The sequence below is a fragment of the Brevundimonas sp. FG128 genome, from assembly GCF_057809775.1.
In genome coordinates, this window is the sequence record NZ_JBMDKP010000003.1 from 109174 (window position 1) to 166539 (window position 57366).

The window sequence follows — 57366 nt, forward strand, 5'->3', positions numbered from 1 at the left end:
CTGAAGGACAGCCTGACCGACATGGCCGCCGTGCTGGGTCCGCGCCCCGCCGCCGTCGCCCGCGAGCTGACCAAACTCTATGAAGAGTGCGTGCGCGGGACGCTGGATGCGCTGGCGGTCGATCCCCGCCTGGATGGCCCCAAGGGCGAGATCGTCGTGGTCGTCGGCCCCGGCGAAGAGGTTCAGGCGACCGAGGCCGATGCGGACGCCGCCCTGATCGACGCCCTGCAGACCCTGTCGACCGGCGACGCCGCCTCGGAGGTCGCCAAGGCCCTAGGGCTGAACCGCAAGACCCTCTATCGCCGCGCGCTGGAGCTGAAGGGCAAGTGAAGCCGCGCCTGCCTCGCCCAGCGCCCATCCGTCGCCCCAAGGCGGCGTGGCGTCAGGCGAAGGGCGGGGCGGCGTTCAAGGCCGGGCATGCCGCCGAATGGATCGCCGCCCTGTGGCTGATGCTCCGCGGCTATCGGGTGCTGGGGTTTCGGCTCAAGAGCTGGGCCGGCGAGATCGATTTGCTGGTCTGTCGCGGGCCGGTGCTGGCCGTGGTCGAGGTCAAGCGCCGTGCGACGATGGAGGCGGCGATGCTGGCGCTGAAACCCGACCAGCACGACCGGCTGATCGCGGCGGGCGAGGCCATCCGACGCAATCGGCCCGGCCTGCAACGTCTTGATTTGAGAATTGATATGGTGGCGCTGGCTCCATGGCGCGTTCCACGTCATCTTCGCGGCGTCGAAAGGCGCTGACGAAGGGATCGCATGACGCGCGAGGAGGCCGAGGCCATCCTGACCGCGGCCGGTCAGGCCGAAGACGACGCCTTCCCCCTGCTGGAGGCTGCGATCGCCTGCGCCATCCACGACCACCCTCTTCGTGATCCCGAACCCGTGCGCGCCCTGGCCCGCAACGCCTGTGAGCGGTTGAAGGAACGGATCGGCGGCGAAAGCCCCGACGACGCCCTGTCCGAGACCCTGTGTGCGGACCTGAGGCTGAACGGCGACCTGATCCACTTCGATCATCCCGGCAATACGGACATCATCGCGGTCGCAGAGCGGCGGCGCGGCCTGTCCGCCGCCCTGGCCGTCTTCTATCTGCATGCGGCGCGGGAGGCGGGGATCACGGCGGCGGGCGTGGACTTCCCCGGCCATTTCATGATCCGCGTCGAGACGCCGGAAGGGCCGGTGGCGCTGGACCCGTTCAGCCAGGGCCGGCTGATCCTGCCCAGCGAACTGACCCGCCGTGCGCTTCGCGCCGGGCTGATGCCGCATGTCGCGGATCGGCTTGATATCCTGATGGCGCCGGTGACGGATCGACAGTCCCTGATCCGGTTGCAGAACATGCTGTTCAGCCGCGCCATTCGCGGCCGGGACTATGAGGCCGCCGAACGCTCCGCCCTGCGCCGCGCCCTGCTGGACCCAGACGACCACCGGCCCTGGCTTGACGTCGCCTCGGCGCGCGAGAAGCAGGGGGCGCTGGCCGGCTCGCTGCAGGCCCTGTCCCGCGCCCACGGTCTGGACGGGGTCGAGGAGGCGAGGCGGTTCACGACGTTCGAACGCGTGCGGATGCAGTTGAACTAGACGACCGCCTCGCCGCGCAGCAGGCGGGGCAGGTCGCCCGTCGCGCCGCCGGCCTCCTGCATGAAGGCGCGGCGCAACGGCCCGATCCGGTTGACCGCCGCCATGCCTAGGTCGCGCGCCAGGCGCACCGGCGCGATATCATTGGAGAACAGGCGCACGAAGGCGTCGAAACCCGCCGCCAGGGCCGCATTGTCGAACCGGCGCCAGCGGGCGTAGCGTTCCAGCACCGTCTCGGCGCCCAGGTCTTCGCCCAGCCTGGCGGCCTCCGCCAGCACCTCGGCCAGGGCGGCGGCGTCCTTCAGGCCCATGTTCAGCCCCTGGCCCGCGACGGGGTGGACGCCATGCGCCGCGTCTCCGATCAGGGCGATGCGCGGGGCGACCAGTGTCTCGGCCAGGCTGAGCGCCAGCGGATAGACGAAGCGCGGCCCCTCGACCGTCGCCCCATCCAGAAACTCTCCGAACCGGCGCATCAGATGGGCGTGGAAGGCCTCGTCGGAGGCGTCGCGCAGGGCCTCGCCCCGCCGCGTCGTCTCGGTCCAGACCAGGCTGGCGCGCTGATCCGTCAGGGGCAGGATGGCGAAGGGGCCGCTGGGCAGGAAGTATTCGTGGGCGATATTGCCGTGGTCGCGGCCCAGCCGAACCGTGGCCACCACGCCGCTCTGGCCATAGCCCCAACCGACGGTCTCTATCCCGGCCGCGCGGCGCACGGTCGAGCCTCGCCCTTCGGCGCCGACGACCAGCGGGGCGACCAGGGCCGATCCATCGGCCAGGGTCACGGTGGCCTTGCCCGCATCGGTCTCGACCCTGGCGACGGCGGCCGGCGCCCGGACCTCGATGCCTGCCCGCGTCACGGCCTCGGCAAGCGCGACGCGGATGCGGCGGTTCTCGACCATGTAACCGAGCGGTTCGCCCCCGGTGCGCCCGCCGATCTCGTCGGCGTCGAAGCGCAGGAAGGCCGGCGAGGCCTTGCGGCTGGCGGCGCCCGGTCGCCTGCCGTCCGTCACCAGAATATGATCCATGCGGCAGGCGTGGGGACGCAAGGTCTCTCCCAGACCCAGGGCGTCCAGCATGCGGAAGGTCGAGAAGGCCACGGCCGTCGAACGCCCGTCGAACGTCGGCGTCATCTGGGCGCTAAACGGCTGGGGATCGACCATGACGACCTTCAACCCGCCCTGCGCCGCCGCCAGGGCGAACGCCGCCCCGGTCAGCCCCGCGCCGGCGATGACGATGTCGTAGCGTTCGGTGTCGGCCATGACAGGCTTGTCGCCCCGTCGAGGCCAAAGGTCCAGTGGGCGGATTGTCCGCCCCAAGGCCAAGCTGGTAAACAGCCCCTTAACCCTGAGGGTGCGAGAAGGGGGTGAGTATCCTTTCGTCGTCAGGGTTCGCCCTCCCATGTCCACCGCCCTCGCCATCAGCCGTCAGGCCTGGATCAGCGCCCGCATCCTGTGGGACGCGCCCTTTGTGGTGCGGTTCAGGGGGGTGCTTCAGGCGCTTTTGGCGACCCTGCTGCTGGTCGCCCTGGTGTCGTGGAATCCGGCGGACGCCAGCCTGAACGCGGCCTCCAGCCTGCCGACCACCAACTGGCTGGGGGCGAACGGCGCCCTGTTCGCCGATCTGTTCATGCAGTCGCTAGGTCTGGCCGCCTGGCCCGCCGCCCTGCTTCTGGTCGCCTTCGGCCTGGCCCGCGCGGTCGGCGATGCGATCCAGCAAAGGCTCAAGCCCTCGCCGCTGAAAGCCTTCGCCGCGACCGGCGGGGTGCTGTTGCTTTCCAGCGCCTTGGCCGCTCTGGCCGCGCCCGCCGCCTGGCCGTTGGCGGCAGGTCTCGGCGGTCTGTGGGGCGATGCGGTCACAGGTCTGGCGGCGCGCGGGATCGGCGCCCTGCATATTCCCGGCGGACGGATCATCGCCGGCGTCATCTTCCTGATTGTCGGCCTCTGGCTGGTCGGTTTCGCCATCGGCCTGCGCGCCATGGACTTCATCGACGCCCTGCATTGGGGCAAGTCTCTGCGCCCGGCCGTCGCACCCCGCGCTGCGGCCCAGCCTGTCCGCGAAAAGGCGCCGGCCAAGGCCCGCACGCCCCGCGCTGCGCCCCCGCCCGAGGAGGCTTCGCAAGCCGCGCCCGCAGATGCGCCGCAGACCGCCTATGACGACCTGCCGCCGTGGGAGGACGACGCCGTCCAGCCCGCGCCGCGCCCGTCGGCCGCCCGCCCTGTCGAGCCGCGCGTCGCTGCGGTCAAGGCGCCCAAGGCCCGCAAGGATGACGTGGACCAGCAGGCCTTCGACTTCGCGCGGCCCGAGGGCGATTTCGACCTGCCGCCGCTGGGCATACTGACCAAGCCCCCCCAGCGCGTGGGTGCGGTCGACGAGGATTCGCTTAAGCAGAACGCCAAGATGCTGGAGGGCGTGCTTCAGGAGTTCGGCGTGCGCGGCGTGATCGACCAGATCCGCCCCGGCCCGGTCGTCACCCTGTACGAACTGGTCCCCGCCCCCGGCGTGAAACACGGCCGCGTGGTGGCCTTGGCCGACGACATCGCCCGGTCGATGTCGGCTCGCGCCTGCCGCATCTCGGTGGTCCAAGGCCGCAACGCCATCGGCATCGAGCTGCCCAACGCCAAGCGCGAGACCGTCTATCTGCGCGACCTGCTGTCCAGCGCCGAATACGACAAGAAGGGCCACCTGCTGCCCCTGGCCCTGGGCGAGACCATCGGCGGCGAACCCTATGTCGCCGACCTGGCGCGCATGCCCCATCTGCTGATCGCGGGCACCACCGGTTCGGGCAAGTCGGTGGGGGTCAACGCCATGATCCTGTCGATCCTGTATCGCCACAGTCCGGCCGAATGCCGCTTCATCATGATCGACCCCAAGATGCTGGAGCTGTCGGTCTATGACGGCATCCCGCACCTGCTGGCGCCGGTCGTGACCGATCCGAAGAAGGCCGTCGTCGCCCTGAAATGGACGGTGCGCGAGATGGAGGACCGCTATCGCCGCATGTCCAAGCTGGGGGTGCGCAACATCGCATCCTACAATGAGCGCGCCCGCGAAGCTCAAGCGAAAGGCGAGCATTTCGAACGCACGGTCCAGACCGGCTTCGACGACCAAGGCCGCCCGGTCTATGAGTCCGAGAAAATCCGGCCCGAGCCCCTGCCCTTCCTGGTCGTGGTCATGGACGAAATGGCCGACCTGATGCTGGTCGCCGGCAAGGACGTCGAAGGCGCCGTCCAGCGTCTGGCCCAGATGGCGCGGGCCGCCGGCATCCACCTGATCATGGCCACGCAACGCCCGTCGGTCGACGTGATCACCGGCACCATCAAGGCCAACTTCCCGACCCGCATCAGCTTCCAAGTCACGTCCAAGATCGACAGCCGCACCATCCTGGGCGAACAGGGCGGCGAACAACTGCTGGGCCAGGGCGACATGCTCTATATGGCCGGCGGCGGACGGATCACCCGACTGCACGGTCCGTTCGTGGACGACAAGGAAGTCGAGGACGTCTGCAAACACCTGAAGGCCCAGGCCGAGCCCGACTATTTGGACCTGATCACCGACGAGCCGGACGGCGACAGCGACGGCGCCGTGGACGAAGGCGGCGGCGGCTCGGGCGACGACCTCTATGACCGCGCGGTCGCCGTCGTCACCCGCGACCGCAAGGCCTCGACCTCTTACGTCCAGCGTCGCCTCCAGATCGGCTACAACCGCGCCGCCTCCCTGATCGAGCGGATGGAGCAGGAAGGCGTGGTCAGCCCCGCCAACCACGCCGGCAAGCGCGACGTCCTGGCCGGCCCGCCGCCGATGGTGTGATCCAAGCCAAGGAACGGCTGCGCCCGCGAGCCGTTGTCTGGCCCGCTATCTCTCCCAAGCTTCAGCATTTCGATGAACAGGGCTTCATCGCAGCGCCGGAATATGGTCAGGCTCGCGTCATTCCGACGCCAAGCCGACTGGGCAAGACGGCAGGATCGACAACCATCCCGAACGGGAGACGGACTTCATGACTGTAAAGACCCTCGCCATCGCACCCGCCGACCTCCAGCGCCGCCAGATGCTTCTGGGCGCCGGCCTGTTCGCCGGGACCGCCGCATTGGGCCTGATCGCCTCGCCTGCCGACGCCCAGTCGAACCTGTCGGCCGAGGACCGCGCGGTGGTCCAGCAGGCGCAAGGCTATCTTCAGGCCCTGACCTCGGCCCAGGGGACGTTCGTCGAGACCGGTCCCAACAATGTGCGCCGCGAAGGTCGCTTCTACCTTCAACGTCCGGGCAAGATGCGGTTCGAATACACCAATCCGGCCGGCCTGCTGGTCGTGTCCGACGGCTACAACGTCAAACGCTACGACCCGCGCCTGAAGAATTTCCAGCAGGTGCCGCTGGGCCGCACGCCCCTGTCCACCTTCCTGGCGCGCAACGTCCGGCTGGACCAGGGCGTCCGCATCGAGCGGGTGACGCGGATGGCGTCGGGCGCCTTCGCCATCACGGCGCGGGATTCCGGCCGTCCGAACGACGGCCAAGTCGTTCTGGCCTTTGCCGGCGATCCGATGCGGCTGCATGAATGGACCATCACCGATCCGCAAGGCGCGCGCACGCGCACCCAGCTGACGTCCCTGCAACCGGCATCGAACCTGCCGGGACGCCTGTTCCAGCTCAGCGACCCGACCCGTCGTCCCGGCCGGAACTGATCGGCGCACCCGTTTTCGCATCGACGGTGATTTTTCCTCAACCGCTCTGGCCCTAGACTGGGGGCATGAGCGCGACCGCATCGCCGTCCGGCGTCCCATCGCTGAAATGGATCGTGGCGGTCGGCCTGTGCGCCCTCGCCCTGGTCATGATCGGCGCGGTGATCGTCGAGCCGGCGATGCATCGGCTGATGCTGCGTTGGGACCGGGCTGAGGCGCCGACGCGCCCGGCGCCTGAACGGATCGAGGTCGGAGAGGCGGTTCTGTCCGGACGCTACGTCGCCGGACCTGGCCTGGCGCTGACGGCCGAGGGCGGCGTCCTGACCACCGACGGAGGCGGTCGCCTGACGTCGGCGCCGCATCGGCTGGTCATGGCGGACGAGCCGACCAGCGTCTCGCGGGCGTTCGCCGACCTCATGGCCGTGCCGCCGAGCGTCCAGATCGAGATTCGTCGTGTGATGTCCGACCAGGATTCGCGCCTTTGCGCCGGGCATGAGGTGGGTTGGCTCGCCTTCGCCATGCGACGCGACGGCTTCAGGTTGATGCCCGTTCGCCAGGGGCCGCCGCCGGGCGCCTTGGCGCCCGATGATCGCCTGTGCGGCGTGCTGGATTTCGGACGGTGAGGATCGGCCTGCCGCTCGCCGTCCTTGTGGGCGTCCTCGCCGCCCTTCTGACCTGGACGCGGCTCGGCCACACGGACCGGCTGGCGAGAGGCGACGCTGTGGTCATTCAGGTGCGCGACAACGGCTTTCACACCGATCTCGCGGCGCCGCGCAGGACGCTGGTCGCAAGAGGCGGTCCGCTGGGTCGGGCCGTCGCCGCCCTGCCGCCTGGCGACTGGATCCTGATCGGCTGGGGCGACGCCCGGTTCTATGTGGACCAGAGGCCGATCGCCGACCGGCTGCCCGACGGGGCCCGCGCCTTCTTCCGGCCGGGCAATCCAGCGGTGGTGATGCTGGATCCGGAGACGGCGGATTCCCTTTCCAGCTATGGCGAAGACGCCGCGACCCTGACCTTGACTTCCGCCCAGTTCGACCGGCTGGCGGCGCGCATCGAGGCGTCGCTGGACCTGTCGGACGCCGCGCCGCGCATCGTGGCCGCGCGCCCTGGCGACGACGCCCGTTTCCTGGCCAGTCGCGAGACCTTCTCTCTCCTGCATCTTTGCAACCACTGGACGGCCGGCGTGCTGAACGCCGGCGGGGTCTCGGTCCGACCGGTCCAGTCGGTCAGCTCGTCGGAGGTGATGCGATCCGTGCGGGCGGCGGAACGGCGTCGGAAACGGGCCGCCGAACTGGACACGGCGGCTCCGCGCGCCTAGACCGCCCGACTTTCGCTTATCCGGCCGGGTCCGAGCCCCGGCGGGCGAACAAGAAGGAGAGGCCGATGGCCCACAAGCAATTTACCCGCAGTTCCTCCAGCGCCAGCCCTGCAGGAAAAGCGCCCAGCCAGCGCCAGTTGCGCGCCGGCGAGCTGATCCGTCACGCCCTGGTCGACATCCTGCGCGAGGAGGACATCCGCGACGAGGCCCTGGCCGACGTGTCCATCACCGTGACCGAGGTTCGCCTGTCGCCGGACCTGAAACACGCCACCTGTTTCGTCGAACCCCTGGGCGCCGGCGTCGAGGCCGCGGCGACCAACGGCCATGAGAGCGAGATCATCAAGGCCCTGAACGTCCACGCCAAGTTCATCCGCGGTCAGCTGGGCCGGCGCCTGGACATGAAGTTCACGCCCGACCTGAAGTTCCGCCACGACGAGAGCTTCGGCGCCGCCAACCACATGGACAAGCTGTTCGCCGATCCACGCATCCAGGCCGACCTGGCGGCTCGCGACGACGAAGGTAACGACGCTTGATTGACCGGCCTCAAGCAGCGCGAAGCGCGGTTGCCCCAGCCTTGCGGCCTCAAGTAGCGCGAAGCGCGATAGGCCCAGCATAATGGCCCGCAAGAAGAAGGGCGACATCGTCGACGGCTGGGTCTGCCTGGACAAGCCGTTCGAGATGGGATCGACGGAAGCCGTCAGCCGCATCCGCCGCCTGTTCAACGCCCAGAAGGCCGGTCACGCCGGGACGCTGGACCCGCTGGCCAGCGGCATCCTGCCCATCGCCCTGGGCGAGGCGACCAAGACCGTGCCGATGATGATGGAGGCGCAGAAGGTCTATCGTTTCACCATCAACTGGGGCGTCTCGACCGACAGCGTGGACCGCGAGGGCGAGATCATCGGCCGTTCCGACGTGCGGCCCACGGTCGAGGCGGTGAAGGCGGCGCTGCCGGCCTTCGTCGGCGAGATCGACCAGACCCCGCCGCGTTTCTCGGCGATCAAGGTGGACGGCGCCCGCGCCTATGACCTGGCCCGCGACGGGGTCGAGTTCGAGCTCCAGTCCCGCCGCGTGACCATCTATTCGGCCGAGGTCAGCGATGCGCCGGACGCCGATCATGTCGAACTGACCATCCGCACCGGCAAGGGCGTCTATGTCCGCTCGCTGGCGCGCGACCTGGCCGTCGTGCTGAGCGCCGAGGGTCATGTGTCGGCCCTGCGGCGCGAACTGGTCGGGCCGTTCAGCACGCAAAACGCCGTGACTCTGGATTCTCTGGAGGAAATGGTGCATAGGGGCGCCGCCTCGGAAGGCTTGCTTGCCGTTGCGACCGCCCTGGACGACATCCCGGAGCTGGCCGTGACGGAACAGGACGCCTTCTCGCTTCGGCAGGGACGCCCGATCGTTCTGCTCCCCCGTCAGGTGGAAACCCTCAAGGATCGTCTCACAGGCGGTTCGCGGACGGTTTCAGCCTTTCAGGGCCAGACCCTCGTCGCGCTGTGTCAGTTGCGGGCCGGCCGGTTAGAACCCGACCGCGTTTTCAATCTTTCCTGATCGCCTGATCAGGGGACTCCAACCCGGCCTCAAGTAGCGCGAAAGCGCGGTAGGCCATCAAGGGAGACTTTCGATGTCGGTTACTGCTGAACGCAAGCACGAGATCATCGCCGATAACGCCCGCACCGCTGGCGACACCGGCTCGGCCGAGGTTCAGGTCGCGATCCTGTCGGAACGCATCGCCAACCTTACCGAACACTTCAAGACCCACAAGAAGGACAACCACTCGCGTCGTGGCCTTCTGAAGATGGTGTCGCAACGTCGCCGCCTGCTCGACCACCTCACCAAGGTCGACGCCGATCGCTACCAAGCGCTCATCGCCAAGCTGGGCCTGCGCCGCTAAGGCGTCGGATCAGTGTAGAATACGCTTTCGAGGCGCGGACGGTCACGTCCGCGCCTCGTTGTGCGACTAGAGACGACCTGTGCGCCGCAGGACTTACGGCGCAGTTGCGAGGGCCATGCCGGTCCTCTCCCGGTCGATCGCGATGGCGCGGCGACCTCTGGATCGAAGGACTGAACGCCGACGCATCCGCCCCATGATGGGACCCCGCGCGGAATACGCCGCCCGGGATACGAAAGACGAAATATGTTCGATATCAAACGCAAGACGATCGACTGGGCCGGACGCCCGCTGACCCTGGAAACGGGCCGCATCGCCCGCCAGGCCGACGGCGCCGTGCTGGCGACCTACGGCGAGACCGTGGTTCTGGCCACCGTCGTCTATGGCCGCTCGCCCAAGCCGGGCCTGGATTTCTTCCCCCTGACGGTCAACTACCAGGAAAAGACCTTCGCCGCCGGCAAGATCCCGGGCGGCTACTTCAAGCGTGAAGGCCGTCCGACCGAGAAGGAAACCCTGGTTTCCCGCCTGATCGACCGTCCGATCCGCCCGCTGTTCGTCAAGGGCTTCAAGAACGAGACCCAGGTCGTCGTCACCGTGCTGCAGCACGACATGGAGAACGACCCGGACATCGTCGGCCTGGTCGCCGCATCGGCCGCCCTGACCATTTCGGGCGTGCCCTTCATGGGGCCCATCGGCGCCGCACGCGTCGGCCTGATCGACGGCGAGCTGGTGCTGAACCCGCACATCGACCTGATCGCGACCTCGGACCTCGACCTGGTGGTCGCCGGCACCCAGGACGCCCTGATGATGGTCGAATCCGAAGCCAAGGAGCTGTCGGAAGAGAAGATGCTGGAAGCCCTGATGTTCGCGCACGCGGGCATGCAGCCGGTGATCGACGCCATCATCGAACTGGCCGAACACGCCGCCAAGGAGCCCTTCGACTTCCAGGCCGAAGATCACTCGGGCGTCGTCGCCTCGATCAAGTCGCTGGTCGGCGAGGACATCAAGGCCGCCTACACCCACCCCGGCAAGTACGACCGCCGCTCGGGCGTCGATGCCGCCAAGAAGGCCGCCGCCGCCAAGCTGGTGAAGACCGACGAGAACCCCGACGGCGTCGATGGCTCCAAGTTCTCGGCCGCCTTCAAAGAATGCGAAGCCGAGGTTCTGCGTCGCGACATCATCGAGAACGCCCACCGCGTCGACGGCCGCGCCCTCGACAAGGTCCGCGCCATCGTGTCGGAAGTCGGCGTCCTGCCGCGCACCCACGGTTCGGCCCTGTTCACGCGTGGGGAAACCCAGGCCCTGGTCGTCGCCACGCTCGGCACCGGCGAGGACGAACAGTATATCGACAGCCTGTCGGGCACCTACAAAGAGAGCTTCCTGCTGCACTACAACTTCCCCCCCTATTCGGTGGGTGAAGCGGGCCGCATGGGTTCGCCCGGCCGTCGCGAGATCGGTCACGGCAAGCTGGCCTGGCGCGCGGTTCGTCCGATGCTGCCGTCGAAGGAAGACTTCCCCTACACCATCCGTCTGGTCTCCGAGATCACCGAGTCGAACGGCTCGTCCTCGATGGCCACGGTCTGCGGCGCTTCGCTGGCCCTGATGGACGCGGGCGTGCCGCTGATCCGTCCGGTCTCGGGCATCGCCATGGGCCTGATCCTGGAGCCGTCGGGCGAGTTCGCCATCCTGTCGGACATCCTGGGTGACGAAGATCACCTGGGCGACATGGACTTCAAGGTCGCCGGCACGTCGGAAGGCATCACCAGCCTTCAGATGGACATCAAGGTCGCCGGCATCACCAAGGAGATCATGAAGCAGGCTCTGACCCAGGCCTCGGCCGGTCGCCTCCACATCCTGGACGAGATGTCCAAGGCCATGGATGCGCCGCGCACCGAACTGGGCGAGCACGCGCCGAAGATCGAAACGGTCAAGATCCCGGTCGACAAGATCCGTGAAGTGATCGGTTCGGGCGGCAAGGTCATCCGCGAGATCGTCGAGAAGACCGGCGCCAAGATCGACATCGGCGATGACGGCACCATCAAGGTCGCCGCCAACGACCAGGAGAAGATCGACGCTGCCAAGGCCTGGATCCAGTCCATCGCCTCGGAGCCGGAAGTCGGAACCATCTACTCCGGCAAGGTCGTGAAGGTCGTCGATTTCGGCGCCTTCGTGAACTTTTTCGGCGCCAAGGACGGCCTGGTCCACGTGTCCCAGATCGCTCTGGAACGCGTCGCCAACCCGGCCGACGTCCTGTCGGAAGGCCAAGAAGTGAAGGTCAAGTTCCTGGGCTTCGACGATCGCGGCAAGACCAAGCTGTCGATGAAGATCGTCGACCAGACCACGGGTGAAGACCTGACCGACAAGATCAACGCCGAACGCGCCGAGCGTGGCGAAGAGCCTCTGTCGGACGACACCGGCGGCCGTCCCAAGCGCGAAGGCGGCGGTGATCGCGGTGGCGATCGCGGACGTCGTCGTCGCGACTAGGCGACCGCGTATCCAAGACCGATGAGGCCCGGCGGAGCGATCCGCCGGGCTTTTTCTTTGGCCGCACCATGCAGAGATCGGGGCCTGTCTGGAATTTCACTTGCCGCGCCCGCGCCTGCGGTCTCCATTGCCGCATCCAATTTCGAGGGGCCGTTCCATGTTCGATCGTCGTCGTCTTCTTCAGTCCGCCGCACTGGGCGCCGGCCTCGTCGCCGTGGGCGGTCCCGCTTTCGCCCGACAGGCCGCGCCTCAGGGCGACGCCGCCGCCCAGCTGAAGACCTTCATGGACGCCACGTTCGAGCAGACGCTGGACAGGAGCCCCGAGGTCGTCACCATGTTCGGCCTGGACAAGGGCGACCGCGCCGCCGCCAAGTCGAAACTGACCGCGCCCACACGCGCAGAGGAAGACGACCAGCGAGCCTTCACGCGTCGCCAGCGCGCCGAACTGGCCCGGATCGACCGCACCAAACTGGATGCGCGCAACGCCAACTATTACGACAGCCTGGCGCAAAATCTGGACGGGGTGATCGCCACCTTCGACATCCCCTATGGCCAGGGCGGCTGGCCCAATCCGTACCGGGTCAGCCAGCAGGGCGGCGCCTATCAGTCCACGCCGGACTTCCTGGCCAACCAGCACACCATAGAGACGGCCGCCGACGCCGACGCCTATGTCGCGCGCGTCAACGCCTTCGCCGACGTGCTGCTGGCCGAGACGGACCGGGTGAAGGAGGAATATGCGCTCGGCGTCATCCCGCCTGACTTCATCCTGGCCAAGGCGATCCGCCAGCAGGACGGCTTCCTGGCGACCCCGGCGGCGACCTCGCCCCTGGTGCAGTCGGTCGTCGATCGCGCGCGCGCCAAGGGGCTGACCGGCGACTGGGGCGCCCAGGTCGAACGTCTGGTGACCGAGCGGGTCTATCCGGCGCTCGCCGCCCAGAACGCGGTGCTGAAGGCCGCCCAGCCGAACGCCGTGCATGAGGCCTCGGTGCGCCGCCTGCCGCAGGGCGAGCAGTATTACGCCAACAGCCTGCACTACATCACCACGACCCGGCTGACGGCGGACGAGATCCACCGCACCGGCGTCGAGCAGATGGCCGATCTGACGGCGCGGGCCGACGTGCTGCTGAAGGCGCAAGGGCTGACGCAGGGCTCGGTCGCCGAGCGGATCAAGGCCCTGGGGGACGATCCCAAATACGTCTACGCCAACACCGACGCCGGCAAGGCCGAGCTGATCGAAAAGCTGAACGCCCAGATGGCCGACATGCAGGCGCGGCTCCCCAACGCCTTCGGTCGGCTGCCCAAGGCCAAGGTCGAGATCAAGCGCGTGCCGCCCGAGATCGAGGCCGGCGCGCCGATGGGCTACTACAACTCGCCCAGCCTGGATGGGACGCGGCCCGGCATCTACTGGATCAATCTGAAGGACACGGCGGAATGGCCGTCCTGGACCCTGCCCACCCTGACCTATCACGAGGCCACGCCGGGCCATCACCTCCAGATCAGCCTGCAGCAGGAGAGCGAGTCCGCGCCCCTGCTGATGAACCTGTTGGGCTTCTCCAGCTATGTCGAGGGCTGGGGCCTGTACGCCGAACAGCTGGCCGACGAGATGGGCGCCTATGAGAACGATCCGGTGGGCCAGATCGGCTACCTCCAGTCGCTGATGTTCCGCGCCGCCCGCCTGGTGGTCGACACCGGCATCCACTCCAAGGGCTGGAGCCGCGAACAGGGCATCCGCTACATGATGGAGGCCTATGGCGATCAGGAAGGCGCGGCGACGTCCGAGGTCGAACGCTATTGCGGCTGGCCGGGCCAGGCCTGCGCCTACAAGGTCGGACACAACGAATGGGTCCGCCTGCGCGAAAAGGCCAAGACGACCTTGGGGCCCAAGTTCGATATCAAGGGCTTCCACGACACTGCCCTGGCCGCCGGCGGGGTGCCGCTGTCGGTGCTGGAGCGGATCGTGGACGGCTGGGTCGCGACCCAGGCCTAGTCGGCGACGGTCAGGCCGTCGGCCTGGCGCAGGCGGTTGTGGATGTCGGTCGCGGCGACGGCGGCTTCGGCGGTCGCCACGGCGATCTGGTTGAGACCGCGCACGACGTCGCCGGCGGCGTAGAGGCCGGGGATGCTGGTCGCCTGATGCAGATCGACCTCAAGCCGACCGTCGTCGGCGAGGCGCGCGTCCAGGCCTCGGGCCAGTTCGGCGTTTGGCGACGTGCCCAGCGCCGAATAGACCAGGTCGAAGGCGCGGGTCTGGCCGCCCCAGGTCAGGGCGGTCACGCGGTCCTGTTCCAGCTCCACCGCCTCCAGCGGCGCCAGGATCAGTTCGACGCCCAGCCTGTCCAGCTCGTCGCGGCGCGAGAGAGCCTCGGCGGGGCCGATGTGGATCAGCGTCACCCGGTCGGAATAGGTGCGCATGAAGGCGGCTTCGCGCGCGCCCTTGTCGCTGTGACCGATGACGGCGACCGCCTTGTCCGTGGCTTCATAGCCGTCGCAGATGGGGCAGACGCGGACCAGCGACCGTTGCACGGCGCGTTCGACGCCCGGCAGGTCGGGGTGATGATCGACGACGCCGGTCGCCAGCAGCACGGCGCGGGCGCGAATGGTGCGGCCGTCCACCTGGGCGACGAAGCCGTCGCCGGCGCGGCCCAGGGTGTCGACCCGGCCGGACATGACGACCGCCCCATATTCCTCGGCCTGTTCGCGCATCCGCTTCAGGATGTCCGCGCCGCCGATTCCTGCAGGAAAGCCCGGCATATTGTGGCTGACAGGGATCCAGCAGGCGCGCGGTTCGCCCGCGTCGACCACCAGGGTCCGCCTGCGGAAACGACCGAGATAGGTCGCCGCCGTCAGACCGGCCGGACCCGCCCCGACGATCAGGACCTCCGGGTCGTTCACCGCGTGCGCCAGGCGACGGGCCACAGGTCGGATCGCACGCCCGCGCATTGGCCCATCGTGCTTTCCTCCGTCAGGACGAAGCGGTCGCCGGTCCAGGCCCAGGTCTGGGCCGACCCGCAGTCGCCGATGCCGCGTCCCTTGGCGAAGGCCGACAGGGTGCGGGTCTTGGGATCATAGGCGCCATTGACGGTGGAGTTGTCGGCCATGACCGGATCGGCGACGTGTCCGGCCGTTCCGGCGAGGATGGCGGGACGGGGATCGCGGCCTCCCGGTCCCGTCAGATACCAGTTGTGGGTGACATTGTAGGCGCCCGAACCGCACGGCACGCCCCACAGCTCGGTGCGGGCGTCTAGCCGGGCGGACATGACCATGTCGCTGATCGCCGGCATGGCGGATTCCTTCAGGCAGGTTCCGACCTCGGTGCGGGTGCGAAGGGCGGCGGGAACGGTCTGGTTCACGTCGCCGAAGCCCGCCTGATCCACGGCCGGGGCCGGCGTGACCGTCGGCAGGGGCGGGGCGACCGGGACGGCGGACGCGGGACGGTCGCCACGGCGGATCAGGGCCGTGGTGGTGTTCAGACGGCCCTGCTTCTCATCGATCCACAACAGGGCGGCGGCGGCGCCGTGCAGGGAGACGTCCTGGGTCGAGGCGCCGCGAATGGTCATGACCTTGCCCTGAGCCATGGCGTCGATCGCGGCGCGGGCGTCAGTGCGGATTTCTCCGATCGGCGCTTCCGCCTCGCCCTCCGGGGTGAGCGTGGAGGCAAAGGCGCGACCGTCGATTGTCAGCGCGATCTGGCCGGGGCCCTTGGCGTCGCTGTCGGGCCAATAGCCGAACAGGATCTGGGGCTGGGCGTCCGGGCCGGGCGCCAGGGTGATGCGCACCCAGCCGGCGGCGAACGCGGGCGCGAAGCCGAAGGCCCAGCAGGTTCCGTCGTTGCCGCAGGTCGCGCTCCAGTCGCGGAACTGCTTGGTCTCGCTGCGGATCTGAAGCACGGGCGCGGCGGCAGAGGCGGCGGTCGCAGGCATGGCGGCCTTGGGGGCAACAGGCGCCTTGGCGGCGTCCTTGTCGCCGCAACCGGCGACGGCGAAGGCGGACAGGGCCAGGGCGGAAAGCACGACGCCGCGAGACAGGGTCTTCATGCCTTCTTCAACTCCGACGGCTTGTGCGCCGCGCGCGCGCCGGTCTTGGCGCTCTCGACGATATACTCGGGATTGTCAGGCGAGGCTGCGACCTTGTGGCCCTTGATGTGGGTTTCGGAGGTGACCTTCCTGACGACCTTGCCGGTCGTCGTGCCCTGGCTGTGGTCCCACTTTACGCGGTCGCCGGCCTTGAACGTCTTGTCGGGCATGGCTGCGCTCCCTGCTGTGTCGCTTCCTGTTCAGCGATCAGCCTGCGCATCAGTTCCGCATCGATCACGGGCGGGACTTCGCAGAAGGTGACGATCCACCGATCGACCAGATCACGTTCCTCCTTCGTCATTCCATCGTCCGTCGCCGCCCCTGGGCCAAGGAGAAGCCCAGACCCGCCAAAGGGTTCAGCGTGGCGTCGAGGTTTTTTCCGGGCGGGGTTAACTGACGGCGGGGTTTGCGTGGGCGCGCGGCCCCGCTATATCCCCGCCACGACATTCCTTCCCTACAGTCACAGGCGGACCGCACGCATGGCCAAGATCAAGGTCGAAAACCCCATCGTCGACATCGACGGCGACGAAATGACCCGCATCATCTGGCAGATGATCAAGGACAAGCTGGTCTTCCCGTTCCTGGATCTCGAACTGGACTACTACGACCTGGGCATGGAGCACCGCGACGCCACCGACGACCAGGTGACGATCGACGCCGCCCACGCGATCCAGAAGCACGGCGTCGGCGTCAAGTGCGCCACCATCACGCCTGACGAAGCGCGCGTCGCCGAGTTCGGCCTGAAGAAGATGTGGAAGTCGCCGAACGGCACCATCCGCAACATCCTGGGCGGCGTGGTCTTCCGCGAGCCGATCATCTGCTCGAACGTGCCGCGCCTGGTTCCCGGCTGGACCCAGCCGATCGTCGTCGGCCGCCACGCCTTCGGCGACCAGTACAAGGCCACCGACTTCCTGATGCCCGGACCGGGCACCCTGACGATCAAGTTCGTCGGCGAAGACGGCGCCGTGATCGAGCACGAGGTCTACAAGGCGCCCGGCGCCGGCGTGGCCATGGCCATGTACAACCAGGACGACTCGATCCGCGAGTTCGCCCACGCCAGCTTCGCCTATGGCCTGCAGCGCAACTATCCGGTCTATCTGTCGACCAAGAATACGATCCTGAAAGCCTATGACGGCCGCTTCAAGGACCTGTTCCAGGAAGTGTTCGACGCCCATTACGCCGCCGAGTTCAAGGCGCGCGGCCTGACCTACGAGCACCGCCTGATCGACGACATGGTCGCGGCGGCCATGAAGTGGTCCGGCGGCTTCGTCTGGGCGTGCAAGAACTATGACGGCGACGTGCAGTCGGACGTGGTGGCGCAGGGCTTCGGCTCGCTGGGCCTGATGACCTCGGTGCTGATGACGCCGGACGGCAAGGTGCTGGAGACCGAGGCCGCCCACGGCACCGTGACCCGTCACTATCGCCAGCACCAGAAGGGCGAGGCCACCTCGACCAACTCGATCGCCTCGATCTTCGCCTGGACCCGCGGCTTCAAGCACCGCGCCAAGCTGGACGACAATGCGGCCCTGGCCACCTTCGCCGACACGCTGGAGAAGGTCGTCGTGGACACCGTCGAGAGCGGCCACATGACCAAGGACCTGGCGCTGCTGGTCGGCGACCAACAGGGCTGGCTGACCACCGAGGGCTTCCTCGACAAGGTCGCCGAGAACCTGAAGACCGCCCTGCCGGACGTCGGCTAAGCCGAACGACCTGCGGTCTTGCCGCAAGGGACTTCGCGTCCTCAAGCAGCGCGAAGCGCGGTAGGACCAAAAGAATGAGCCCCGCCGGAGCGATCCGGCGGGGCTTTTCGTTGTGCCTGGGTCAAAGCCGTGCATGATCGGTGCGAGCGGGGAGTTCGGGTGAAGCGTATCTTCGGAAACTTGGTGCTGGCGGCGCTGGCGCTGGCGGTCGTCGCCTTCTTCGCCGCGCCTGTGGTGGGCTTCTTCGCCATTCGTTCGGCGGCGGAGGCCAGCGATGTGGCGGGTCTGACGCGACTGATCGACTTCACCGCCGTGCGCCAGTCGCTGCGGCCGCAGCTGGCCGGGCGACCGGAAGCGATGGCGCCGGCGCCGTCCTTCCTGGAGGACCCGATCGGGGCGGTGCGTCGGCAGCTGCAGCAGAACCCGATGATGCGTCAGCCGGACGTGGACGCCTATCTGACGCCCGCCGCCCTGTCGGCCCTGACGCGGGGCGAGGGGCGCTACGCCAGCCATCGGCCAGCGACGGACCCAAAGGCCAGGCCGGCGCGCAAGCCCTGGCCAAGGCTGATCTTCTGGGGCGTGAACCGCACCCGGCTGGCGGTGCAGGACCAGGGCGGGTCGCGCACGGTCTTCACCTTCGAGCGGCGAGGGCCGTTCGAGTGGAGGCTGGTCCATATCGGCCTGCCGGACGGAACGGCGCCGGCGAACCCCGTCACGCCGCCCGCGAAAGGGTGAGACCGCCATGCCGATCAGATATCGACCGTTGAGGAAACCCGCATGAGCCGCAAGATCGTCATCGGCCTGGTCGTCGCCGTCGTCGCGGGCTTCCTGATCGCCTGTTTCATCTCGCCCTTCGTGGCGGCGCAGCGGCTGATCCGGGCGGCGCGGACGGGGGATCCGGCGGGGCTGGAGAAGACGGTGGACTTCCCCGCCTTCCGAAACAGTCTGAAGGCCGAGCTGAACGCCCGCGCGGGACAGGAGATCCGCGAGCGGGCCGACGGGAACGACGGCATGGCCGCGCTGGGGATGCTGCTGGCGCCGTCGCTGGTCACGGCGGCGGTGGACAATCTGGTCACGCCCCAGGCCATCGCGGCCATGGTGCGGTCGGGCGAGAAGCCCGAGCCGGAACAGCCCGTCCCGCCGAGCGATACGCCCGCGGCGCCCAAGCATACGCTGCACCAGTCCTGGGCCTATCGCGGGATGAACAGCTTCGCGGTCACCCTGACCCGCGACGACCGGCCGGACGACGCCCTGGTGTTGATCATGGAGCGGCGCGGGCCGTTCGCGTGGAAGCTGGCCGGGGTGGACCTGACGCCCGACCCGATGGCGTGAGGCGCCGGAAAGTGCACTCGGGGCCGAACAAAAAAAAGGAGTGCACTTTCGTGCACTTTGATCTGTGGGACGTCCTCCTTGGTCCAGTCGCCATTATAGGCGCGATTGGAGGCGTGTTAGGGTAGAGGGCGGTTCGGAGCGCCAAGGCGTTGATTATTCACGCCATAGTTTCAGAAAACAGGATGGCTGGCCCCTCTCCCGGCGGGAGAGGGAGGGGTCGGTGGTGCGAACTGGCCCACCGGCCGACCCTCATCCGGCCCTGCGGGCCACCTTCTCCCAAAGGGAGAATGGAAGAGGAGCGCGAGATCTAGCCCGCCAGCGCCGCGCGGACGGCCGAAAGGCCGTCCTCGGCCTTGGAGCCGTCGGGGGCGCCGCCCTGGGCGAAGTCGGGTTTGCCGCCGGCGCCTTGGCCGCCCATGGCGATGACGGCGGCGCGGGCCAGGTCGGCGGCGTTGACGCGGTCCGTCAGGTCGGACGTGACGGCGACGGTGACGGCGGCCTTGCCCTCGGTGACGCCGATCAGGGCGACGACGCCGGTTCCGACCTGTTTGCGGAAGTCCTCGGCCACGCCGCGCAAGCCCTTGCCGTCCACGCCGTCCAGGACGCGGGCCATCAGCTTGATCCCGCCGATCTCTTCCGGCGCCGAAGCCGCGCCGGAGCCGCCGCCGAGCGCCAGTTGCTTCTTCAGCTCGGCGACCTGTTTCTCCAGCGTCTTGACCGAGCCTTGCAGGGCCTCGACCCGGCCGGGGACGTCCTGGGTCTGGATCTTGAAGTCGCGGGCCAGGTTGCGGGTCACCTTGGCCTGACCTTCCAGATAGAGGCGGGCCGCCTCGCCGGTCAGGGCCTCGATGCGGCGGACGCCGGCGGCGACGCCGGTTTCCTGGATCACCTTGAACAGGCCGATGTCGCCGGTGCGGGCCACATGGGTGCCGCCGCACAGTTCGACCGAATAGGGGGCGTTGTCGCTGACCAGCGAGCGACCCAGGGTCAGGACGCGGACCTCGTCGCCGTATTTCTCGCCGAACAGGGCGATGGCGCCGGCCTCGATGGCCTCCTGCGGGGCCATCAGCTTGGTTTCCGCCGGGACGTTCTGGCGGATCACGGCGTTGACCTCGGCCTCGATGGCGGCCAGCTCGTCCTCGGTCACGGGGGCGCCGTGGCTGAAGTCGAAGCGGGCGCGCTCGGCGTCGACCAGCTGGCCCTTCTGGGCGACTGCGGGGCCGAGCACATTCTTCAGGGCCGTGTGCAGCAGGTGGGCGGCGGAGTGGTTGGCGCGGGTGGTCATACGCTTGTCGGCGTCCACCAGCTGGGCGACGCGGGCGCCGATCTGAAGCGTGCCGGCCGTGATCTGGGCCGACAGGACGTGCAGGTCGCCGGCGTGCTTCTTGACGTCGAGAACTTCCGCCTCGCCGCCCGGCCATTCCAGCGTGCCCTGATCGCCGGTCTGGCCGCCGCTTTCGGCATAGAAGGGGGTGGCGTCGAACAGGATTTCGACGATGTCGCCGGCCTCGGCCGTCTCGACCGGGGCGGCGCCCTTCATCAGGGCCAGGACCTCGCCCGAGCCCTCGATGGCGTCATAGCCGTTGAAGACGGTCGGCCCCATACGGTCGCGGATCGCCAGCCATTCGTTGGTGTTGGCGGTCTGGCCCGAGCCCTTCCAATGTTCGCGCGAGCGCTGGCGCTGTTCGGCCATGGCGGATTCGAAGCCGTCCACATTGACCGAGAAGCCGCGACGGCGGGCCTCGTCCTGGGTCAGGTCCAGCGGGAAGCCATAGGTGTCGGACAGGGTGAAGGCGGTCTGGCCGTCCAGCATGTCGCCTGGCCGGAAGCCCTGAACCGCTGTGTCGAACAGGGCCATGCCGCGGCCGAGCGTCGTGCGGAAGCGGACCTCTTCCTGCTTCAGCGTGTCCTCGATGAAGGGCTGGGCGCGGGCGAGTTCGGGGTAGGCGTCGCCCATCTGGGCCACCAGGGTCGGGACCAGACGGTGCATCAGCGGATCGGCGGCGCCCAGCAGGTGGGCGTGGCGCATGGCGCGGCGCATGATCCGGCGCAGCACATAGCCCCGGCCCTCGTTCGACGGGGTGACGCCGTCGGCGATCAGGAAGGAGGAGGAGCGCAGGTGGTCGGCGATGACCCGGTGGCTGGCGGCCTGGTCGCCGGCGGCCTTGGTCGAGGTGGCGTCTTCGGACGCCGCGATCAGGGTCTTGAACAGGTCGGTCTCGAACACCGAATGCACGCCCTGAAGCACGGTGGTCATCCGCTCCAGGCCCATGCCGGTATCCACGCTGGGCTTGGGAAGGTTGCGAACGATCTGGTCGTTCTCCTTCTCGAACTGCATGAAGACGTTGTTCCAGATCTCGACGTAGCGATCACCGTCCTCGTCCGGCGAGCCGGGAGGGCCGCCGGGGATCTTGTCGCCGTGGTCCCAGAAGATTTCGGTGCAGGGGCCGCAGGGACCGCTATCGCCCATGGCCCAGAAGTTGTCCGAGCCGGCGATGCGGATGATCTTGTCGTCGGAGAAGCCGGTGACCTTCTTCCAGATCGCGGCGGCCTCGTCATCGTCGATATAGACGGTGACCAACAGGCGTTTGGCGTCCAGGCCGAACTCCTGCGTGACCAGGTTCCACGCCCGGTCGATGGCGTGTTCCTTGAAATAGTCGCCGAAGGAGAAGTTCCCCAGCATTTCGAAGAAGGTCAGGTGGCGGGCGGTGTAGCCGACGTTGTCCAGGTCATTGTGCTTGCCCCCGGCGCGGACGCATTTCTGCGACGAGGTGGCGCGCGGATAGGGCGGCTTGGACGCGCCGGTGAAATAGTCCTTGAACGGCACCATGCCCGCATTGACGAACAGCAGGGACGGATCGTTCTGCGGCACCAGCGGCGCCGAGTGCACCTTCTCGTGACCGTCGGCCGCGAAATAGTTCAGATAGGTGGCGCGGATCTCGTTCAGGCTGGGCATGTGGCGGTCTTCGGCTCGGTCGTCGCAAAGGAACCGGCGTCATATAGGGTTTTGTCGGGGAGCGCATCACCCCGGACCGCCCCGGTTCCGGGGTGGGCGCCTAGCCCGCGTGCGACACCGTCACCGGACGGGCGCGGCCGCCCTGCACCAGTTCGCCGGTCCAGCCCCGGGCGGCCGGGTGAAGACGCAGTTCGCCGCCGCCGAGCGGGATGATCACCGTCTGGCCCACCGTGGAGGCCGGGCCGGCGGCGCCGCTGTCGGCCATGGCCGCTGGGGCGTCGAGCCGGCGCCAGGCGCCCTCGACCCGGCGGCCCTCGCCGCGATCCGTCAGGGCCAGGGATAGCAGAAGTTCGCCGTCGGCGGCGGCGACATGCCAGCGGCCGTCCAGGGGGCCCATGCTGCGGTCGGTGTCGATCTCGGCCTGGGCCACGCCCTGGTCATAGGCGATCTCGGCGTCGCCTGGATTGACCTCGTAGCTGCCGACATAGGCGTCGACGACGACGGGGGCGGTCAGGGGCGGGCGGTGGAGATCGACGCCGGCGTCGCCCTGGGCCTCGATCTGGACCCGTTCGCGTCCGAAATCCGAAGGCGGTTCGAACGGGCGGATCTCCGGCGACTGATAGGTTTCGGGGGTCGCGTCACGCAGACCTTGGGTGGGAATGGCGGGGTCGGAACCGAGGACGGTCATCAAGGCGAACCAGATCATTGGCCAACCCTGCCAAAGACCGCCCCGCGGCGCCTAGTGCAGAATGGCCATGCGCGAAAACGTGATTCCGCGTGATGCAACCCTTCACAAAGCAACAATCGGCCGATGTTGGCCCCTGTGCGTTGACACCGCCCGCTCAGGGTCACAAAAGCCTTCGCAACCGCACACGGCGATTGAATTCATTCGCTTTTGAGAACCATTCGCATGACTCAGCCCAGCCCGACGCCGGGTGGCGCCGCTAGCGACCGGACCGGTCGCTTCGTCACCCAACCGAACGGTCACATCGCGCCGCTTTCGCCCCACATGCAGGTCTGGCGCTGGCACGTCACCATGACGGCCTCGATCCTGTTTCGGGCCACAATCATCGCCGCCACCGTCGGCGTCCTGTTCTTCGTGGCCTGGCTGGGCGCCCTGGCGTTCGGGCCGGACGCCTATCAGACGGCGCTGGCCGTCGCGGGCTCGCCGCTGGGTCTGCTGGTCGGTTTCGGCCTGACGGTGGTGCTGTTCTCCTTCATCCTGAACGGCGCGCGTCACACCTACAACGACACCGGCAACGGGCTGACCCTCAAGTCCGCCACCCTGCTGTCGAACATCGCGGTGTGGGTGCCGGTCCCGCTGGCCGTGCTGTTCTGGGTCGTCCTGTTCGCCGTCGGGAGGGTTTCGCTGTGAGCGGCGCCGCCAAGTTCAAGAACAACGTCAAGGTTTCCGAGCGCCACGGCGCCGGCGAATGGCTGATCGAGCGGGTTCTGCTGGTCGCCCTGATCCCGCTGGGCCTGTGGGTCGCCTCGACCGGCTTCACCCTGGCGGGCGCCGGCTATGACGCCGTGCTGGCCTGGTTCGCCAATCCGCTGAACGCGGGCCTGCTGGCCATCACCGTCGTGGTGTTCTTCGGCTATGTCAGCCTGGCCTGGAAAGTGATCCTTGAAGACTATGTGCCCAGCGCCGGAACGCGCGGCGCGCTGGTGGGCCTGCTGAACATCGTCTTCCTCGTGCTGGCCGCCGCCAGCGTCTTCTTCATCGTGCGGCTGGCGCTGGGTTCGGCGCCGCTGCCCGCTGGTTTCGGAGCCTGATTAGCTGATGGCCGCTTACGAACTGATCGATCACGAATACGACGTCGTCGTCGTCGGCGCCGGGGGCTCCGGCCTTCGCGCCGCGCTCGGCGCCGCCCAGCAGGGGCTGAAGGTCGCCTGCGTGACCAAGGTCTTCCCCACACGAAGCCACACCGTCGCGGCCCAGGGCGGCATCTCCGCCTCGCTGGGCAATATGGGCGAGGACAGCTGGCAGTGGCACATGTACGACACCGTCAAGGGGTCGGACTGGCTGGGCGACCAGGACTCGATCGAATATCTGGTCCGTAACGCGCCCAAGGCCGTCTATGAGCTGGAACACTGGGGCGTGCCCTTCTCGCGCACCGAGGAAGGCAAGATCTATCAGCGCGCCTTCGGCGGCATGACCCGCAACTTCGGCGAAGGCCCGGTGCAGCGCACCTGCGCCGCCGCCGACCGCACCGGCCACGCCATCCTGCACACCCTGTACGGCCAGTCGGTGCGTCGCGAGGTGAAGTTCTTCGTCGAATATTTCGCGCTCGACCTGATCATGCAGGACGGAACCTGCACCGGGGTGACGGCGCTTCAGCTCGACAACGGCCAGCTTCACCAGTTCCGCGCCAAGATGGTGGTGCTGGCGACCGGTGGATACGGCCGCGCCTATTTCAGCGCCACCTCGGCCCACACCTGCACCGGCGACGGCAACGCCATGGTGCTGCGCGCCGGCCTGCCTTTGCAGGACATGGAGTTCGTCCAGTTCCACCCGACCGGCATCTACGGCGCCGGCTGCCTGATCACCGAGGGCGCGCGGGGCGAGGGCGGATACCTGACCAATTCGGAAGGCGAGCGCTTCATGGAGCGCTATGCGCCGACCGTGAAGGACCTGGCGCCGCGCGACATGGTTTCGCGCTCCATGACAATCGAGATCCGTGAAGGTCGCGGCGTGGGTCCGAACAAGGACCACATCTTCCTGCACCTGGACCACCTGGATCCCAAGATCCTGCATCAGCGCCTGCCGGGCATTTCCGAAAGCGCCAAGATCTTCGCCGGCGTGGACGTGACCAAGGAGCCGATCCCGGTCCTGCCGACCGTCCACTACAACATGGGCGGCATCCCCACGAACTATCACGGGGAAGTCCTGACGCTGCGCGACGGCAATCCCGACAGCGTGGTGCCCGGCCTGATGGCTGTGGGCGAGGCGGCCTGCGTCTCGGTGCACGGCGCCAACCGCCTGGGCTCCAACTCCCTGACCGACCTGGTGGTGTTCGGCCGCGCCGTGGGTCTGCGCTGCGGCGAGGTGGTGGACAAGGCGTCCGCCGTGCCGTCCGCCTCCAAGACCCAGACCGACGCCCACCTGGCCCGCCTGGACCGCTTCCGCTTCGCCGACGGCTCCACCCCGACCGCCGAGCTGCGCCTGTCGATGCAGCGCGCGATGCAGGCCGACGCGGCGGTGTTCCGCACCGGCGAGACCCTGCAACAGGGCACCGACAAGCTGCGCGCCATCGAGGCGGCCGGCGCCGACATCAAGACCACCGATCGCGGTCTGATCTGGAACACGGATCTGATGGAGACGCTGGAGTACGACAACCTGATCGCCCAGGCGATGGTCACCATCGAGGGCGGTCTGAACCGCACGGAATCGCGCGGCGCCCACGCCCGCGAGGACTATCCCGACCGCGACGACGTCAACTGGATGAAGCACACCCTGGCGTGGAAACGTCCGGGCGAGCAGGTCCAGATCGATTATCGTCCGGTCCACAACTACACCATGTCCGACGACATCGCGTATATCGAACCGAAGGCGCGGGTTTACTAAGATGGTCCAGCTTACTCTCCCCAGAGGCTCCAAGCCGACGACCGGCAAGGTCCACAAGGCCGCGCCCGGCTCCAAGGACGTCAAGACCTACAAGGTCTATCGCTACGACCCGGAAACCGACGCCGATCCGCGCTGGGACACCTATGAGGTGCCGACCGGCGATCATGGCCCGATGCTGCTGGACGCCTTGATTCATATCAAGAACACCATCGATCCGACACTGTCGTTCCGGCGCTCGTGCCGCGAGGGGATCTGCGGCTCGTGCTCGATGAACATCGACGGGCGCAACGCCCTGGCCTGCACCAAGGGCTGGGACGAGTGCGCCTCGCACAACATCACCATCGCCCCCCTGCCCCACCAGCCGGTGGTCAAGGACCTGGTGACGGACCTGAGCCTGTTCTACGCCCAGTACGATAGCATCCAGCCCTATCTCCAGTCGGACGAGCCGGACCCGGAGAAGGAACGGCTGCAGACCCCGGCCGAGCGCGAGAAGCTGGACGGCCTGTACGAGTGCATCCTGTGCGCCTGCTGCTCCACCTCCTGCCCCAGCTACTGGTGGAACCAGGAGGAATACCTCGGCCCGGCGGCCCTGCTGCAATCCTATCGCTGGATCGCCGACAGCCGCGACGACGCCACGGACAAGCGTCTGGACGACCTGGAAGACCCGTTCAAACTGTACCGCTGCCACACCATCATGAACTGCGCCCAGGTCTGCCCCAAGGGCCTGAACCCGGCCAAGGCCATCGCCGAGACCAAGAAGCTGATGGTCGCGCCGAGCCGCAAGAAGGCGGCCTGAGTATCCGGCGCCGGGGGCCTTGCCTCCGGCACCGCCTCGTTTAAGAGCGGCGCATGGCCAGCATCACCTATATCGAGCATGACGGAACCGAGCACGTCGTCGACGTGAAGCCGGGGCTGAGCGTCATGGAAGGCGCGATCCGCAACAATGTGCCGGGCATCGACGCGGACTGCGGCGGGGCCTGCGCCTGCGCGACCTGCCATGTCTATGTCGACGAAGCCTGGCGAGAGGCGACGGGCAAGCCCTCGGCCATGGAAGAGTCGATGCTGGACTTCGCCGAAGAGGTCGAGCCGAACAGCCGCCTGTCGTGTCAGATCCGGGTGTCGGACGCGCTGGAAGGGTTGGTGGTGCGCCTGCCCGAGAACCAGCACTAGAAGCAGGATGTCGATGCGCCGCAGGCGCCGCGCCCCTTTTCGAGAACGCGAGGACCGCTAAGCGTTGGACACAAGCGGCGGCGCGCTGTTGAGTGGCGATCGACATCCAAGGTCTGACGGTCGGGCGAGCGGAACACCGATTTGGCTGAGCGTGAAATCGAATCCCGACAGGACGGCCTGCGCCTGCGGGCGCGGCTGCGCTATCTGTATCACGGCTCCCAGCCCCCGGCGGTCCGCTTTCGCCTGACGGTCATCGTCATCGACCTCGCCATCATCGGCTTCTTCCTGGCCGCGCCGATCCTGAAGAACATGGGTTGGGCCTTCTATGCGCTGGACTATCTGATCGCGACTGTCCTGACGCTGGATCTCGCCGCCCGCGCCTATGCCTATGCCGATATCAAGGACTGGCTGAAACGCCCCATCGTCTGGGTCGATCTGTTCGTCCTGGCGACCCTGCTGTTCCCGGCCTGGCTGTTCAATCTCGGCTTCCTGCGGATGTTGAGGCTTTGGACCCTGCTGAATTCGGACTTCTTCTGGCGCACCATCGGGGCTCGATTCGACGATACGCGGGTCGAAGGGATCGCGCGCGCCCTGGCCAACCTCGTCACCTTCGTCTTCGTGGCGACGGGCTTCGTCTACGCGACCTTCCGGGGTCACGACGGCATCGCCGGCTATGTGGATGCGCTGTATTTCACCGTGGCGACCCTGACGACGACCGGCTTCGGCGACGTGACCCTGCCGGGGCCATGGGGGCGACTGCTATCTATCGCCGTCATGCTGGTCGGCATCACCCTGTTCCTGCGTCTCGCCCAGGCCCTGATCAAGCCGCACAAGGTGCGCTATCCGTGCGAGCGCTGCGGCCTGCAGACGCACGATCAGGACGCCGTCCACTGCAAGGCCTGCGGCAATCTGCTCTGCATCCCTGACGAAGGATCATGACAAAGCCGTAAAGTTCGGGCGGCGCGCTTGCCGCCCTAGGTGTCGCCGCTAAGGTGCCGCCCTCGCTTTCGGGGACTGTCCAGATGATCCGTGCTTCCGCCGTCGCGCTCGCGACGCTTCTCGCCTCCACCAGCCTGACTTCGGTATCCATGGCCCAAACCCCTGCGTCTTCTCCTGCTTCCTCTCCCGCTTCGGGCGGCTTCGCCACCAGCGATGCGACCGATCCCTATCTGTGGCTGGAAGAGGTCGAGGGCGAGCGGGCGATGGAATGGGTCAAGGCCCACAACGAACGCACCTTCGCCGTGCTGCAGGGCGATCCGCGCTACGAGCCGCTGCATCAGCAGGCGCTGGAGATCGTTCAGGCTCAGGACCGCATCCCCTCGCCCGGCTTCACCCACGACGGCCATATCGACAACTTCTGGCAGGACGCCCAGCACGTCCGCGGCCTCTGGCGGCGCACGACCCTGGACAGCTATCGCACCGAGGCGCCGCAGTGGGAGACCATCCTCGATTTCGACGCCTTGTCGGCGGCCGAAGAGGCCAACTGGGTCTACAAGGGCGCGACCTGCCTGCCGCCCGAGGAGCGCTACTGCCTGATCAGCCTGTCGAACGGCGGCAAGGACGCGGTGACCCTGCGCGAGTTCGACACGGTCGAGCGCAAGTTCGTCGAAGGCGGCATCGTCATGCCGGAATCCAAGGGCGGGGCGGCCTGGATCGACCGCGACACCCTGCTGGTCTCACGCGACTTCGGCCCCGGCACCCTGACCGATTCCGGTTATCCGATGGTGGTCAAGCGGATGAAGCGCGGCCAGAGCCTGGATCAGGCCGAGACCCTGTTCACGGGCAAGCCCAGCGACGTCGCCGTGTCCGGCTATACGCTGCGTGACGCCGACGGGGTGGTGAAGGCGACCCTGATCAACCGTTCGGTGGACTTCTATTCGTCCGAGACCTGGCGGCTGACCGACGACGGGGCACTGACCCAGCTTCAGCTGCCGGCCAAGTCCGACATCACCGGCCTGGTGGACGGCCGGCTGCTGGTGTCGCTGAAACAGGACTGGACCGCGCCGTCGGGCCAGGACTTCAAGACCGGCGACCTGATCGCCTGGCCGCTGGAGGCCTGGCTGGCCGATCAGGCGACCCCGGCCCAGCTGGTGCTGCGTCCGACCGAGCGTCAGGCGATCGAGGGCGTCAACGTCACGCGCAACCGGCTGGTCGTGGCCCTCTATGACAATGTGCGCGGTTCGGTGCGGGTCTATACCCCCGGTGACGGCGAGTGGGCGCACAGGACGCTGGACCTACCGCAGAACGTCTCGGTCGGCATCGGCTCTGCCTCCGAGAAGGACGACAAGGTCTTCGTCAGCGTCACCGGCTATCTGAACCCGTCCAGCCTGTGGCTGGCCGATGCGGCGACCGGGGCGGTGGATCAGGTCAAGTCCATGCCGGCCAAGTTCGACGCGACTGGCATGACAGTGGACCAGCACGAGGCCCGCTCGGCCGACGGCACGATGATCCCCTATTTCGTGGTCCATAAGGCGGACATGCCGCTGGACGGCTCCAACCCGACGCTGCTGTACGGCTATGGCGGGTTCGAAAGCTCGCTGCTGCCGGGCTATTCGGCGACAGTCGGCAAGCTGTGGCTGGAGCGCGGCGGGGTCTATGTCATCGCCAATACGCGCGGCGGCGGCGAGTTCGGCCCGCGCTGGCACGAGGCGGCGTTGCAACAGAACCGCCAGCGCGCACACGACGATTTCCAGGCCGTGGCCCTGGACCTGACCCAGCGCAACATCACCAGCCAGCCCAAGTTGGGCATCATGGGCGGCTCGCAAGGCGGCCTGTTCATGGGGGCGATGCTGACCCAGCGGCCGGACCTGATCAACGCCGCCGTCATCCAGGTGCCCTTGTTCGACATGCTGCGCTTCCACAAGCTGCTGGCCGGCGCCTCGTGGATCGGCGAATACGGCAATCCCGACATTCCCGAACAGCGCGCCTGGATCGAGCAATATTCGCCGTATCAGAACCTGCGCGCCGGCCAGCCCTATCCGGAAGTCTTCATCCACACCTCGACCAAGGACGACCGCGTCCATCCGGGCCATGCCAGGAAGGCGGCGGCGCGCCTGGAAGAGCTGGGCTATCCGGTTCTGTTCTACGAGAACGTCGATGGCGGCCATGCGGCCGGGGCGAACCTGCGTGAGACCGCGCGCCGCCTGGCGCTGGAATACACCTATCTGTCGCGCCGCCTGATGGACACGCCGGCGCAGGAATAGAGCCTATAATCTTCCCCCTCGGGGGGGAACCGCGAAGTGGTAGAGGGCTAACCCGCGCACCCTGTCGGGTTCCCAGCCCCTCCACCGCCTGCGGCGGTCCCCCTTCCCCGATGGGGGGAGGACCAAATTTGCGGAGTTTTGAATGCGTCACCTGATCCTGTCCGCCGCCATACCGGCCCTTCTGATGGGGGCCTGTGCGAGCACGCCGAACATGGACGAATATTTCGCCCCCAGACCCGCCGTATCAGATGCGCGCCCGCCCCACTTCCCCCGCGACCTGACCCCCGCCGGCGTCGCGGCGGCGGACGATCACCTGGCGCTGGAGCAGGTGGACGGGGCCGAGGCCACGGCCTTCGTCGCCGAGGAGAACCGCAAATCCCTCGCCGCCCTGACCGGCGACCCGCGCTACGAGACCTTCCGCGCCGAAGCCGAAGCCATCCTCACCGCCACCGACCGCATCCCCACGCCCAGTTTCCTGGGCGACGGGGTCGGCAACTTCTGGCAGGACGCGACCAATCCCAAGGGCGTCTGGCGCCGCACGACGCTGGACAGCTACCGCACCGCCACGCCCCAGTGGGAGACCCTGCTGGACATCGACGCCCTGTCCAAGGCCGAAGGCAAGGACTGGGTGTTCAAGGGCGCCGACTGCCTGGCGCCCGACGAGACCCGCTGCCTGATCAGTCTGTCCGACGGCGGCAAGGACGCGGTGGTCGTGCGCGAGTTCGACCTGACGACGAAACGTTTTGTCGATGGCGGCTTCAACCTGTCCGAGGGCAAGCACCGCATCGAATGGCTGGACCGCGACACATTGCTGGTCGCCACCGACTTCGGCGCCGGGACGATGACGGAGTCCGGCTATCCCTTCATCGTCAAGACGCTGAAGCGTGGCCAGATTCTGGCCCAGGCGACCGAGGTCTATCGGGGCGAACAGGGCGACGGCGGCTACGGCGTCAGCCCGGCCGTCTATCGCGACAAGGACGGCAAGGTCACGGCGGTGATCATCACCCGCCCGCTGGACACCTTCCGATCGGAGACTTGGAACCTCGGTTATGACGGCAAGGCGCAAAAGTTGAACCTGCCGGAACGCGTCGGGATCTCCGGCGTGATCGACGGTCGTCTGGTCTTCTCGCCGGAGCAGGCCTGGAGCTTCAATGGTCAGGATTACGCGGCCGGCTCGCTGTTGGCCCTGCCCCTGGCGGTGCTAGGCGAAACCCGTCTGGACATGATGATCGGACGTGACAGCGCTATTGTTTTCCAGCCCACCGCGCGCCAGGCTCTGCAGGGCGTGGCCGTCCTGTCAGACACCATCATCGCCGCCATCACCGACAATGTCGCCGGGCGCCTGATGCAATTTCGCCCCGGTCAGGGTTGGACCGCGTCGTCGATCGCTGTGCCTGACAACCTCGCCGTGGGTCTGGGCGACTCGTCCAAGTCGCGCGGTGAAGTCTTCGTCTCGACCCAGGGCTTCCTGGTTCCGCCGACCCTCAGCCTGGCCGATGCTGACGCCGCGACCCTGACCAAGTTGAAGTCGGCGCCGGCCAAGTTCGACGGATCACGCGACGTGACCGAACAATACGAGGCCACCTCGACCGACGGGACCAAGATCCCCTATTTCATCACCCGCCCGCGCGACATGAAGCTGGACGGGTCGAACCCGACGATCATGCTCGGCTACGGCGGATTCCAGGTCAGCCTGAACCCGGCCTACAAGCCCGAGATGGGCAAGCTGTGGCTGGAGCGGGGCGGGGTCTTCGTCCAGGCCAACATCCGTGGTGGTGGCGAGTTCGGTCCCGATTGGCACCAGGCGGCGCTGGACGGCAACCGCCAGCGCGCCTTCGACGATTTCGCCGCCGTGGCGCGCGATCTGGAACAGCGCGGGGTCACCAGCCCGCGATACCTGGGCATCTATGGTCGCTCGAACGGCGGGGTGCTGACCAGCGTCTCCATCACCCAGCATCCGGAACTGTTCAACGCGGCGGTGATCGAAAGCCCACTGATCGACATGCTGCGCTATCACGAGCTGCCGGCTGGCGCCTCGTGGATCGGCGAATACGGCGACCCGCGCATCCCGGAAGAGGCGGCCTGGATCGCCAAATATTCCGCCTATCAGCAGCTGCGGCCCGACGTGGACTATCCGCGCGTCTACATCACCACCAACACCCGCGACGACCGGGTCCATCCCGGCCATGCGAGGAAGTTCGCCGCGCGTCTGGGCGATCAGGGCCACGACCATCTCTATTACGAGGACACCGCCGGCGGTCACTCCAACGACGCCGACCCGGTGGCCAACGCCCGGCGCTGGGCGCGCCACTATGTCTATCTGTCGCAGCAGTTGATGGACTGACGGACGTCGCCGCAGGGTTCACGTGAATATGAGGCGCGGGCGGGCGCGGCGAGGGCTAAGACCATCGGCATGAAAAGCTGGGTTTGGGTCATAGCGGCGACGGCCATGGTGAGCGGCCTTCTGTCCGCCGCCTCGGTCGCGCAGCCGTCGGGGGAACGCCCGCATGCCGCGCGTCGTCCCTTCGCGGACGCCGGCCCGCCGGTGGTGATCGAACTGTTCACGGCCCAGGGCTGCGGCGGTTGCGTCGAAGCTAATGCGGCGGTGGAACGGGCGGCGGCCGAGCCGGGCGTCATCGCCCTGACCTACGGCGTCGACTACTGGGACTATCTGGGCTGGACCGACACCTTCGCGCGTCCCGCCTTCGCCCAGCGCCAGCGCGCTTATCGCGCCGCTCTGCGCCAGCGCGGCGTCTCGACGCCCCAGGTGGTGATCGACGGTCGCCGGCAGGTGTCCGGCGCGCGCGGGCTGGAGCTGGAGACCGCCATCGTCGAGGAGGCGGGCCGCCAGGTCTGGCCGCCCGAGATCGAGTTCCGCGAGACCGGCGACCAGGTCGGCGTTGGTTCGGGCCGACCACCAGCCGGCGGCGCCGAGGTGCTGGCCGTCACCTATACGCCCGGCCCCCAGGTGGTTGCGGTCGAACGCGGCGAAAACCGGGGTCAGACCGTGCGTCACATGAACGTGGTGCGCGACATCGTCCGCCTGGGCGAATGGCGTGGCAGCCCCATGCTGTTCGACCTGCCTCGGACGCCCGACGACGAGGCCGTGGTTGTGATGATCCAGGGCAAGGCCGACCGCCGTATCCTGGGTGCGGCGGTCAGGGACTGACGGCGGTCGCTTCTGCGCCGTCTCCTCTTTGTCCTTCGACGGCGGGCTAGGCCCCCGCCTTCTTCGCAAAGCCCCAGGCCGCGTCGCTGAGCGGGCCGACCTGGGCGGCCATGGTTTTGGCGTGGGCGCTGGCGGCGGTGCCGTCGCGGACGCGGCCGCCGATGCCCTGGCAGATGGCCGCTAGCCGGAACAGGTTATAGGCGTAGAGCCAGTCGAGATTGGCGGGCCGCATTCCGGTCGCCGCCGCGTAACGCTCGACCGTCTCCTCGACCGACGGAATGCCGAGCGCCTCCAGATCGGCCCCAGCCAGGCCGTTGCGCAATGAGGCCGGAATGGCCCAGGCGATCAGCAGATAGGAGAAGTCGGCCATCGGATCGCCCAGGGTGGACAGCTCCCAATCCAGCACGGCGCGAACCTGCGCCGCATCAGGTGCCAGGATCATGTTGTCCAGGCGGAAGTCGCCGTGGACGATGCGGCTGGGGCCCTCGGGCGGCAGGCTTTCGGGCAGGAAGGCGATCAGCCGGTCCATGGCCGCGATCGGCTCGATCTCGGACGCCCGGTACTGTTTGGTCCAGCGGCCCACCTGACGCGCGAAATAGTTTCCGGCCTTGCCGTAGTCGGCCAGGCCGATGGCCTCGGGATCGAAGGCGTGCAGCCGGGCCAGGGTGTCGGTCTGCGCCTCATAGACCGCCCGGCGTTCCTGGGGCGTCAGGCCGGGCAGCTTCAGGTCCCAGAAGATGCGGCCCTCGACCTTGTCCATCACATAGAAGATCGAGCCGATCACGGCCTCGTCCATGCACAGGGCGTGGGGCCGGGCGACAGGAAACCCTTGTGCGGCGAGGGCGGAGATGACCTGATATTCGCGGTCCACCGCATGAGCGCTGGGCAACAAGACGCCGGGCGGCTTTCGGCGCAGCACATAGGCGGCGCCCGGCGTGTTCAGCTCATAGGTCGGGTTCGACTGGCCGCCCTTGAACTGGCGCACCGTCAGCGGCCCGGCGTAACCCGCTACATTCGCCGTCATCCACGCGTCCAGGGCCCCTTCGTCCAGTCGATAGCGGGGATCGACGTCGCGCGTGCCGGAAAAGGCGGTCTGGGGATCGAGGGCGGAGGCGTCGGTCATGGGCGCGCGAAAGTCCTTGGTCGTTTCCTGGCCGGCGGCGTCCCTCAGTGCGTGTTGGGGGCGTGGGCCGACGCTGCGATGATGGCGGCCTTCACCGCCCGACGCCAGCCGGAAAGCAAGCGCTCGCGCTCGGCCCCGTCCATGCGCGGCTTCCAGCAGGCCGGCGCCTCGGCGGGCCGGGCCTCAAGGTCGGGTAGCAGGCCGACGCCCAGCGCCGCGAGCCGCGCGGCCCCCAGCGCCGTCATCTCCTGGAAGGCGGGGCGTTCGACCTCGACCTCGCAGATGTCGGCGACGAACTGCATGGCGAAACTGTTGGCGGTGACCCCGCCGTCCACCTTCAACGTCGTCAGGGCAGGCGCGCCGTCAGCCGCCAGGGCGTCCAGCAGGTCGCGAGTCTGATAGGCCAGGGCTTCCAGCGCCGCGCGGACGAAGTGAGCAGGCCCGGAATCCCGCGTCAGGCCGACCACAGTTCCCCGCGCCTCCGGCTCCCACCACGGCGCGCCCAGGCCGGTGAAGCCGGGAACCAGATAGACACCGCCGTTGTCGGTCAGGCTCTGGGCCATGGCTTCGGACTGGCGCGATTCCGAGATCAGCCCGACCCCGTCGCGCAGCCACTGGATCGCGGACCCGGCCGAGAAGATCGAACCCTCCAGCGCATAGGCCGATCTGCCCTCAGCCTGATAACCCAGAGTGGCAAGAAGCCGACGGGTCGAGACGACCGGTTCGTCTCCGACATTGGCGACCAGAAAGGCGCCGGTGCCGTAGGTGATCTTGGCGTCACCGGCCGCCAGGGCGCCGTGCCCGACCAGGGCTGCCTGCTGGTCTCCCGCCGAGCCCGCGATCGGCAGGGCGCGGCCGAACAGGCTGGCGTCGCTTTCGCCCATCACGCCAGCGCAGGGAACGATGGCGGGCAGTGCCGCCTGCGGCACCTTGAACATGGCGCAAAGGTCGTCTCGCCACTCCAGCGTCTTCAGGTCCATCAGCGAGGTGCGCGCCGCATTGGTCGCGTCCGTGACGTGGGTTCGCCCCCCGGTCAGGTTCCAGATCAGCCAGGCGTCGATGGTCCCCAGCTTGACCTCGCCTTCTTCCGCCCTCGCTCGTGCGCCCGGAACCGCGTCCAGCAGCCAGGCGAATTTGGTCGCCGAGAAATAGGGATCGAGGATCAGGCCGGTCGCGCCCTGCACCGCCGGCTCGTGACCTTGGGTCGCCAGGCGCGCGGTCACGGCGGCGGTGCGGCGGTCCTGCCAGACGATGGTGCGGTGCAGCGGCTTTCCGGTTTGCGCATCCCAGATCACGGCCGTCTCGCGCTGGTTGGTGATGCCGATGGCGGCGAACCGGCCGATGCCCCCCGCCCTGGACACCACCTCTCGACAGGTCTGAAGCGTCGCGCGCCAGATCTCCGCCGCGTCGTGCTCGACCCAGCCCGAATGCGGGAAATGCTGGGCCAGTTCGATCTGGCTTACGGCCACGGGGCGTGGGTCCGCGCCCGCCTCGCCCGCTGCGACCTCAAAGGCGACGGCCCGCGTCGATGTGGTGCCCTGGTCGATGGCGAGGATCAGGTTCATGCATTTGTCTCCCTGCGGCGCCTTGGGCGAAGCCTGCGGTCCGGTCTAAGGGAGCATATGACTACGCACCTGCCCAGCTATGAAGGCGTCGTCGACGCCGCCCGCCGCATCGACGGCGTCGCCGTCCGCACACCCCTGATCGAGCATCCGGCCCTGAACGCGGTGGTCGGCGGACGCGTGCTGATGAAGGCGGAGAACCTTCAGCGCGCCGGGGCCTTCAAGTTTCGCGGGGCCTACAACCGCATCAGCCGGCTGAGTGAGGCGGAAAGGTCGCGCGGCGTCGTCGCCTTTTCGTCCGGCAACCACGCCCAGGGGGTGGCTGCGGCGGCGGCTCTGATCGGGACGCCGGCGCTGATCGTCATGCCCTCGGACTCGCCCCGGGTGAAGGTCGAGGGCGTGATCGGCTTCGGCGGCGAGGTGCGACTGTACGATCGATGGACCGAAAGCCGCGAGACGATCGGGGCCGCTGTCGCCGCAGAGCGCGGCGCCGTTCTGGTCCCGCCTTTTGACGATCCGTACATCATCGAAGGGCAGGGGACGGTCGCGCTGGAGATGCTGGACCAAGCGGATGCGCCGTTCGATCAACTGTTGTGCGGCGCCTCGGGCGGGGGGCTGCTGGCCGGGATCAATCTGGTCATGGCGGAGCGTAGTCCGGCGACGAAGGTTATGGTGGTCGAGCCTGAAGCGTTCGACGACACGGCGCGGTCGCTGGCGGCAGGCGAACGGGTGGGGCATCCGCAAGGGTCGCCTTCGATCTGCGACGCCCTGATGGCGCCGATGCCCGGCGTGCTGACCTGGCCCATCAACCGCCGCCTGGCCGGCGCCGTGACGGTGTCGGACGCCGAGGTCGCCGAGGCGGTCCGCTTCGCCTTCCGCCATTTAAAGCTGGTCATCGAGCCCGGCGGTGCGGTGTCGCTGGCGGCCTTGCTGTCCGGCAAGTTGCAAACGAAGGGGCTGACCACCGCGATCATCCTGTCAGGCGGCAACGTCGATTCCGTCCTCTTCGGCGAGATTATCGAGGGGCGTTTCGAGCGCGGTTAGGGCTTTTCATCGTCCGATCGGTCGGCCAACCTGGCGCCAGGACAAGGCAGGAGGATGCGATGGCCAAGGCCGGTGAACTGCAGGATCTGATCGGCCGTGAGGTCGGAGTGTCCGGATGGCTCGACGTGACGCAGGCGCGCATCGACGCCTTCGCCGACTGCACCGAGGACCGCCAGTTCATCCACGTCGATCCCGAGGCGGCCAGGGCGACACCCTTTGGCGGAACCATCGCGCACGGTTTTCTGACGCTGAGCCTCGCCTCGGCCATGAGCTATGACGCCGTCGCGCCGCTGCATGGTGTGGTGATGGGGGTCAACTACGGCTTCGACAAGGTGCGGTTCATTGCGCCCGTCCCAGCCGGATCACGGGTGCGCGGGCGGTTCACGCTGTTGTCCGCCGAGGACAAGGGCGGTGGGCGATGGCTGTTGAAGCATGAACTGACCGTAGAGATCGACGGCGCCGACAAGCCGGCCTTGATCGCGGAATGGCTCGGGATGCAGATTTTGGCGGACTGATCCCTCACGCCAATGCCGAAGGCCGCGACGCCATGACCACTCCGACGGGTGGGTCAGCACGTCGTTCGATTGTGACGCCGAAGTGGCGATGGGTTAAGAAAACGTCGCTAAAATCGGAATTTAACCTGTAGCATCAACGTCACGGTGCCGGGTCAAGCGCCTGTATCTGTCACGTTTCCGCCTCGACCTTCCTGAACGACGCTGGTAAGACGGCCACAGGCGGTAGACCCGCCCTTACTACAACTGAGGCGGAGGGCTACCCCCTATGCGTATGAAGACTATCGTGCTGGCCTCCAGCGCAGCGGCCGCCTTGGCGCTGTCCGCTGGTGCTGCGTCGGCGGAACCCAATGGCTGGTATGGCGCCGTCGATGCGGGATGGCATGTCATCGACGACATCAACGTCGAGTCAGTCCGTACCGGTTTCAATCATGTCTATGACATGAACGACGGAGCGGCGTTTTTCGGACGTGTGGGCTATCGCCTGAACCCTAACTGGCGTTTCGAACTCGAAGGTGGTTATCGATCCAACGATATCGGCACGGTGCGTGAGCCAAATGGCGGCCCCGGCGGCGTCTGCAATGCCGATCCCGCGACGGGACCGTGCTACTCGCCCGGCGGTGATTTCGATTCCGTCACCGTGATGGCTAACGCCATTTACGATTTCGGTATGGAATACTATGGCGTACGGCCATTCGTTGGCGTCGGCGTGGGTATAAACCACGTCAAGACCGAAGTTGGCGGTTACCTGCGTAACTCGCGCAGCGACGTGTTCGTGGCCGACGATGACTATACCGATTTCGCCGCTCAGGCGATTGCCGGCCTGGCGTGGGCGGTAACCGATCGAGCGAATATTGACCTGACTTACCGTTACTTGACTGGCGACACATCCTTGCAGACGACGTCGTCTGCGGATGCGTACACGTCTCGTTGGGACGGCGACTACGATCAGTCGCACACCGTGACCCTGGGTCTGCGCTACAGCTTCGGTGCGGAAGAGATGGCTCCCCCGCCGCCTCCCCCGCCGCCTCCGCCGCCGCCGCCTCCCCCGCCGCCTCCGCCGCCTCCGCCGGCCCCGGCCGCGCCGGTCGCTCGTCAGTTCGTGGTCTACTTCGACTGGGATCGCTCGGACCTGACGGCGGAAGCCCGTTCGGTGGTCACCCAGGCCGCCAACTACGCCAAGTCGGGCGCTCCGACCCGCGTCCTGATCGTCGGCTACACCGATACCTCGGGTTCTGCCGCCTATAACGTGGGTCTGTCCAACCGTCGTTCGCGCACCGTCGCGGACTCGTTGGTTGCTGCAGGCGTCAACGGCGGCGTCATCGCCCTCGACGGCAAGGGCGAGACCAACCTGGCCAAGCCGACCGCCGACGGTGTGCGCGAACCGCTCAACCGCCGCGCGACCATCGACATCAACTTCTAAGCCTTCCAGAGGATCGGCCCGGCTTGTCCGGGTCGATCTTGGAGGACCTTTTGAGGTTGTCGAAAGACAGAACGCCGCTTCGCAAGGAGGCGGCGTTTTTCTTTGGTCTGCGGGAAAAATGAGCTGAGCCGAAGGCGGCGCCCTTATTCGGCGACGCGGACCAACAGGGGGTCGTTATCGACAGGCGCAGCCGGCGGATGGCGGAGAACCGCCTGGCCGGCGCCGATGACGAGCGTGGCGGTCCCCAGAGCGCAGATTACGGCGACGACAGCCAGCTTCAGGCTGTGTGCGAACTCACGATCTTCAGGCGTCACCGTACACCCCCGGTTTCGATGTCCTCCCGCACAACCATGGTGCGTGAATCGGCGCAAGTCACGAACAGGGTGATCAGACGACAAAAGGGGCGACGCCTCGCGACGCCGCCCCTCCGATCATCGATACTAAGAGCTTGATCAGCCGGTGAAGGGTCGGATCAGGATTTCGACGCGACGGTTCTGGGCCTTGCCTTCCGGAGTGGCGTTGGAGGCCACCGGATTGCGCGCGCTTTCGCCGGCGACATAGAGGCGCTGGGCGATGACGCCGCGACGGACCAGTTCGGAGGCCACGCTGCTGGCGCGACGTTCGGACAGAGGCTGATTGATCGCGTCGCCGCCCGACGAGTCGGTGTGGCCGATGACGTCCACCGTTGATTGGTCATACTGCTGCAGCACGCGCGCCACGTCGTCCAGCACCGGCAGGAAGCGCGGATCGATCGACGACTGGTTGGTGGCGAAGGTCACGTCAGACGGCATGCGCAGGACCAGGTTGTCGCCTTGACGCGCGACACCGACGCCCGAACCGGACAGTTCGGCCTCCATGGCGCGTTGCTGGCGGTCCATGTACTGGCCGACGGCGGCGCCGCCCAGGGCGCCGACGCCGGCGCCGATCAGGGCGTTCTTGCGGCCCTGTTCGCCGTTCGAGGTGTTGGTCAGATAGCCGAGCAGGGCGCCGCCCAGCGCGCCGGCGATGGCGCCGGTCCCGGTGTTGTTGCGCACGGGTCCCGAGCGATAGGGGTCGGTGGTGGTGCAGGCGGCGGCGCCCAGCAGGGCGGCGATAGAAACACCGGCGACGAGGATCTTGGCGCGCATGGGATGTCTTCCTTAATTGCGGTTTGGGCTGAAACGTCGGCTTACTGTGAAGGTTCCAATCTGTATGGGGGCTGAACGGGATACCGGCGCGCGTTCTTCCGACGACTGACAAGGCTGCGGATTAGGCGTATGGGAACCGCCGCACATTCCCAGACCGAGGACGCAGCCCGTGAGCTCGACCCTGAACGCCGCCCCTCCCGCCGACCGCGCCATCATCCCAGTGTCGATGACCGCCTATGACGCCGACTTTCAGGCATTCAGCGACGCCCTGGGCGCCTCCTTCTCTCGCTACGGCTTCGCGGTGGTCGCCGATCACGGGCTGGACGAGGCGAGGATCGCCGCCGCTGTCGACGACGCCAAGGCCTTCTTCGCCCTGCCGGAGGAGGTAAAGCGCCAGTATCATCAGCCCGGCACGGGCGGCGCGCGGGGCCTGACGCCGTTCGGTGTCGAGGCGGCCAAGGACGCTGCGACGGTGGACCTGAAGGAGTTCTGGCACGTTGGTCGCGAACTGCCGGAAGGGCACCCCTATCGCCGCTTCATGCGCGACAACCTCTGGCCTACCGAGGTCGAAGGCTTTCGCACCCACCTCTACGGCATGTTCGAGGATCTCGACGCCCTGGGCCGCAAGATCCTGCGCGCCATCGCCCGCTATCTGAAGCTGGGCGACGACTTCTTCGAGGACAAGGTCGAGATGGGCAACAGCGTGCTGCGCATGCTGCACTATCCGCCGGTGCCGGCTGATGCGCCAGGCGTGCGGGCCGGCGCCCACGAGGACATCAACGTCATCACCCTGCTGCTGGGCGCCGAGGAGGCGGGCCTGCAACTGAAGGAAAAGGACGGCAGCTGGCTGGACATCGCGCCGCCGCCCGGCGCCCTGGTCGTCAACATCGGCGACATGCTGCAGCGGCTGACCAACCACGTCCTGCCATCGACGACCCACCGCGTGGTCAACCCGGCGCCTGAACGTCGCGGCTTCGCCCGCTACTCGACGCCCTTCTTCCTGCACTTCAACCCGGACTTCCCGATCGAGACCCTGCTCAGCGCCATTACGCCGGACAATCCCGACCGCTATGCCGGCAAGACCATCCTGGCCGAAGACTATCTGACCGAACGCCTGCGCGAAATCCGCCTGCTCTGAGGCGTCAGCGGGAAATCCGCAGGCGGGTGATGTCGCGGCCGATGGATTTGAAAGATTCCGTCAGGTCGGCGCCGCTGGCGGGCAGGAAGAAGTTCGATGGGGTGGTGGCGCAGTCTTTCAGAAACTTGCCCGCAGTGCTGTTGGCGGAGACCTGGAACCCCACTGTATACAGGATGATGTCTTTGTCCTTGATTGCGGCGCACAGGGCCTTGGCCTGGCCGTAGGGCTCGCCATTGGTTGCGTCGCAATTGGCGCGATCAGATCCTCCGAAGGAGGCGTTGCTTGCCAGAACGCCGGAGCAATAAGGGGCATTGAACTCGCCATCGGTCATAAGGATGACCGCCTTTAGCGTTTTGTGGGGGTTGTAATCGGCGGCGGGGAACGACTTCCAAAGAGCGTTGAATTCCGGTGAGACGGAGTACCAGCCCCACGCCAGTCCGATCTGAGCCGCCGTGTAACCATCGGCTTGCAGACCCTTTTTAGCGTCGTTCACCGGCCCGATGAGATCGTTCACGGCATCCTTGTCGTCGGTCAATGGAAGTAGCGGCGACACCGTACATTTGGTGTTTGAGCCGTTCTGGTTGGGATAGTAGCGGCCAACCTTCGCCACCGAGGGGCGCGTGTCATCATAGGCGCTAGACCCGGTGCGTTCGCTGACGCAGTCGCTGATCTGATAAACTCGCGCAGCGCCTGAGACATTTTTATAGATGCGCCATTCACAGCCATCGCCGCCGCACCACACCTTGCCGCCGGAAGAGTAGTTCCCCACGTTCGGACCCACGACGTTAATCGAGAACGTGTTGGTTGTGACATTGGAAATCGCCCAATAGGCTGTCGCCGACGTTGTGTTGATCTGCGACATTCCGTCAACGTCAGTAATGCGCACTCCAGACTGTGCGCCCGTCGCTGGGTCGGTCGCGGTCAGGCCGTGGTTTGGAGAGGTGATGACTACGGTGCAATCCGCCAGCAGGCAGCCAGCAACCGTGCCGGCGGACTTATATTTGTCGTACCCGGAGGTGCTGACATTCTGCCAGTAGGATCCATTCCAGGATTGGAGCGAGAAGTTGTCGGTCGAAGCGTTGGCGACGCGATATGCCTTGTTGTTCAGCTGCGTCATCCCCTTCACGTTCTTGATCCAAACGAAATCCCCATCCTTGAATCCGTGTTTGGAGGCGGTGACGTACCCAGGGTTGGCTCTACTGGCGTCACTGATCGACTTGGATACACCGGTCGACCACTCGGCTGATGTGATCGCGGTGGACTGGGTCGGTTCGCCGCGAGCGTCCGAAGCCAAGCCCCCCAGATTTACGCCAGTCGAATAAGGGATCACGGCCATGCGGGAGTAATAGGGCTCCTGCTGGTCCTGCACGACAATGGTCGCCAACTGGCGCGCGGCGTCCTTCAGGCTTGTGAGGCGCGAGCCTGCCATCGAGCCGGTGATATCCAGCACCAAGGCGACCTCGATGTCCTTGGACGACCGGTTGACCTCGGAATGGACGCTGACGGGCAGGGTGTCGTCCAGGATCTTGCCATATGGCGGCAGGATGACGTTGGCGACGAGGGTCTTCACCTCCACCTTCAGGTCCGCGACGATCAGCTGGTCTTCGGTCAGGACGATGCTGAGATCCTCGTCGGCGTATTCTGCGTCGGCGTTCCGCAGGTTGGCCTTCAGCGCCACCAGGGCGACGGCCTCCAACTCCTCAGGATCGGTATAGGAGGACCGCGCGGCGGCCAGGGCGGCGGCGTCCAGGGCGTCCTGGACGCGCGCCTTGATCGTGGTGATGCGGCTGATGTCGATGCCGCCCAGGGTGATCATGATCAGCGCGGGCATGACCAGGGCGAAGATCATCACGACGTTTCCGCCCCGGTCGGACGACAGGCGCGCGACAAGGCCGCGCAGGCCCTGGACCATTCCGCCGATCAGTGTGGAAGCCGTCACTATGGTCGTCCCCGATGGGCGCTGATTGCCCGAATACCGCCCGAATGGCCGCAGTGTGCCGTCGGGCGGTTAAGGGAAGGCTCAAAAGGAACGGTTAACCAGGCTTAGGGCTTAGGCGGCGCTCCAACCGCACTGATGGCCGCGGTTCTGTTCCTCCAGCCAGACGTTCAGCGGCGCGAAATAGTCGGCGATGGCCGAAGCGTCGTTGCCGTCGTCGCCGGTGAAGGCTTTCATCGCCTGCTGCCAGGGTTGCGACTGGCCCATCTGCAGCATGGCGTTGAAGCGCTCGCCCACTTCCTTGTTTCCATAGACCGAACAGCGATGCAGCGGGCCCGTCCAGCCGGCCTGTTTGCACGCGGCCCGCTGGAACTGGAACTGATAGATCGCGGCCAGGAAGTAACGAGTATAGGGCGTGTTGCCCGGCACATGGTATTTCGCGCCCGGATCGAAGGCGTCAGCCGGACGTGGTCCAGGTGGGACCAGGCCCTGGTATTGCAACATGTCGGCGGTCCAGGCGGTGTTGTAGGCGCCCGGAGCCGTCTCGCCCGAGAAGACGTCCCACCGCCAGCGATCGACCATCAAGCCGAACGGCAGGAAGGCGATCTTGTCCAACGCCATCTTCAGCAGGAAGGGAATGTCCTCCTCCGCGCCCGGCGTGGTCTTCAACAGACCGATCTGGTTCAGATAGGTGGGCGTCAGGGCCGACAGGCCGACGAAGTCGCCAATGGCCTCGTGGAAGCCGTCGTTGGCCCCATTGCGGAACAGCATCGGCTGGTTCTTGTAGGCGCGCTGATAGTAGTTGTGACCCAGTTCGTGGTGGACGGTGTAGAAGTCGTCGCCATTGACGTTGGTGCACATCTTGATGCGGATGTCGTCGGCGTTGTCCAAATCCCAGGCCGAGGCGTGGCAGACCACCTCGCGGTCGCGCGGGCGGGTGATCTGGCTGCGCTCCCAGAAGGTGTCGGGCAGGGGATCGAGGCCCAGGGAAACGTAGAAGCCCTCGCCCGTCTTCACCATTTTCGTGGCGTCGTAGTCGGCGGATTTCAGCAGTTCGGTCAGGTCGTAGCTGGACGTCCCGCCGGTCGCGGGGGCGACCACATCATAGATATTGCCCCATTGCTGGGACCACATGTTTCCCAGCAGGTCGGCGCGGATCGGGCCGTGGTCGGGCTGGACCGCGTCGCCGTATTTGGCGTTCAGCCGCGCCCGGACATAGCAATGCAGGTTCTCGTAGAAGGGTTTGACCTGGGCCCACAGCCGGTCGGTCTCGGCGGCGAAATCGTCGGCGGGCATGTCGTAGCCCGACCGCCACAGGGCGCCGGTGTCGGCGAAGCCCAGCTCGCGCGAGCCTTCGTTGGCGATCTCAACCATGCGGGCATAGTCGTCGCGCATGACCGGCGAAATGGTGCGCCAGCCTTCGTACAGGGCCTTGGTCTCTTCCGGGTCGCGGCTGTCCGCCAGAATCAGCGAGGCGTCGTCCAGGGTGATCTGGCGACCCTTGAAGTCGAACTTGCCGGTCGAATAGGTAGAATCCAGTCGCGTCGTGATCTGGGCCAGTTCGTCGGCGGCGCCGGGGCGGTTAGGCGCCGGCAGGACCAGGCTGAGGCGCAGCAGGTTCAGCTTGCGGCGCACGACGGGATCGACCTGGACGTCGTTGAACTTGGCCGCCTGATTGGCCAACTGGACCTGAAGCTCGGTCGCCTCGGCGTTGGCCTTGGATTCCAGCCACATGGTGTCGAAGGTGATGTTGGTGGCGCGCGCCCACTGGATGCGGGCGACATATTCGCTGACCTCGGCCCACTTCGTCTCGGCGTCGGCGACGAAGGCGGTCGCCCCCTCGGCGGTGATCGGATAGTCGGCCCGGACGCCGGTCGCGGGCGGTGCGAGTGCGGTCGAGGCCGTCTGCTCGGTGCCCGCGGCGCGGGCGACAGGTTCGGCGGTGCTGGCGCAGCCGGCGGCGAAGGCGAGGGCGCAGACCGCGACGGCGGTCATCATCTGACGCTTCATGGTGGATCTCCTGAACAGCAGGCGCAGGAGAGGCGAGGCCCGGGCGCCCGTCAAGCGGAACGGTTCAGCCCCGGCCTATGACGCAGGTATTCAGGCCGTCGTTCCGCACCGTGCCCATGGCCGCCTGGATGCGCGACGCCCTTCTGCGGACATATGGACCGGGCGCCGCCGCCTGGTAACGGCGCGGGGCCGGCAGGATGGCGGCCAGACGCGCGGCCTCGCGCGGGCTCAGGTCGCGGGCGTCCTTGCCGAACCAGTGGCGAGAGGCGGCCTGGGCGCCATAGACGCCGGGCGCCCATTCCACCACGTTTAGATAGACCTCCATGATCCGGCGCTTGGACCAGACCGTCTCGATCAGGACGGTGTAGCCCGCCTCCAGCCCCTTGCGGATCCAGTCGCGGCCCGGCCACAGGAAGACGTTCTTGGCTGTCTGCTGGCTGATGGTCGATCCGCCCCGGATGCGGCCGCCCTCGGCGTTATGATCCAGCGCCTTCTGGATCGCCTCCATGTCGAAGCCGTGGTGGCTGCAGAAACGGGCGTCCTCGGCGGCGATGGCTGCGTTCACCAGGTTGGGCGAAATCTGGTTCAGGCCGCGCCACTGGTAATCCATGCCCTCGCCCCGCGCGAGCTGGCGCAGCATCAGTATGGTGGGCGGGGGCGGCAAGACGGCGACGATCAGCACCCCGGCGACCGGGATTAGGGCCAGAACCAGAAGGGCGGTCAGCAGGACCCGACGCCAGCTCTTGCGACTCTTGGCCATCAGAGAATGATCACGCCGGCGGCGCCGTCCTCGTCGGCCCAGGCGACCTTGTCGACGGCCGGGCTGAGCGACAGGGCGACGATGGCCGGCCCCTTCTCGGCCTTGACGAAGTTCAGGCCCTGGGCGGCCGGATGCGCCACCCAGACCCGGCCGTCGTTCAGGCCGGCGGCCAGCAAGCCCTGGTCGGCGCGGGCCGAGACCAGATTGACCAGGGTGGTGTCATCATAACCGATCTCGGTCGCTTCGCGGCCCATCGGCCCGTTCGATCCGATGAAGGGCCACAGGACCGCGCCCTGTGCGCCCGAGGTCGCCATCAGCTGACCATTGGCCAGGAAGGCCATCGACCGCACCTTGCCGGGATAGCCGCCCATGCGCAGGTTCTTGGCGTCCTTCAGCCGCCAGCCATGCATCTGGTTGTCCTGCATGGTGGTGACGACAAAGGCGCCGTCCGGGGAAAAGGCGACGCCGGTATGCGACCCGGCCCAGGCCAGCTTGACCGGCTGCTGCTTTTCGATCCGCGCATACCACAACGCCGCCCCGCCATAGGTCGAGGTCGCGATGCGGCGGCCCTTGGGCTCGAAGGCGACGCCCGAGACGGTGCGTTCGTGCTGGAAGTCGCGGCGGAAGGCGGTCTCGTTCGGATCGATCACCGACAGGGTGCGGCCGAAGGAGAAGGCGACCAGGCCCGAGGCGGGCGAGGCGTCGATGGCGTCGATCCACTGGTTCTTGGCCGTCGCCAGCGTGACCGGATCCTCGTCGCGGCGGCTCCAAACCACCTTGCCGTCGTCGCCGCCGGTGACGATCCCGTCGCCGGAGGGGTGGACGCAGGCGCACAGGACGGCCCCGTCATGCGCCTCGACCCGCGTTCGGTCCTCGAACCGGACCGAACCGTCGCCGAGGGTGAAGACGGCGCCGGCGTTGTCGAACAGGGCGGCGGTGACCTGGGCGTCGAAATCGAAGTTCATAGGCGGCATGTAGCGATCCGGCCTCGCCGCGTCACCTGCTGCGTGATGTCGGGGTTTCAGACCGGGTCGGTCGGCTTGGGTTCCACGGGCGCAGGGGCGGCCTGGGCCTTGGCGGGTTCGTCGGGCAAGGGGATGAACTCCAGGTCGTCGGCGTGGGGCAGGGCCATCCGGCCGGCCTTCCAGTCGGCCTTGGCCTGGTCGATGCGGGCCTGGCTGGAGGCCACGAAGTTCCACCAGATCAGCCGTTCGCCCACCGGCTCGCCGCCCAGCACCATGACGGTCGATTGGACCAGGGCCTTTACGGTCGGTTCGGCCGTCGGCTCCAGCACGATCATCTGACCCTCGTGGAAGGTGCGGTCGCCGACCTCGATGGACCCCTTGGCCACATAAAGCGCGCGCTCGCTCATGCCGCCAGCGCCCTTGCCGGACGGCGGGGCGGTGCGAACGCCCGGCTGAAGCTCCCAGTGGATGTAGAACAACGGCGACGACACCGGCACGGCGGCCTTGGCGCCGTAGGCCTCGCCCGCCACGAGACGCGCGAACAGGCCGCCGTTCTCATAGGCGGGTTGGGCGTCTTCGCCCAGGTGATGGAAGGCCGGATCGATCCCTTCCGCCTCGTCGGGCAGGGCGACCCAGGCCTGCATCCCATGCATCGGCCCGCCGGTGCTCTTTCTCAGCGGATCGGTGCGTTCGGAATGGACGATGCCCTTGCCGGCCGTCATCCAGTTGACCTCGCCTGGCCGGATCGCCTGATCATAGCCGAGGTTGTCGTGGTGCATGATCTCGCCCTCGAACAGATAGGTCAGGGTCGAAAGGCCGATATGCGGGTGCGGTCGCACGTCGATGGCCGTGGCGCCGGCTGCGAACTCGGCCGGCCCCATCTGGTCCAAGAAGATGAAGGGCCCGACCATCCGGCGCGAATGGAAGGGCAGGACGCGCCCGACCTCGAACCCGCCCAGGTCCTTGCGGCGCGCGTCGATCACCAGTTCGATCATGGTCTTGGCTCCCAGGCGCTCGGCTGCGCCTGAGCGACGTTATCCGACGTGAGGGGTCACGATGCCAAGAGGCAGGGCGGTCACATTCTTCACGCCGCGCGTGACGATGTGGCTTTCGCAGTCCGAGACGATGCCCAAGGCCAGCAGCTTCTCGCGCAGGAACAGGTCGAAGGCGTGCATGTCGGAAGTGATGATGCGCAGCACATAATCCTCGCGCCCGGTGATGGTGGCGCACTGGACCACCTCCGGCCATTTGGCCACGGCGGCTTCGAACAGGTTCAGATTGTCGGCCGAGGGCAGCATCAGCTTGACGATGGCGTAGACCTCGAAGTCCAGGCCCAGAAGCTGCGCGTTCAGCAGGGTGACCCGCTTGGTGATCAGGCCGGAATCTTCCAACCGCTTGATCCGCCGCCAGCAGGGCGAGGCCGACAGTCCGACGCGATCCGCGACCTCCGCAACCGACAGCCCGGCGTCTTGCTGCAGGATATCCAGGATGCGGGCGTCGATGGGGTCGAGTTCGTCGGCCAATGCGTTTCTCCGATTATGATTATCGCGAAATAAAATACCCGATATCGGGATTGTGCAAGGTCAATTTGAGCGAGCACCCGCTTAGGGGCCGTGTTATCACACGTCCAGAGGAAACACGGACGGACCCCGAATGGATATGGACGCCCGCATGAACGACGAAAACGTGAAAAAGAACAGTCAGCCCCTGTCATTGCGCGTGCCGGAACCGTCCGGCCGCCCCGGCGATGCGCCGGACTTCAGCCACCTGCTGATGGACCCTGCCGGCGTGGTCGAACGGCCCGAGGTCGGATCGACGCCGTATGAGATGCGCGATCTCGCCTTCCGCCTGATTCGGGTTCTGGACGACGAGGGCAACGCCGTCGGACCGTGGAACCCGCGACTGGACGCCGAGACGCTGCGTCGCGGCCTGAAGGCCATGATCCTGACTCGCGCCTTCGACGATCGGATGCACCGCGCCCACCGCCAGGGCAAGACCAGCTTCTATATGAAGTGCACCGGCGAAGAGGCCATTGCGGTGGCCCAGGGCATGCTGCTGTCGCGCGAGGACATGGGCTTTCCGACCTATCGCCAGCAGGGGCTGCTGATCGCGCGCGGCTATCCGCTGGTCGAGATGATGAACCAGATCTATTCCAACGCGGCGGACCCGATCAAAGGCCGGCAGCTGCCGATCATGTATTCGGCCAAGGACTACGGCTTCTTCACCATCAGCGGCAATCTGGGCACTCAGGTGCCGCAGGCGGTCGGTTGGGCCATGGCCAGCGCCTACAAGGGTGACGACAAGATCGCCATCAGCTGGATCGGCGACGGCGCCACGGCCGAAGGCGACTTCCACAACGCCCTGACCTTCGCCTCGGTCTATCGCGCCCCGGTCATATTGAACGTCGTCAACAACCAGTGGGCCATTTCGTCCTTCCAGGGCATCGCCGGCGGGCTGGAGACCACCTTCGCTTCCAAGGCCATCGGCTACGGCCTGCCAGCCCTGCGGGTCGACGGCAACGATTTCCTGGCGGTCTGGGCGGCGACACAGTGGGCCGAAGAGCGCGCCCGGTCGAACCAGGGGGCGACGGTGATCGAACTGTTCACCTATCGCGGCGCCCCGCACTCGACGTCCGACGATCCCAGCCGCTACCGTCCTGGCGACGAGCACGAGAAATGGCCGCTGGGCGACCCGCTGGAACGTCTGCGCCAGCACCTGACCGTCATCGGCGAGTGGGACGATGAAAAGCACGCCGCGGCCCTGCGCGAGGCGGTCGAACAGGTCCGCGCTGCCGGCAAGGAATCCGAAGCCATCGGCACCCTGGGACAGTCGCGCCCTAGCGTGAAGACGATGTTCGAAGAGGTCTATGCGACCGAAGACTGGCGGTTGATCGAACAGCGCCGCGAGGTGGGGGTCTGACCATGGCTGAGCAAACCACCTTCACCGACGCCGATCGTAACGACGGCGTCGAGCCGGACATGGTCGACCAGAACGCCGCCCCCGCGTCGGAAGCGACGGGTTCAGGCGTCGTGCCCATGAACATGATCCAGGCCCTGAACTCGGCTATCGACGTCAAGATGAGCGAGGACGCCAACGTCCTGTCGTTCGGCGAGGACGCGGGCTATTTCGGCGGAGTCTTCCGCGTCACCGACAAGCTGCAGCAGAAGCATGGCCTGACCCGCAGCTTCGACGCCCCGATCAGCGAATGCGGCATCGTCGCCGCCGCCATCGGCATGGGAACCTACGGCCTGCGCCCGGTGGTCGAGATCCAGTTCGCCGACTACATCTATCCGGCCTACGATCAGATCGTGTCCGAGGCGGCCAAGCTGCGGTACCGCTCGGGCGGCCAGTTCACCGCCCCCATTGTGGTGCGTTCGCCCTATGGCGGCGGCATCTTCGGCGGCCAGACGCACAGCCAGTCGCCGGAAAGCCTGTTCACCCATATCGCCGGGTTGAAGGTCGTCATCCCGTCCAACCCCTATGACGCCAAGGGCCTGCTGACGGCGGCCATCGAGGACGACGATCCGGTCATCTTCTTCGAACCAAAACGCCTCTACAATGGCCCGTTCGACGGCTGGCACGAGAAGCCGGTCAGCCCGTGGAAGGCCCAGGATCTGGCCCAGGTCCCGACCGGCAAATATGTCGAGCCCATAGGCAAGGCGCGGGTCATGCGCGAGGGGAACGACGTCACCATCCTGGCCTATGGCACCATGGTCTGGGTCGCCTTGGCCGGCGCCGAACACGCTGGCGTGGACGCCGAGGTCATCGACCTGCGCACCCTGGTGCCGCTGGATATCGAGGCCATCGAGGCTAGCGTGAAGAAGACCGGCCGCTGCGTCATCGTGCACGAGGCGCCCAAGACCTCGGGCTTCGGCGGCGAACTGTCGGCCCTGGTTCAGGAGCGCTGCTTCTATCATCTGGAGGCCCCGATCGCGCGCGTCACCGGCTGGGACACGCCCTATCCCCATGCTTTCGAATGGGAATATTTCCCCGGACCGCAACGGGTTTCAGACGCCTTGAAGAGCGTCATGACGGGAGGTCGTTAAGATGGGTCGTTTCGTCTTCAAACTGCCCGACGTGGGCGAAGGCACCGCCGAGGCCGAACTGGTCGGCTGGCACGTCAAGATCGGCGATATCGTCGCTGAGGACCAGATCGTCGCTGACATCATGACCGACAAGGCCACGGTCGAGATCACCGCCCCGGTGTCGGGTAAGGTCATCGCGCTGCACGGCGAGCCCGGCGCCATGGTGCCGGTGCGCGGGCCCTTGGTGGAGTTCGAGGTCGAGGGATCGGGGAATGCAGAGGACGCGCCCGCCTCCGCACCGGTGGTCGCCAAGCCGGATCCGGCGCCGGTCGAAGCGCCGAAAGCCGAAAAGCCCAAGGCGGAAGCGGCCACACCGGCGCCCGCCGGCAACTACGTCTTCAAACTGCCCGACGTCGGCGAAGGCACGGCCGAGGCCGAGCTGGTCGGCTGGCACATCAAGGTCGGGGATGCGGTCGAGGAAGACCAGATCATCGCCGACATCATGACCGACAAGGCCACGGTCGAGATCACCTCGCCGGTCGCCGGAACGGTCGTCGCCCTGTACGGCGAAGCCGGCAAGTCCGTGCCGGTCGGTGGGCCTCTGGTGGCGTTCGATGTCGAGGGTCGGGGCAATGTCTCGACGCCCGTCGCGGCGTCGAAACCGGCCCCAAAACCGGCAGAGAATTCGACGACGGTTTCCGCTGTGACTTCGACGACTTCGGGTGCGATTTCGAAGACTTCGACGACGACACCGTCCAAGCCTGTCCCCGCCCTCACCGGCCGCGCGCCGGGCGAGCGGCCGTCCGCCTCTCCCGCCGTGCGTAACCGCGCCCGAGATCTGGGCGTGGACCTGACCTTCGTGCCCGGTTCCGGCCCCGCCGGTCGGATCACGCACGAGGATCTGGACGGTTTCGTCTCGCGCGGCGGCTCGCAGCCCGCGTCGGCTCCGTCCGGCGGCGCATCGACCTACGCCAAGGCCGAAGGGACGACCGCGGTCCGCATCATCGGTCTGCGTCGCAAGATCGCGGAGAAGATGGCTGAGAGCGTGCGCCGCATTCCCCACATCACCTATGTGGAGGAGATCGACGTCACGGCGCTGGAGGAGCTTCGCGCGCACCTGAACGCGACGAAGCAGAAGGATCAGCCCAAGCTGAACCTGCTCCCCTTCCTCGCCCGCGCCATCGTGGTGGCCCTGCGCGACCAGCCGCAGATCAACGCCCATTACGACGACGAGGCGGGCGTCCTGACCCAGCACGCCCCGGTCCATCTGGGCATCGCGGCCCAGACGCCGAACGGCCTGATGGTGCCGGTGGTCCGCCACGCCGAGGCGCGCGACCCTTACGACACGGCTCTGGAGATCGCCCGGGTCTCGGGCGCGGCCAAGGATGGGACGGCCCAGCGCGAGGAACTGTCCGGCTCGACCATCACCATCACCTCGCTGGGCACGCTGGGCGGGGTGGTTCACACCCCGATCATCAACCATCCCGAGGTCGCCATCATCGGTCCCAACAAGATCGCCGAACGGGTCGTGGTCCGCGACGGCCAGATGGTCGTGCGCAAGATGATGAACCTGTCGTCGTCGTTCGATCACCGCATCGTCGACGGGCATGACGCGGCGGTCTTCGTCCAGCGGATCAAGGGGCTGCTGGAACACCCCGCGACGTTGTGGATGGGCTAGACGACGCCCTTCTCCCGTTGGGAGAAGGTGGCCCGAAGGGCCGGATGAGGGTTCTGCCGGTGGGCCAGTCCGCACCGTCCGACCCTCACCCTTTCGCGCAAGAACGACGCCGGGGCGTCGTGCGCTCAAGCCCTCTCCCACCGGGAGAGGGGCGGCAGGATGAGACGGAAAAGACGATGCAGCAGCTCAAGACCAAAGTCCTCATCATCGGCGCGGGCACCGGCGGCTATGTCGCCGGCATCCGCTGCGGCCAGCTGGGGCTGGACACCGTGCTGGTGGACGGCGGAGACGGCCTGGGCGGGACCTGCCTGAACGTGGGCTGTATTCCTTCCAAGGCCATCATCCATGCGGCGGGAAAGTTCGAGACGGTGGCCAAGGCGGCCGGCGGCGGGACGCTGGGCATCACGGCGGCGGCGCCCGCCATCGACCTGTCGCAGACGGTGGCGTGGAAAGACGGGATCGTCCGTAAACTGAACGCAGGGGTCGCAGCCCTGTTGAAGAAGGCCAAGGTCAAGGTGATCAAGGGCTGGGCGAACTTCGAGGACGCCAAGACCTGCATCGTCCAGACGGATGACGGCGATATCCGCATCACCGCCGAACACGTCATTCTGGCCACGGGGTCCGAGCCAGTCGAACTGCCCTTCCTGCCGTTCGGCGGGGACGTCATCTCCTCGACCGAGGCGCTGAGCCTGTCGGAGGTCCCCAAGAAGCTGGTCGTGGTCGGCGGCGGCTATATCGGGCTGGAGCTGGGCATCGCCTTCAGGAAGCTGGGCGCGGAAGTCGCCATCGTTGAAATGGCCGAGCGCATCCTGCCCCTCTACGACAAGGCCCTGACCGATCCGGTTGCGAAGTGGCTGGAGACGCACGGCGTCGAGCTGCATCTGGGCGCGCGCGCGGGCGGGTTCGGGAACGGCAAGCTGAACGTCACGACCAAGGACGGCGAACCGCTGCAACTGGACGCCGACAAGGTGCTGGTCACGGTGGGTCGTCGTCCGCGCACGCAAGGCTGGGGCCTGGAAAACATGGGCGTGGCCATGGCCGGGCCGTTCGTGAAGATCGACAACCGCTGCGCCACCAGCATGAAGAACGTCTGGGCCGTCGGCGACCTGACAGGCGAACCCATGCTGGCCCACAAGGGCTCGGCCCAGGGCGAGGTGGTCGCGGAAATCATCGCCGGCCATGATCGGGTGTTCGATCCGGTCACCATCGCCGCCGTCTGTTTCACCGAGCCCGAGATCGTCTCGGCGGGTCTGGGTCCGAACGATGTCGCGGGCCGTGACGACGTGATCCAGTCGGTCTTCCCCTTCGCCGCCATCGGCCGGGCCCTGGCCATCGAGGCGGGCGAGGACGGCGGTTTCGTGCGGGTCATCGCGTCCAAGGCGGATCACCGCATCCTGGGCATCCAGGCGGTGGGTCAGCATGTGTCGGAACTGTCCAACAGCTTCGCCCAGATGCTGGAGATGGGGGCGGTGCTGGAGGATGTGGCGGGGACCATCCACGTCCACCCGACCCTGGGCGAGGCCTTCCACGAGGCGTCGCTGCGCGCGCTCGGGCACGCGATACATATTTGATCTGAACCGCCTCTTTAAAGGCCGTCATCCTCGCCCTTGTGGCGAGGATCCAGACGCCCGGTTTCAACGAGGGCGCGCTCTGCGGACACACGGTGATTCTGGATCCTGGGCACAAGGCCCAGGATGACGGCGGTATAACTAAGGGACTAAGCGACCGCGCCCTAAAGCCGCTCCAGCCGCTTGGCATGGTTCGCCACCATGCGCAGCGCCAGGCCGTCGGGCAGAAAGCGCGCCAGACCGGCCATAACGTTGTTCATGACGCCGGGCGTGACGCTGGGGCGGTTGGCTTCGCAAGCGTCGTAGCCGATGCGGGCCACGCGGACGGCGTCCATCCACATCCAGGGCGGATAGGCGCTGGAGACCTGGTCCCGAGAGCCGTTGACGTCGTGGAACTCGGTCAGGGTGTAGCCGGGGTTCAGCACCGTGACGTGAACGCCGGTCCCCAGGGTTTCCAGATGCAGGCCCTGGGACGCCTTGATCAGGAAGCTCTTGATCGGGCCGTACAGGGTGTCGCCGCCGGTCGCCGGCATCTGGCCGGCCAGGGACGCCACGTTCAGCACCCGGCCGAAGCCGCGCTCGATCATGCCGGGCAGCAGCAGACGCGACAGCTCGACCGGCGCGGTCAGCATGACCTGGATCATGGCGCCGTGGGCGCTCAGGTCGGTATCCAGAAAGCCTGTCACCCTGCTGAAGCCCGCATTATTGACCAGGCCGTCGACGGTCAGGTCGCGCGCCGCAATGGCGGCGACCAGACGTTCCGGCGCGGCAGGGTCGGAAAGGTCTTCGGGAATGACGGTCGCCGTCACGCCGTGGGCGTCGGACAACGCATCGGCCAGCGCCTGCAAGGGGGCCGCGCGCCGGGCGGTCAGCACCACATCCCAGCCGTTCTGGGCATAGACCCTTGCCAGCGCCGCCCCGATGCCGGCCGAGGCGCCCGTGACCAGGACGGTTCGTCTCATTTCGGGGTTACGCCGCGACGGGGCAGGCGGCGTGGGGCGCGAAGGCGGCGAGGGAGGCCGGGTTCTGCTCCAGCAGGTCGGCGATGGTGATCTTGGACAGGGCCTCTGTCGCGGCCTCGTCGGCGGCGGTCAGGGCCTTGGCCACCTGACGCGGAATATGTTCGCCGACCGGGCAGCCCTTGGCCCCCGCCGGCGGCGAGCCGATGTGGGCGCAGCCGTTCACCGCGCGCAGCACCTCGTCCAGCCGGATGTCTTCGGGCCTGCGCAGCAGCCACGAACCGCCAGTGGCGCCCGGACGGGTGGCGATCAGCCCGGCCTTGGCCAGCAGGGCGGTCACGCGACGGACGACGACGGGATTGGTCGGGATGGACGACGCCAGCACGCCGCTGGGCGCGGCCTGCGCAGGTCCATAAGCGCCCTTGTGAGCCATATAGGCCAGGGTGTGGGCGGCGACGGGGAAGCGCTGGCTGTCTGACATGGTTTTGTTCCTAGCGTGAAAATAGGCGTTCGCGGGCCGAATCACAAATCCCCACGCCGAACGCCGAAACCGAATCCTCTTCGGCACGATTGAAGACCGCGCGGAATGGGCCTAAAGGCTCGCCGCTTTGAAGGGACCGGCGATGTCGCCGGAGACCCGGAGGATACGCATGGCCGGGGATACTCCCCACGACGCGAGCGCTCCCTCGCCCGCGTCGAACACGCCGGACAAGCCTACCCACGCCACGGGACCCGCGTCCCACGCTCCAGGAGGCCAGGTCGCCAAGCACGGCGGTCTGTGGGCCCTGACCCTGGGCGCGATCGGCGTGGTGTTCGGCGACATCGGCACTAGCCCGCTGTACGCCCTGCGCGAGGCGATCGGTCATGCCCAGAACGGCGTGGGCGGCGATTTAGCCGTGGTCGGCGTCGTGTCCTTGGCCTTCTGGGCGCTGATGGTCGTCGTGACCTTCAAATACGTCTTCTTCCTGATGCGCGCGGACAACAAGGGCGAGGGCGGCACCCTGTCGCTGATGGCCCTGGCTCAGTTCGCGGTCGGTCGGCGCAGCGCATGGATCTTCATTCTCGGCGTCTGCGGCGCGGCGCTGTTCTATGGCGACGGCATCATCACGCCCGCCATTTCCGTTCTGTCTGCGGTCGAGGGGCTGCAGGACGCGCCCGGTCTAGCCGGGAAGCTGGATCCGTTCATCGTGCCGATCTCGGCCGGCATCCTGATCGGGCTGTTCATGGTCCAGTCGCGCGGCACCGCCAGCCTGGCCAAATATTTCGGCCCCATCACGGCCATCTGGTTCCTGAGCCTGGGCGCGCTGGGCCTGGTGCACATCTTCGACGACATCAGCATTCTGCGCGCCCTGTCGCCCTATTACGGCGTCAGCCTCTTGGTGCATGACGGCTTCCTGGGCTTCATCATTCTGGGCAGCGTCTTCCTAGCCGTCACGGGGGCCGAGGCCCTGTATGCCGACATGGGCCATTTCGGAAAGGCGCCGATCCGCATGGGTTGGCTGGCCTTCGTCCTGCCCTGTCTGACGCTGAACTATCTGGGCCAGGGCGCCCTGATCCTGGACAATCCCGCCGCCGCCGAGAACCCGTTCTGGAACATGGTGCCCGAGTTCGCCTATTGGCCCATGCTGATCCTGGCGACCGCCGCCACCGTCATTGCGTCTCAGGCGGTGATCACCGGCGCCTTCTCGGTCACCCAACAGGCCGTCCAACTGGGCCTGCTGCCGCGCATCGACATCCGCAACACCTCCGAGACCCAGGCGGGCCAGATTTTCGTGCCCGCCGTGAACAGCTTCCTGATGATCGGGGTGCTGGTGCTGCTGGTCGTGTTCCAGAGCTCGCATAATCTGACCGCCGCCTATGGCGTGGCCGTGACGGGGACCATGCTGGTCAATACGCTGATGGCCTATTCGGTCATCACCAAGGGGTGGAAATGGCCCATGTGGGCTGTGGCGGGGACGCTTATCCCGTTCGCCGTCATCGACAGCATCTTCCTGACGTCCAACCTGCTGAAGATTCCGGACGGCGCCTGGATGCCGCTGGTGCTGGGCGCCTGTCTGGTCGTCGTCATGTGGACCTGGGTGCGCGGCACCCAGATCCTGACGGCCAAGACGCGCAAGGACAGCCTGCCCCTGACCGACCTGATCGAGATGCTGCACGCCCGACCGCCGCACCGCGCGCCGGGCACGGCCATCTTCCTGACCAGCGATCCGGATGTCGCGCCGGTCGCCCTGATGCACAATCTCAAGCATAACAAGGTGCTGCACGAGAAGAACGTCATCCTGACCGTGCGCACCTCGGAACGGCCGCGCGTCAAGGAGGCCGACCGGGTCAGGATGGAGCCGATCAACGACGACTTCAAAAAGCTGACGGTCACCTACGGCTTCATGGAGACGCCGAACGTGCCGCGCGCGCTGGGTCTGTGCCGCAAGCAGGGACTGAAGTTC

Annotated in this window: 51 protein-coding genes (2 of these 51 cut by a window edge); 33 read left to right on the plus strand and 18 right to left on the minus strand. The window is 67.1% G+C overall.

What is annotated here, in order from left to right; translation table 11 throughout:
* The 3 genes in view from rsmI to ACODSC_RS09080 are tightly spaced (at most 12 nt apart) and all read left to right on the plus strand, a layout consistent with a single transcriptional unit that may run on beyond the window.
* Positions 1-330: the final stretch of a 16S rRNA (cytidine(1402)-2'-O)-methyltransferase gene (rsmI, locus tag ACODSC_RS09070; protein ID WP_488813579.1), read on the plus strand. 543 nt of this gene lie to the left of the window's left edge; 330 of the gene's 873 nt are visible here — the last part of the coding sequence; the start codon falls outside the window, past its left edge; its stop codon occupies positions 328-330.
* The gene (locus ACODSC_RS09075) at positions 327-740 is read left to right on the plus strand and encodes a YraN family protein (RefSeq protein WP_488813580.1); all 414 of its coding nucleotides are present in this window, start codon (positions 327-329) and stop codon (positions 738-740) included. Before rsmI ends, ACODSC_RS09075 begins: the two co-directional genes overlap by 4 nt.
* A 12-nt stretch (positions 741-752) precedes the next feature.
* The gene (locus ACODSC_RS09080) at positions 753-1568 is read left to right on the plus strand and encodes a SirB1 family protein (protein WP_488813581.1); all 816 of its coding nucleotides are present in this window, start codon (positions 753-755) and stop codon (positions 1566-1568) included.
* Here the strand turns inward: ACODSC_RS09080 and ACODSC_RS09085 are convergent.
* Positions 1565-2821, minus strand: coding sequence for a UbiH/UbiF/VisC/COQ6 family ubiquinone biosynthesis hydroxylase (locus tag ACODSC_RS09085; protein ID WP_488813582.1), 1257 nt, complete (start codon positions 2819-2821; stop codon positions 1565-1567). The genes ACODSC_RS09080 and ACODSC_RS09085 overlap by 4 nt on opposite strands.
* Before the next feature lie 139 nt (positions 2822-2960).
* Here ACODSC_RS09085 and ACODSC_RS09090 point away from each other — a divergent pair, with 139 nt between their 5' ends.
* The 9 genes from ACODSC_RS09090 to ACODSC_RS09130 all read left to right on the plus strand — a co-directional run bounded on the left by ACODSC_RS09090 (position 2961) and on the right by ACODSC_RS09130 (position 13908).
* The gene (locus ACODSC_RS09090; RefSeq protein WP_488813583.1) at positions 2961-5366 is read left to right on the plus strand and encodes a DNA translocase FtsK; all 2406 of its coding nucleotides are present in this window, start codon (positions 2961-2963) and stop codon (positions 5364-5366) included.
* A gap of 187 nt (positions 5367-5553) precedes the next feature.
* On the plus strand, positions 5554-6234 hold the full coding sequence (locus tag ACODSC_RS09095) for a LolA family protein (protein ID WP_488813584.1): 681 nt from the start codon (positions 5554-5556) through the stop codon (positions 6232-6234).
* 65 nt (positions 6235-6299) lie between these two features.
* Positions 6300-6854 carry a hypothetical protein gene (locus ACODSC_RS09100; RefSeq protein ID WP_488813585.1) on the plus strand — a complete coding sequence of 185 codons (555 nt, stop codon included), beginning with the start codon at positions 6300-6302 and terminating at the stop codon, positions 6852-6854.
* Entirely contained in the window at positions 6851-7549 is a 699-nt protein-coding gene (locus ACODSC_RS09105; RefSeq protein WP_488813586.1) for a DUF2459 domain-containing protein, read from the plus strand. The genes ACODSC_RS09100 and ACODSC_RS09105 overlap by 4 nt, the downstream gene beginning before the upstream one ends.
* Positions 7550-7614: 65 nt before the next feature.
* Positions 7615-8082, plus strand: a complete 468-nt coding sequence (gene rbfA, locus ACODSC_RS09110) for a 30S ribosome-binding factor RbfA (RefSeq protein WP_488813587.1) — start codon at positions 7615-7617, stop codon at positions 8080-8082.
* 82 nt (positions 8083-8164) lie between these two features.
* Complete coding sequence (truB, locus tag ACODSC_RS09115) at positions 8165-9097, plus strand: tRNA pseudouridine(55) synthase TruB (protein WP_488813588.1); 933 nt, start codon at positions 8165-8167, stop codon at positions 9095-9097.
* A gap of 73 nt (positions 9098-9170) precedes the next feature.
* Positions 9171-9440 carry a 30S ribosomal protein S15 gene (gene rpsO, locus ACODSC_RS09120; RefSeq protein ID WP_135194257.1) on the plus strand — a complete coding sequence of 90 codons (270 nt, stop codon included), beginning with the start codon at positions 9171-9173 and terminating at the stop codon, positions 9438-9440.
* A 243-nt stretch (positions 9441-9683) separates the two neighbouring features.
* Entirely contained in the window at positions 9684-11921 is a 2238-nt protein-coding gene (gene pnp / locus ACODSC_RS09125; protein ID WP_428153284.1) for a polyribonucleotide nucleotidyltransferase, read from the plus strand.
* A 157-nt stretch (positions 11922-12078) separates the two neighbouring features.
* Positions 12079-13908, plus strand: a complete 1830-nt coding sequence (locus tag ACODSC_RS09130; protein WP_488813589.1) for a DUF885 domain-containing protein — start codon at positions 12079-12081, stop codon at positions 13906-13908.
* On the opposite strand, the gene ACODSC_RS09135 is transcribed toward ACODSC_RS09130, so the two are convergent.
* From ACODSC_RS09135 to ACODSC_RS09145, 3 genes are read right to left on the minus strand one after another with little or no spacing between them, the layout of a single operon-like run.
* A complete protein-coding gene (locus tag ACODSC_RS09135; protein WP_488813590.1) occupies positions 13905-14837 on the minus strand; it encodes an NAD(P)/FAD-dependent oxidoreductase in 933 nt (310 codons plus the stop codon). The genes ACODSC_RS09130 and ACODSC_RS09135 overlap by 4 nt on opposite strands.
* The gene (locus ACODSC_RS09140) at positions 14810-15955 is read right to left on the minus strand and encodes a DUF1176 domain-containing protein (RefSeq protein WP_488813591.1); all 1146 of its coding nucleotides are present in this window, start codon (positions 15953-15955) and stop codon (positions 14810-14812) included. Before ACODSC_RS09140 ends, ACODSC_RS09135 begins: the two co-directional genes overlap by 28 nt.
* Positions 15952-16164, minus strand: coding sequence for a hypervirulence associated TUDOR domain-containing protein (locus ACODSC_RS09145; protein ID WP_488813592.1), 213 nt, complete (start codon positions 16162-16164; stop codon positions 15952-15954). The genes ACODSC_RS09140 and ACODSC_RS09145 overlap by 4 nt, the downstream gene beginning before the upstream one ends.
* A gap of 309 nt (positions 16165-16473) precedes the next feature.
* On the opposite strand from ACODSC_RS09145, the gene ACODSC_RS09150 reads away from it, so the two are divergent.
* The 3 genes from ACODSC_RS09150 to ACODSC_RS09160 all read left to right on the plus strand — a co-directional run bounded on the left by ACODSC_RS09150 (position 16474) and on the right by ACODSC_RS09160 (position 19026).
* Positions 16474-17694 (plus strand): NADP-dependent isocitrate dehydrogenase, encoded by a 1221-nt coding sequence (locus tag ACODSC_RS09150; RefSeq protein WP_135194264.1) that lies wholly within the window; start codon positions 16474-16476, stop codon positions 17692-17694.
* 159 nt (positions 17695-17853) lie between these two features.
* Positions 17854-18429, plus strand: coding sequence for a DUF2939 domain-containing protein (locus ACODSC_RS09155; RefSeq protein WP_488813593.1), 576 nt, complete (start codon positions 17854-17856; stop codon positions 18427-18429).
* Between the two features lie 42 nt (positions 18430-18471).
* Positions 18472-19026 (plus strand): DUF2939 domain-containing protein, encoded by a 555-nt coding sequence (locus tag ACODSC_RS09160; RefSeq protein WP_488813594.1) that lies wholly within the window; start codon positions 18472-18474, stop codon positions 19024-19026.
* A gap of 307 nt (positions 19027-19333) precedes the next feature.
* Here ACODSC_RS09160 and alaS read toward each other — a convergent pair whose 3' ends face one another.
* A complete protein-coding gene (alaS, locus tag ACODSC_RS09165) occupies positions 19334-21982 on the minus strand; it encodes an alanine--tRNA ligase (RefSeq protein ID WP_488813595.1) in 2649 nt (882 codons plus the stop codon).
* 100 nt (positions 21983-22082) lie between these two features.
* On the minus strand, positions 22083-22670 hold the full coding sequence (locus ACODSC_RS09170; protein WP_488813596.1) for a hypothetical protein: 588 nt from the start codon (positions 22668-22670) through the stop codon (positions 22083-22085).
* 222 nt (positions 22671-22892) lie between these two features.
* On the opposite strand from ACODSC_RS09170, the gene sdhC reads away from it, so the two are divergent.
* The 9 genes from sdhC to ACODSC_RS09215 all read left to right on the plus strand — a co-directional run bounded on the left by sdhC (position 22893) and on the right by ACODSC_RS09215 (position 33092).
* A complete protein-coding gene (sdhC, locus tag ACODSC_RS09175; protein ID WP_488813597.1) occupies positions 22893-23357 on the plus strand; it encodes a succinate dehydrogenase, cytochrome b556 subunit in 465 nt (154 codons plus the stop codon).
* On the plus strand, positions 23354-23758 hold the full coding sequence (sdhD, locus tag ACODSC_RS09180) for a succinate dehydrogenase, hydrophobic membrane anchor protein (RefSeq protein WP_476695491.1): 405 nt from the start codon (positions 23354-23356) through the stop codon (positions 23756-23758). Before sdhC ends, sdhD begins: the two co-directional genes overlap by 4 nt.
* 7 nt (positions 23759-23765) lie before the next feature.
* The gene (gene sdhA, locus ACODSC_RS09185; RefSeq protein ID WP_488813598.1) at positions 23766-25550 is read left to right on the plus strand and encodes a succinate dehydrogenase flavoprotein subunit; all 1785 of its coding nucleotides are present in this window, start codon (positions 23766-23768) and stop codon (positions 25548-25550) included.
* 1 nt (position 25551) lies between these two features.
* Positions 25552-26346, plus strand: a complete 795-nt coding sequence (locus ACODSC_RS09190; RefSeq protein ID WP_488813599.1) for a succinate dehydrogenase iron-sulfur subunit — start codon at positions 25552-25554, stop codon at positions 26344-26346.
* 53 nt (positions 26347-26399) lie between these two features.
* On the plus strand, positions 26400-26720 hold the full coding sequence (locus ACODSC_RS09195) for a 2Fe-2S iron-sulfur cluster-binding protein (protein WP_488813600.1): 321 nt from the start codon (positions 26400-26402) through the stop codon (positions 26718-26720).
* A gap of 141 nt (positions 26721-26861) precedes the next feature.
* Positions 26862-27659, plus strand: coding sequence for a potassium channel family protein (locus ACODSC_RS09200; protein WP_488813601.1), 798 nt, complete (start codon positions 26862-26864; stop codon positions 27657-27659).
* 83 nt (positions 27660-27742) lie between these two features.
* Positions 27743-29923, plus strand: a complete 2181-nt coding sequence (locus tag ACODSC_RS09205) for a prolyl oligopeptidase family serine peptidase (protein ID WP_488813602.1) — start codon at positions 27743-27745, stop codon at positions 29921-29923.
* 142 nt (positions 29924-30065) lie between these two features.
* Positions 30066-32267 carry a prolyl oligopeptidase family serine peptidase gene (locus tag ACODSC_RS09210; protein WP_488813603.1) on the plus strand — a complete coding sequence of 734 codons (2202 nt, stop codon included), beginning with the start codon at positions 30066-30068 and terminating at the stop codon, positions 32265-32267.
* Between the two features lie 69 nt (positions 32268-32336).
* Positions 32337-33092: a DUF1223 domain-containing protein gene (locus ACODSC_RS09215; RefSeq protein WP_488813604.1), complete on the plus strand. Its 756-nt coding sequence runs from the start codon at positions 32337-32339 to the stop codon at positions 33090-33092.
* A 46-nt stretch (positions 33093-33138) separates the two neighbouring features.
* Here ACODSC_RS09215 and ACODSC_RS09220 read toward each other — a convergent pair whose 3' ends face one another.
* Complete coding sequence (locus ACODSC_RS09220; RefSeq protein WP_488813605.1) at positions 33139-34215, minus strand: phosphotransferase family protein; 1077 nt, start codon at positions 34213-34215, stop codon at positions 33139-33141.
* Between the two features lie 44 nt (positions 34216-34259).
* Positions 34260-35780 (minus strand): glycerol kinase GlpK, encoded by a 1521-nt coding sequence (gene glpK, locus ACODSC_RS09225; protein WP_488813606.1) that lies wholly within the window; start codon positions 35778-35780, stop codon positions 34260-34262.
* A gap of 57 nt (positions 35781-35837) precedes the next feature.
* Between glpK and ACODSC_RS09230 the strand changes: the two genes are divergently transcribed.
* From ACODSC_RS09230 to ACODSC_RS09240, 3 genes are all read left to right on the plus strand, one after another.
* Complete coding sequence (locus tag ACODSC_RS09230) at positions 35838-36821, plus strand: threonine ammonia-lyase (RefSeq protein ID WP_488813607.1); 984 nt, start codon at positions 35838-35840, stop codon at positions 36819-36821.
* Between the two features lie 59 nt (positions 36822-36880).
* Positions 36881-37336, plus strand: a complete 456-nt coding sequence (locus tag ACODSC_RS09235; RefSeq protein WP_488813608.1) for a MaoC family dehydratase — start codon at positions 36881-36883, stop codon at positions 37334-37336.
* A 265-nt stretch (positions 37337-37601) separates the two neighbouring features.
* Positions 37602-38756, plus strand: coding sequence for an OmpA family protein (locus tag ACODSC_RS09240; RefSeq protein ID WP_488813609.1), 1155 nt, complete (start codon positions 37602-37604; stop codon positions 38754-38756).
* Between the two features lie 143 nt (positions 38757-38899).
* Here the strand turns inward: ACODSC_RS09240 and ACODSC_RS09245 are convergent, their stop codons facing one another.
* Both ACODSC_RS09245 and ACODSC_RS09250 read right to left on the minus strand, forming a co-directional pair.
* Positions 38900-39070 carry a hypothetical protein gene (locus tag ACODSC_RS09245; RefSeq protein ID WP_488813610.1) on the minus strand — a complete coding sequence of 57 codons (171 nt, stop codon included), beginning with the start codon at positions 39068-39070 and terminating at the stop codon, positions 38900-38902.
* 138 nt (positions 39071-39208) lie between these two features.
* A complete protein-coding gene (locus tag ACODSC_RS09250) occupies positions 39209-39883 on the minus strand; it encodes a YiaD family glycine zipper/OmpA-like lipoprotein (protein ID WP_488813611.1) in 675 nt (224 codons plus the stop codon).
* 226 nt (positions 39884-40109) lie between these two features.
* On the opposite strand from ACODSC_RS09250, the gene ACODSC_RS09255 reads away from it, so the two are divergent.
* The gene (locus ACODSC_RS09255) at positions 40110-41021 is read left to right on the plus strand and encodes an isopenicillin N synthase family dioxygenase (protein ID WP_488814053.1); all 912 of its coding nucleotides are present in this window, start codon (positions 40110-40112) and stop codon (positions 41019-41021) included.
* Positions 41022-41025: 4 nt separating this feature from the next.
* Here ACODSC_RS09255 and ACODSC_RS09260 read toward each other — a convergent pair whose 3' ends face one another.
* From ACODSC_RS09260 to ACODSC_RS09285, 6 genes are all read right to left on the minus strand, one after another.
* A complete protein-coding gene (locus tag ACODSC_RS09260; protein WP_488813612.1) occupies positions 41026-42960 on the minus strand; it encodes a ubiquitin-activating E1 FCCH domain-containing protein in 1935 nt (644 codons plus the stop codon).
* A gap of 111 nt (positions 42961-43071) precedes the next feature.
* Positions 43072-44967, minus strand: coding sequence for a M2 family metallopeptidase (locus ACODSC_RS09265; RefSeq protein ID WP_488813613.1), 1896 nt, complete (start codon positions 44965-44967; stop codon positions 43072-43074).
* A 64-nt stretch (positions 44968-45031) separates the two neighbouring features.
* Positions 45032-45727: a monofunctional biosynthetic peptidoglycan transglycosylase gene (gene mtgA, locus ACODSC_RS09270; protein ID WP_488813614.1), complete on the minus strand. Its 696-nt coding sequence runs from the start codon at positions 45725-45727 to the stop codon at positions 45032-45034.
* Entirely contained in the window at positions 45727-46692 is a 966-nt protein-coding gene (locus tag ACODSC_RS09275) for a WD40 repeat domain-containing protein (RefSeq protein ID WP_488814054.1), read from the minus strand. The genes mtgA and ACODSC_RS09275 overlap by 1 nt, the downstream gene beginning before the upstream one ends.
* Positions 46693-46748: 56 nt before the next feature.
* Positions 46749-47687, minus strand: a complete 939-nt coding sequence (locus tag ACODSC_RS09280) for a pirin family protein (RefSeq protein WP_488813615.1) — start codon at positions 47685-47687, stop codon at positions 46749-46751.
* A gap of 39 nt (positions 47688-47726) precedes the next feature.
* Complete coding sequence (locus ACODSC_RS09285; protein ID WP_488813616.1) at positions 47727-48215, minus strand: Lrp/AsnC family transcriptional regulator; 489 nt, start codon at positions 48213-48215, stop codon at positions 47727-47729.
* Between the two features lie 148 nt (positions 48216-48363).
* Here ACODSC_RS09285 and ACODSC_RS09290 point away from each other — a divergent pair, with 148 nt between their 5' ends.
* The 4 genes from ACODSC_RS09290 to lpdA all read left to right on the plus strand — a co-directional run bounded on the left by ACODSC_RS09290 (position 48364) and on the right by lpdA (position 53966).
* On the plus strand, positions 48364-49611 hold the full coding sequence (locus tag ACODSC_RS09290) for a thiamine pyrophosphate-dependent enzyme (RefSeq protein WP_488813617.1): 1248 nt from the start codon (positions 48364-48366) through the stop codon (positions 49609-49611).
* A 2-nt stretch (positions 49612-49613) separates the two neighbouring features.
* Positions 49614-50738 (plus strand): alpha-ketoacid dehydrogenase subunit beta, encoded by a 1125-nt coding sequence (locus tag ACODSC_RS09295; RefSeq protein WP_488813618.1) that lies wholly within the window; start codon positions 49614-49616, stop codon positions 50736-50738.
* A gap of 1 nt (position 50739) precedes the next feature.
* Positions 50740-52395, plus strand: coding sequence for a dihydrolipoyl dehydrogenase family protein (locus tag ACODSC_RS09300; RefSeq protein ID WP_488813619.1), 1656 nt, complete (start codon positions 50740-50742; stop codon positions 52393-52395).
* A gap of 176 nt (positions 52396-52571) precedes the next feature.
* Positions 52572-53966: a dihydrolipoyl dehydrogenase gene (gene lpdA, locus ACODSC_RS09305; protein WP_488813620.1), complete on the plus strand. Its 1395-nt coding sequence runs from the start codon at positions 52572-52574 to the stop codon at positions 53964-53966.
* Positions 53967-54127: 161 nt separating this feature from the next.
* On the opposite strand, the gene ACODSC_RS09310 is transcribed toward lpdA, so the two are convergent.
* Complete coding sequence (locus ACODSC_RS09310) at positions 54128-54925, minus strand: SDR family NAD(P)-dependent oxidoreductase (RefSeq protein ID WP_488813621.1); 798 nt, start codon at positions 54923-54925, stop codon at positions 54128-54130.
* A gap of 7 nt (positions 54926-54932) precedes the next feature.
* Entirely contained in the window at positions 54933-55403 is a 471-nt protein-coding gene (locus ACODSC_RS09315) for an Rrf2 family transcriptional regulator (RefSeq protein ID WP_488813622.1), read from the minus strand.
* 169 nt (positions 55404-55572) lie between these two features.
* Here ACODSC_RS09315 and ACODSC_RS09320 point away from each other — a divergent pair, with 169 nt between their 5' ends.
* A protein-coding gene (locus ACODSC_RS09320; protein WP_488813623.1) for a potassium transporter Kup crosses the window boundary here: on the plus strand, positions 55573-57366 show its 5' portion. The gene runs 183 nt beyond the window's last position; the window shows 1794 of its 1977 coding nt (coding positions 1-1794); its start codon is at positions 55573-55575; the stop codon falls past the right edge of the window.

Coding starts and splice junctions, on each gene's coding strand:
- ACODSC_RS09080 (WP_488813581.1), top strand. CDS start 753: ATGACGCGCGAGGAGGCCGAGGCCATCCTGACCGCGGCCGGTCAGGCC.
- ACODSC_RS09190 (WP_488813599.1), top strand. CDS start 25,552: ATGGTCCAGCTTACTCTCCCCAGAGGCTCCAAGCCGACGACCGGCAAG.
- ACODSC_RS09205 (WP_488813602.1), top strand. CDS start 27,743: ATGATCCGTGCTTCCGCCGTCGCGCTCGCGACGCTTCTCGCCTCCACC.
- ACODSC_RS09275 (WP_488814054.1), bottom strand. CDS start 46,692: ATGAACTTCGATTTCGACGCCCAGGTCACCGCCGCCCTGTTCGACAAC.
- ACODSC_RS09150 (WP_135194264.1), top strand. CDS start 16,474: ATGGCCAAGATCAAGGTCGAAAACCCCATCGTCGACATCGACGGCGAC.
- rbfA (WP_488813587.1), top strand. CDS start 7,615: ATGGCCCACAAGCAATTTACCCGCAGTTCCTCCAGCGCCAGCCCTGCA.
- ACODSC_RS09290 (WP_488813617.1), top strand. CDS start 48,364: ATGAACGACGAAAACGTGAAAAAGAACAGTCAGCCCCTGTCATTGCGC.
- ACODSC_RS09265 (WP_488813613.1), bottom strand. CDS start 44,967: ATGAAGCGTCAGATGATGACCGCCGTCGCGGTCTGCGCCCTCGCCTTC.
- ACODSC_RS09100 (WP_488813585.1), top strand. CDS start 6,300: ATGAGCGCGACCGCATCGCCGTCCGGCGTCCCATCGCTGAAATGGATC.
- lpdA (WP_488813620.1), top strand. CDS start 52,572: ATGCAGCAGCTCAAGACCAAAGTCCTCATCATCGGCGCGGGCACCGGC.
- alaS (WP_488813595.1), bottom strand. CDS start 21,982: ATGCCCAGCCTGAACGAGATCCGCGCCACCTATCTGAACTATTTCGCG.
- ACODSC_RS09300 (WP_488813619.1), top strand. CDS start 50,740: ATGGGTCGTTTCGTCTTCAAACTGCCCGACGTGGGCGAAGGCACCGCC.
- ACODSC_RS09215 (WP_488813604.1), top strand. CDS start 32,337: ATGAAAAGCTGGGTTTGGGTCATAGCGGCGACGGCCATGGTGAGCGGC.
- ACODSC_RS09145 (WP_488813592.1), bottom strand. CDS start 16,164: ATGCCCGACAAGACGTTCAAGGCCGGCGACCGCGTAAAGTGGGACCAC.
- ACODSC_RS09295 (WP_488813618.1), top strand. CDS start 49,614: ATGGCTGAGCAAACCACCTTCACCGACGCCGATCGTAACGACGGCGTC.
- rpsO (WP_135194257.1), top strand. CDS start 9,171: ATGTCGGTTACTGCTGAACGCAAGCACGAGATCATCGCCGATAACGCC.
- ACODSC_RS09140 (WP_488813591.1), bottom strand. CDS start 15,955: ATGAAGACCCTGTCTCGCGGCGTCGTGCTTTCCGCCCTGGCCCTGTCC.
- ACODSC_RS09095 (WP_488813584.1), top strand. CDS start 5,554: ATGACTGTAAAGACCCTCGCCATCGCACCCGCCGACCTCCAGCGCCGC.
- ACODSC_RS09160 (WP_488813594.1), top strand. CDS start 18,472: ATGAGCCGCAAGATCGTCATCGGCCTGGTCGTCGCCGTCGTCGCGGGC.
- ACODSC_RS09230 (WP_488813607.1), top strand. CDS start 35,838: ATGACTACGCACCTGCCCAGCTATGAAGGCGTCGTCGACGCCGCCCGC.
- ACODSC_RS09090 (WP_488813583.1), top strand. CDS start 2,961: ATGTCCACCGCCCTCGCCATCAGCCGTCAGGCCTGGATCAGCGCCCGC.
- sdhA (WP_488813598.1), top strand. CDS start 23,766: ATGGCCGCTTACGAACTGATCGATCACGAATACGACGTCGTCGTCGTC.
- sdhC (WP_488813597.1), top strand. CDS start 22,893: ATGACTCAGCCCAGCCCGACGCCGGGTGGCGCCGCTAGCGACCGGACC.
- ACODSC_RS09130 (WP_488813589.1), top strand. CDS start 12,079: ATGTTCGATCGTCGTCGTCTTCTTCAGTCCGCCGCACTGGGCGCCGGC.
- ACODSC_RS09255 (WP_488814053.1), top strand. CDS start 40,110: ATGACCGCCTATGACGCCGACTTTCAGGCATTCAGCGACGCCCTGGGC.
- ACODSC_RS09170 (WP_488813596.1), bottom strand. CDS start 22,670: ATGACCGTCCTCGGTTCCGACCCCGCCATTCCCACCCAAGGTCTGCGT.
- truB (WP_488813588.1), top strand. CDS start 8,165: ATGGCCCGCAAGAAGAAGGGCGACATCGTCGACGGCTGGGTCTGCCTG.
- ACODSC_RS09280 (WP_488813615.1), bottom strand. CDS start 47,687: ATGATCGAACTGGTGATCGACGCGCGCCGCAAGGACCTGGGCGGGTTC.
- ACODSC_RS09220 (WP_488813605.1), bottom strand. CDS start 34,215: ATGACCGACGCCTCCGCCCTCGATCCCCAGACCGCCTTTTCCGGCACG.
- ACODSC_RS09235 (WP_488813608.1), top strand. CDS start 36,881: ATGGCCAAGGCCGGTGAACTGCAGGATCTGATCGGCCGTGAGGTCGGA.
- glpK (WP_488813606.1), bottom strand. CDS start 35,780: ATGAACCTGATCCTCGCCATCGACCAGGGCACCACATCGACGCGGGCC.
- ACODSC_RS09195 (WP_488813600.1), top strand. CDS start 26,400: ATGGCCAGCATCACCTATATCGAGCATGACGGAACCGAGCACGTCGTC.
- mtgA (WP_488813614.1), bottom strand. CDS start 45,727: ATGGCCAAGAGTCGCAAGAGCTGGCGTCGGGTCCTGCTGACCGCCCTT.
- ACODSC_RS09310 (WP_488813621.1), bottom strand. CDS start 54,925: ATGAGACGAACCGTCCTGGTCACGGGCGCCTCGGCCGGCATCGGGGCG.
- ACODSC_RS09315 (WP_488813622.1), bottom strand. CDS start 55,403: ATGTCAGACAGCCAGCGCTTCCCCGTCGCCGCCCACACCCTGGCCTAT.
- ACODSC_RS09085 (WP_488813582.1), bottom strand. CDS start 2,821: ATGGCCGACACCGAACGCTACGACATCGTCATCGCCGGCGCGGGGCTG.
- pnp (WP_428153284.1), top strand. CDS start 9,684: ATGTTCGATATCAAACGCAAGACGATCGACTGGGCCGGACGCCCGCTG.
- ACODSC_RS09210 (WP_488813603.1), top strand. CDS start 30,066: ATGCGTCACCTGATCCTGTCCGCCGCCATACCGGCCCTTCTGATGGGG.
- ACODSC_RS09250 (WP_488813611.1), bottom strand. CDS start 39,883: ATGCGCGCCAAGATCCTCGTCGCCGGTGTTTCTATCGCCGCCCTGCTG.
- ACODSC_RS09240 (WP_488813609.1), top strand. CDS start 37,602: ATGCGTATGAAGACTATCGTGCTGGCCTCCAGCGCAGCGGCCGCCTTG.